This is a genomic window from Cupriavidus sp. FW216-B1 (assembly GCF_058789195.1).
In genome coordinates this window covers 390,022-446,398 of the sequence record NZ_JBYTEL010000006.1, presented here as the reverse complement: position 1 = coordinate 446,398, position 56,377 = coordinate 390,022, and the positions used below count along the sequence as shown (strand labels likewise).

The following is a 56,377-nucleotide window of genomic DNA, read 5'->3' as shown; positions in this document are numbered from 1 at the left end:
CCCCCCCCCCCCCCCCCCCCCCCCCCCCCCCCCCCCCCCCCCCCCCCCCCCCCCCCCCCCCCCCCCCCCCCCCCCGGTGTGCATTCCGCGGCCGCAACTCGTCGGTGGCCGCGATTGCTGGCGGTTGCCGGCTGTTGTTTGCCCGCCGTTGTTTGCCGGTTGTTGCTTGTCAGTCATCGCTTGCTTGCCGTCGCCGGTTCGGCACCGCACCAGGCAGCCATATTCCACCGTTGCATTCGCGCCGCGTCCCATCGCGCCGCTTTCTTTCATGGCCACACGTCCTCCCCTTTCGCTGAAGGCCCGCGCGGTCGGCTACCTGTCGCGCCGCGAGCACAGCCGGGCGGAACTGGCCCGCAAGCTGGCTCCCCATGCGGAATCGCCCGAGGCGCTCGAGCAATTGCTGGATGCGCTCGAGCGCGAGAACTGGCTGTCCAACGCGCGCTTCGTCGACAGCCTGGTGCACCGCCGCGCCAGCCGCTACGGCGCGGCCCGCGTCATGCAGGAAGCGCGCACCCACCAGCTTGGCGGCGACCAGTTGGCGGATCTGCAGGAGCGCCTGCGCGATTCCGAACTGGAACGCGGCCGCGCGGTCTGGCAGAAGCGCTTCGGCGCGCCGCCGGCCACGCCCGAGGAACGGGCAAAGCAGATCCGCTTCCTGGTGGCCCGCGGCTTCTCCCGCGCCGTGGTGAGCCAGATCATCAAGGGCGCCGACGAGTGGCTGGACGGTAGCGACTGACGCCGCGCGCGGCGTTGTGCGACCGCAGCACGGAGGGTGCCGCCGCGACGCTGCCATGCACCGGCACGGGGCGCATACCTGCTTTGGCAGTAGGCGTATTCACCGCGTCCGGCATCCGTTCCGCCCGTCGCCCGCGCGCCGCCCGAGCGCCTTGCGCCGCGCATTCCCGCACCGCAGCAGGCCATCCGCCGGACGACAATCGCCGGCAACGGCACTCCGCACAGTTTGTTCCCGGTCAAACTTGTGCGGCATGTTAAAATCCTGCGGTTTCCCGGCCCAGCCGTCCTGAGTCGTTCTGAGTCGTGTCTGTTAAGCCGTTCCTGGTCATATCCATTAGCCGCCTGTTCCCCCGCTCCAGCCTGGTGTTATGCCGCTTTCCCCGCCCGTCAACCGTTCCCTGCGCCATCGCCGTGCCATCACGGCCGAGGCCTATCTTAGGGACGATGGCCTGTGGGACATCGAGGCGCGCCTGACCGACACCAAGCCGCGCGACATTCCGCTGGCCGGCGGCGGCGTGCGCCCGGTCGGCCAGCCGCTGCACGACCTGTGGCTGCGCGTCACCATCGACCTGCGCATGAACGTGGTGGACGCCGAGGCGTGCTCCGACTGGGTGCCGTATCCCGGCCAGTGCGACACCATCGGCCCGGCCTACCGTAAGCTGATCGGCCTGAACCTGATGAAGGGTTTCCGCAAGGCGGTGCGCGAGCGCCTGTCGGGCGTGGCCGGCTGCACCCACCTGACCGAGCTGGCCGGCGTGCTGCCGACCACCGCGATCCAGGCTTTCGCCGGCGACGTCTTCAACATCCGCGACGCCGGCACCGAAGACACCAATCCCGAACCACCTTACCAGTTGCACGGCTGCCATGCCCTGCATTTCGAAGGTGAGGTGGTGCGCCAGTTTTACCCGCGCTGGTATGGTCACCAGCCGAAGCCGAGGATCAGGGCCGAAGGGTCCCCGATCCCGGCGGCGCAGCCAGCGGAGGCGCTCGCCGCCGCCGACGGCGGCGCCGACTCCCGCAGGCTCACCGGCACCTCCGGCTAAGCCGCACGGCCTGCAAAACGCCGAGATTCCATCTCCACACTTTTACGCCTACCCGAAAGGAAACACGCATGAATATCCATGAGTACCAAGGCAAGGAAATCCTGCGCAAATACAATGTGCCGGTTCCGCGCGGCATCCCCGCGTTCTCGGTCGAAGAGGCCCTGAAGGCTGCTGAGCAACTGGGCGGCCCGGTCTGGGTCGTCAAGGCGCAGATCCACGCGGGCGGTCGCGGCAAGGGCGGCGGCGTGAAGGTGGCCAAGAGCATCGACGAGGTCAAGACCTACGCCACCAACATCCTCGGCATGACCCTGGTCACGCACCAGACCGGCCCGGAAGGCAAGAAGGTCAACCGCCTGCTGATCGAAGAAGGCGCTGACATCAAGAAGGAACTGTACGTTTCGCTGGTGGTGGACCGCGTATCGCAGAAGGTGGCCCTGATGGCCTCCAGCGAAGGCGGCATGGACATCGAGGAAGTCGCTGCCCACACCCCGGAAAAGATCCACACCCTGATCATCGACCCGGCCACCGGCCTGGCCGACGCCGATGCCGACGACATCGCGCGCAAGATCGGCGTGCCCGACGCGAGCGTGGCGCAAGCCCGCCAGGCCCTGCAAGGCCTGTACAAGGCGTTCTGGGAAACCGACGCATCGCTGGCCGAAATCAACCCGCTGATCCTGACCGGCGACGGCAAGGTGATCGCGCTCGACGCCAAGTTCAACTTCGACTCCAACGCCCTGTTCCGCCACCCGGAAATCGTCGCCTACCGCGACCTGGACGAAGAAGACGCCAACGAAATCGAAGCCTCCAAGTTCGACCTGGCCTACATCTCGCTGGACGGCAACATCGGCTGCCTGGTGAACGGCGCCGGCCTGGCGATGGCCACGATGGACACCATCAAGCTGTTCGGCGGCGAGCCGGCCAACTTCCTCGACGTGGGCGGCGGCGCCACCACCGAGAAGGTGACCGAAGCCTTCAAGCTGATGCTGAAGAACCCGAACCTGAAGGCCATCCTGGTCAACATCTTCGGCGGCATCATGCGCTGCGACGTGATCGCCGAAGGCGTGATCGCTGCTTCCAAGGCCGTGTCGCTGTCCGTGCCGCTGGTCGTGCGCATGAAGGGCACCAACGAAGAGATCGGCAAGAAGATGCTGGCCGACTCGGGCCTGCCCATCATCGCTGCCGACACCATGGAAGAGGCCGCCCAGAAGGTGGTGGCCGCGGCCGCGGGCAAGTAAGCCAAGACGCACGAACGCCAACAAAACGCGAACGCGAGCGGTGCGCCGGGCCTGGCCCCGCGCTGCTACGAGCCAAGCAAAGGATTACAGCATGTCGATTCTGATCAACAAAGACACCAAGGTCATCACCCAGGGCATCACCGGCAAGACCGGCCAGTTCCACACCCGTGGCTGCCGCGACTACGCCAACGGCAAGAACGCCTTCGTGGCGGGCGTGAACCCGAAGAAGGCCGGCGAAGACTTCGAAGGCATTCCCATCTACGCCAGCGTGAAGGACGCCAAGGACTCCACCGGCGCCACCGTTTCCGTGATCTACGTGCCGCCCGCGGGCGCCGCCGCCGCGATCTGGGAAGCCGTCGACGCCGACCTGGACCTGGTGGTCTGCATCACCGAAGGCATCCCCGTGCGCGACATGATGGAGCTCAAGGACAAGATGCGTAAGGGCAACAAGAAGACCTTGCTGCTCGGACCGAACTGCCCTGGCCTGATCACGCCGGACGAAATCAAGATCGGCATCATGCCGGGCCACATCCACCGCAAGGGCCGCATCGGCGTGGTGTCGCGCTCGGGCACGCTGACCTATGAAGCCGTGGGCCAGCTGACCGCGCTGGGCCTGGGCCAGTCGTCGGCAGTGGGCATCGGTGGCGACCCCATCAATGGCCTGAAGCACATCGACATCATGAAGATGTTCAACGACGATCCCGAAACGGACGCCGTGGTCATGATCGGCGAAATCGGCGGTCCGGACGAAGCCAACGCCGCGCAATGGATCAAGGACAACATGAAGAAGCCGGTGGTCGGCTTCATCGCTGGCGTGACCGCGCCTCCGGGCAAGCGCATGGGCCACGCCGGCGCGCTGATCTCGGGCGGTGCCGACACGGCGCAGGCCAAGCTGGAAATCATGGAAGCCTGCGGCATCAAGGTCACCAAGAATCCGTCGGAAATGGGCCGCCTGCTCAAGTCGATCCTGTAATCGCCGCTGTCTGGTGAATCCCGCCCGCGAGGGCGGGAGAATTACCGGGCCGGCGCGCGGTTGCCCCAGGGCAGCCGCGCCGCCAGCCACCGATGCCCCCGCCTTCGTGCGGGGGCGCGTCATTCTGGGACGCCAGGAACCTAGGGTATCTCCCGAGGCGGGCGGGAAGGCGATTGAAACCGAATCGAAAGCTTGATACGGTAAATCTCATGTCTGAAAAATCAGACATCCGAATTTTGTCGTTGGCTGAACATCGTCGGTTGCGCATCGCCCGTCGCCATGCGGCGTTCGAACCATAATTCAAGAAACTCGAGGAGCTTTACCGTGGAATTGTTGTCCTCCACCGCATTCTGGATCGCGCTGGGATCCATCATCCTGACCAACATCGTGCTCTCCGGCGACAACGCCGTGGTGATCGCGCTCGCCTCGCGCAACCTGCCGCCCGCGCAGCAGAAGAAGGCGATCTTCTGGGGCAGCGCCGCCGCCATCGTCATGCGCGTGATCCTGACCGTGGCCGCGGTCAAGCTGCTGAGCCTGCCGTACCTCAAGATCGTCGGCGCCGCGCTGCTGGTCTACATCGGCGTGCAACTGCTGACCGGCGACGACGAGGAAGAAGGCCACGCCGCCAAGGAAAATATCTGGGCCGCGATCCGCACCATCCTGATCGCCGACCTCGTGATGTCGCTCGACAACGTGGTCGCCGTGGCCGCCGCCGCCCAGAAGGGGCCGGAAGGCAGCCAGCTGATGCTGCTGGTGCTGGGCCTGGGCCTGTCCATCCCGCTGATCGTGTTCGGCAGCACCATCCTGCTCAAGGTCATGGACCGCTTCCCCATCATCATCGTGCTGGGCGCCGCGCTGCTGGGCTACCTCGCCGGCGAAATGCTGGTGAGCGACCCGGTCGACTCCGCCTGGTTCGAAATGCACGTGCCGCACGCGCACCTGGTGTTCGGCATCGTCGGCGCCGCGCTGGTGGTGGTGATCGGCAAGCTGATGCAGAAGCGCGCGGCACAGCCGGCGTGACGGCCTGATGCCGGTCCCGCTCGCAGGGGCGGGATCGCGGTCAGACGGGGCGGTGCTCTTGTCGCACCGCGGGACGGGCGGCCCTGGGGCCGCCCGTTGCGTTTTCCGAGACAGGAATCTGGTTGTGAATTCAGTGTGATTTCGTACTGAATTAAGCGGAACCCTCGGTTTACTGACTGTCTGCGTCATCGCAAGTGACAAAATTTGCGCGCTGTCAAAGCTAGGAGTGCTCTGAAGTGGCGAAAATTGTCACCTGCCAACGAGAGTTCAAGGGGCGCCGGGCTGGCACGCAAACTGCTAAAGATTGTGCAGCATCACATGAAACAAGATGTTTCTATTTGTATCCAAAATTCCTTCGAGGGGTCAATCATGCAACAACGGGTTCAACTGAAGAAACTGGGCCGCCGTGCCCAGAAGGGCTTTACGCTGATCGAACTGATGATCGTGGTTGCGATCATCGGCATCCTGGCGGCGATTGCGATTCCGCAGTATCAGGACTACACGGTAAAGGCGAAGGTCGCAGCTGCCATTTCTTCCGTGGATGCTATCAAGACCGCAGTCGGTGTATGTGCTCAAGAAGCAGGTGGGGTGCTCGATAGCTGTGACACGAATGCGGCAGGTATTCCTAATTTCACGGGCACCAAGGAAGTAGCGGGAGTTCTCGTGACCAATGGTGAGGTCGTCCTTACCCTCGCCACTGGTGTTGGTACTGGCCTGGATGGGCAGACCATTACTATGACGCCCACTGTTCCGCAGGGTAATGCCAATCTCATTTGGACAAATACGACTTCCATTACTCAGGCTGGCAACAAGGCCGCCTATGACGCAATTATCAAGAATAATCCCACTGCTGCTAGCGGCGCTTAAGATCTCCGGGAACTCAAAAATTTAAAAAGCGCCTTCGGGCGCTTTTTTTGATTCTATATATTTGTTGACTGCTCAGTCGATATCGTATGTTGCCAAGAGGACATGAGGTACGAATTAGATTGCTTTCTGTCGCAATCGTAGTGCCGCTGTTAGTTTCACGGCATACTCTCCCGCTGACAACATTCTACGGAGAATGGGTCTCTGCTTTTCTCTTCTCTCTCACTGTCGTCGCTTTCTTGTGGACAACCAGGCCATCAGTCAATTCAAGTGTCTTGGTGCGAGGCACTGCTGCCATACCGAAGATTCTATTGTTGCCGCTTTGGTTATTCGGCGTTTGTATATTCCAAGGGGCAATCGGCCAAGTAGACGTGACGGAAAGTCGAGGTCTTACGCAATTGAGTCTAGCTCTAGGAGCGGTAGTTATGTGGATGGCATGGTGCTTTCGGAGAGATGCTTCAACTGAAGACAGCGAATCACTTATTGATGCCGTTGCAACTGCATGGCTTGCCGCCGCTCTGTTAGGGATGCTAACCCAATGGATTCAGTTATTTCAATTCGAGCCCGATAGCTTTGGATTGGTGTCTTCTTTATCGTATGAAAACCATCGCCGTTTATCGGGCAATCTCTATCAACCCAATCACCAGGCTACCGTGGAGGGGCTTGGCCTAGTGGCATCGGTATGGCTTGCAAATAGAGGTCGTCTGCGCAGTCCAACTTGGTTTGTGGTGGTACTCTTGCTCGAAAGCGGCATCGTGCTATCGGGTTCTCGTACGGGAGTGCTGCATGTGGGGTTGGCTTCGACCTACACGCTGGTGACTGCTTGGCTCGTCCGTGGCTCCATTCGGGCAGGGCATGCGAATACTGGATCGGCACGGAATGGTCTGATGTGTCGTCCGACAGGTTTGGTATTTGGTTCTATCGCACTGTTACTACTATTGCTGATTCTCCAATCGACTATCAGAAGTCTGGGCCAGATCTTCGATTGGCATTTATTCGACGTAGTAGGGCGTTTGCAGGAGTCTAGTCAAGTTGGGTCGCGAAGGGCTTTGTGGGCGCATGCGTGGTCCATGTTCCGTTCACACCCATGGTTAGGGGTTGGATGGGGTGAATTCGGGTGGACCCAGTTTCAACAAGCCGCGCTGCTGCGTGTACGCGCAGCGATGTCGTTGCATGCTCACAATGAACTTCTCGACTTATTGGCTAAAACCGGTATCGTCGGCACTATCGGTATAGTAGTGACTTTGTTATTGTGGTTCTGGCGCGTATTGCGCATCCGGTTTCTCCACGTCAACTCCCATGAGAAAGCTCGGACGGCAGTGGTACTGGCTTGGTTAACTATGTTTTTTGTTCACTCCATGCTTGAATATCCATTGCATTATTTCTATTTTTTTCTGCCGTTTTGTTTCATGATTGGCTGGCTAGAGCCATCGGGTTTCATTAAGTGGAGATTGCCGGGCTGGTTTTCAATACTCATAGGTTTTGTTCTTGCCGGCACTGTTGTCACCATCCTTGCAACGACTTGGCAAGATTATCTTCGAGTCGAAGCTCGGGAATATATTGGAGGTGAACGAGGTGCGGCTCTTCCTATGCCGCGTCACTGGTTTCGGGCACAGGCGGAAGCTAATACCATCGAGGATGTTCGTATCACACGCGACAATGCTGCTCGACTCCTGGCTCCACATATAGCGGCGGTGCATTTACTGCCTACACCAACTCTGGTTTCCCGCACTGCATGGCTACTTGCTCTGACTGGGGACCCCGCAGAGGGTAAGATCTGGCTGGAGCGTCTCAGCTTTTACCGGGAGCAGGACGAGTTGGCCCAAGTCCTCAAGATAGTCACAGCCTGCGGCGAAGGAGAAGGCCGTGTGTGGGCACCTGACTTTTGCCGTTGGGCAGAGTCGTATAGCAAGAGCAAAATAAAGCAAAGTGCTGAATAGGGAGGGGACATTACGCACAGTCACTCGGCTTGTTACCGCAGTTATCTTCACTGTTCCTTGTATGGAAAGCGCCTCCGGGCGCTTTTTCTTTTCCCGTCCCCCAAGCTATCATCCGCCTTTTGCCAACCCGGCATAACAAGGCACCCGCATGCTGCCCTCCCGGTCAGCCATTCCCCTCAGTTTCCTCGCCGCCGCGCTCGTCGTGCCCCTGCTGGTCTCGCGGCACACGCTTCCGCTTGCCACCTTCTATGGCGAATGGACGGCCGCGCTGTTGTTCGCGCTTGCCGTGATCGTGCTGGGGGCCGTGACGCCCCGGCAGGCCGGCGGCCTCGCCGGTCGGGCGGAGCCGGCCCGATTCCCCTGGATCATCCTCTTCCCGCTCTGGCTCATCGCCACCGGCATTGCGCAGGGCCTCGTTGGCATGGCCGATGTTCCCGGCAGCCGGCTGATCACCGAGCTGACGCTGGCGCTGGCCGCCGCGGTGATGTGGGCGGCGTGGCGGCAGGGCCGGGCGGCGTCCGCGCAGGAGCGGCAGGCGCTGGCCGATACGCTGGCCACTGCGTGGCTGGTGGCTGGGCTGCTGGGCACGCTGGCGCAGTGGGTGCAGGTCTTCGGCCTGGAGCCGGATACGTTCGGGCTGGTGTCGACCTATTTCTATGATGACAACCGCCGCCTGTGGGGCAACCTGAACCAGCCCAATCACCAGGCCACGGTCGAGGGGCTGGCGCTGGCGGCGGCGGTGTGGCTGGCCGCGCGCGGCTGGCTGCGCGCGCCGGCGTGGCTGGCGGCGGTGCTGCTGCTGGAGAGCGGCATCGTGCTGTCGGGTTCGCGCACGGGCGTGCTGCACGTGGGTCTGGCCGCGGCCTATGCGCTGGTGGCGGCGTGGCTGGCGCGGGGGCAGGGCGCCGGCGCTGGCGTTCGGCAGCGCGGGCCCAACCCGATGCGCCGCCCGGCCGGGATGGTGTTCGCCGCGGTGGCGATGGTGGCGATGCTGCTGGTCCTGCAGCCCGCGATCAAGAGCGCGGGTCAGGCGATGGGCTGGCGGCTGTTCGACACGGTGGCGCAGTTGCAGGGCGCCGACCAGCTTTCATGGCGGGGCGCGATGTGGACCCACGCGTGGGCGATGTTCCGCGCGCATCCGTGGCTCGGTGTGGGCTGGGGTGAGTTCGGCTGGGCGCAGTTCCAGCAGATGGCGCAGGTCGGGGTCAGGGTGGAGATGTCGCTGCATGCCCACAATGCCGTGCTGGACCTGCTGGCCAAGACCGGCATCGTGGGCGCGGCCGGCGCCTTGCTGTCGCTGCTGGCGTGGCTGGGCCGCGTGGTCTACCGGCGCCTGTGGCGCGGCGACGCGCCGGAGCGCGCGCAGACCGTCCTCGTGCTGATGTGGCTGGCGATGCTGGGCGCGCATTCGATGCTGGAGTACCCGCTGCACTACCTGTATTTCCTGCTGCCGTTCTGCTTCATGCTGGGCTGGCTGGAGCCGTCCGGCTTCGGCCATGCGCGGCTGCCGCGCGCGGCGGCGGTGCTGGCGGGCCTGGTCTTCGCCGGTGTGTCCGCCACCGTGCTCGCGACCATGTGGATGGACTTCCGCCGCGCCGAGGCGCGCGAGTATGCGCACGCCGGGCACCGGGCCGCGCTGCCCATGCCGCAGCGCTGGTTCCGCCAGGCGGCCGAGTCCGACGCGGCCGAGGATGCGGTCATCACCGCGGCCAACGCCGCGCAACTGCTCGGCCCGCATATCGCCGCGGTCCACCTGCTGCCCACGCCGACGCTGATCGCGCGCACCGCGTGGCTGCTCGCGCTGACCGGCGACCCCGTGCAGGGCCGTGCGTGGCTCGAGCGCCTGCGCTTCTATTACGCCGGCGACGAGGCCCGGCAGTTCGCCGAGGTGGCGCGTGCCTGCGCCGGCGTGGACGCGGCCGCGCGGCCGCGGGAATTCTGCGACTGGGTCGAGGCGCGCAGCAAGGCATGGCCCGGCCCGGCGCCGGCCCATGATGCGCAGGACGATGCGGAGGATGGCCCCGCATAGACACATCCCGCGCCGCGGCCGGCCTCGGGGCCGGCGCGTGCGCGGGATGCGGGGACCAGCGTGGCGGCCAGGCGCCGCTTACTGCGGCGGGGGCGCGTAGCCCGGCGGCGGAGGCGGATAGTAGTAGGTCGGCGCCGGCGGCCGCGGGGACGAGGACATCATCTGGCCATAGACCGGCACGCGGTGGCCGCTGGCGTACATGCACTGCACGTAGGCCGCGTCGTAGCGGCGCTGGCTGCCGTAGCCGGACGCCTGCGCATTGCCCGCGCCGACGGCGGCGCCCGTCAGCAGGCCCACGCCGGCGCCCACGGCCGCGCCGGAGCCGCCGTTGAACGCCGCGCCGGCGGCCGCGCCGAGCGCGGTGCCGACGGCCGCGCTACCGAGCGCGCTGCCGGTGGCGGCCTGGTTGGCGGTGACGCCGCCGACCTGCCCGAAGGCGAACTGGCGGCAGCTATAGTCGTCGGCCCGGAACTGGTCGAAATTCTTGCCCGTGCCCGGCAGCACCATCACGCTCGGGCCGCTGGGCATCACGGCGCAGCCGGCCAGCGCCAGCGCGGCCAGGGGCAAAGCCAGCAGAACGGGCCGCCTGCACAGGCCCGGGCGGGTGAACGCTTTCATCTGGGTACCTCGATACTGGTCAACAAATCGTCTCGCGCGGCCACCGGCGGTGCCGCGCGTCGTCGCATGCCACGGCGGCATCGCTTCAGGCCGGGGGCTGGGCGGGGACCTTCTGCCAGCCGCCCGGGCACGCCTTGATGTACGGGTAGTAGCCGTCCGGCTGGCTGCAGTGATACCAGAACGCCTGCTCGGGCGCCGGCGCGGGGGGGGGGGGGGGGGGGGGGGGGGGGGGGGGGGGGGGGGGGGGGGGGGGGGGGGGCGCCCCCCGCGCCGCCTCCCATGTCGACCGGGCCGTCCTGGCCCTGCTCGATGTATTGCGGCGGCGCCGACGGCACCGCGACCACCGGCGGGTAGTAATACGGCGGAGCGTAGTACGGATACGGGTAGCCCCAGCCGTAGCCATAGCCAAAACCGGGGCCGATCACGACCCCCACGTTGCCATGCCACCCGCCGTGCCATCCTCCCCCATGCCCATGCCATCCGCCGCCGCCGTGCCACCCGCCGCCGCGGGCCGCCAAAGCGGCTCCGCTCGCACCCAGCGCCGCCAACACCAGCACTATCTGGCCAACCCTACGCCCGTTCATCTTGCTCACCTTGGATTGATGCGGGGCCGCGCCCCGCGGGTAGCGCAACAGCGCCCCCTGACTGCATTGAATACCAATTTTCCCGATGTGGCGCGTGCCTCGCGGCTGGCGAAATGCGGCGTTACGCTTGTTACAGCGGAATGGCACGGGCCGTAAGACCGTGTCATGCACGGTAAGAAAACCAGACGCGCACGCAACGGATACGATACATGGCCGGCGCGGGAGTGATCCCACGCATCGGACCGTGCTCCGGCGCGCTTCAACCGGCCGCCACCCAATCCCCCGACTTCCCGCCATGCTTCTCCAGCAGGTGGACATTGCCGATCACCATCCCCCGATCCACCGCCTTGCACATGTCGTAGATGGTCAGCAGCGCCACCTGCACGCCGGTCAGCGCTTCCATTTCCACGCCGGTCTGGCCGCGGGTTTCGGCGCGCACCGTGCAGCGCACGGCGGAGGCCGCCTCGTCGAGGGCGAAGTCCACCGCCACCTTGGTGAGCGCCAGCGGATGGCACAGCGGAATCAAGTCGGAGGTGCGCTTGGTGGCCATGATGGCGGCCACGCGGGCGATGCCGAGCACGTCGCCCTTCCTGGCGTTGCCGTTCCGCACCAGCGCGAAGGTGGCCGGCAGCATGGTGATGGTGCCGGTGGCGAGGGCCACGCGGTGGCTGTGCGCCTTGGCGCCGACGTCGACCATATGGGCTTGTCCGGCGGAATCGAAGTGGGTGAGCTGGCTCATGGCGTGGGCGGGAATCGAAGGGGAGTTGCGGCAATGCCGGGGACTGGCCGGAGGCCCGCCGCGCCAGTTGGCGCGCGGCCTGGGCGGCATCGGGGACCTGTCGGGCCCGCCTTGGGCGCGCCCGATGGGAATGGTTTCCGGAGGCCGCTATCATAGCAAGATGCGCAAGAATCCAACGCTCCGCGGAGCGCTCTCCTCGCCCGCCCGACAGGCCTGCCCGACATCGCCTGGGATGCATCCGCGGCATGCCCGCGCCGCCGCTTCCCGCATTTCCCGCGCTTCGGCTAGCCTGGCGCGCCGCTCGCTCGCGGCGCTGCTGGCGCTGACGGTGGCCCTGCCCGCGTGGCCGCAGCAGCGCGCGCTGCTCAACGATCCGGCGCGCACGGCCGCCGACGCCGTCTATGGCGGCGACAGCAGCGACCAGGTCTACGACAACCTGAACCGCAGCGTGAAGGCGGGGCAGAAGTCCGAGTTCGGGCTGCGCACCAACAACACCGTGGTGGAGGGCAGCGGCGTGCAGCTGCCCGACCTCGGCGACCCTTCCACGGCGTCGCTGACGCCCGACATGGAGCGGCGCCTGGGCGAGCACATCATGCGCGACATCCGGCGCGATCCGGACTACGTGGTCGACCCGCTGCTGGCCGACTACCTGAACGCGCTCGGCTACCGCCTGGTGCAGGCGGCGCGCCGGCAGAACATCTCGGGCTCGACCGGCTCGGGCACCTTCGCCACCGGCTTCGAGCTGTTCGCGGTGCGCGACCGCACCATCAACGCCTTCGCGCTGCCCGGCGGCTATATCGGCGTGCATACCGGCCTGCTGGTGCAGTCGGAGACCGAGTCGGAGCTGGCCTCGGTGCTGGGCCACGAAATCGGCCACGTGATGCAGCGGCACATCGCGCGCGGCATCACCTCGCAGGACCAGTCGATGTGGATCTCGCTGGCGTCGATGGTGCTGGCCGGGCTGGCCGCCACCAAGAGCGGCGACGCGGCCTCGGCGCTGGCGATGGGCGGGCAGGCGGCGGCGGTCGCCAACCAGTTGTCGTTCTCGCGCGGGGCCGAGCGCGAGGCCGACCGCGTGGGCTTCCAGATCATGACCGCGGCGGGCTTCGACCCGCAGGGCATGCCGGACTTCTTCAAGCGCCTGCAGCGCGTGATGGGCATCTCGGAGAACTCGGTGCCGGCCTATGTGCGCACCCACCCGCTGACCTCGGAGCGCATCGCCGACATGCAGGACCGCGTCAGCCACGTGGCGGTGCGCCACGTCGGCAGCACGCCCGAATACGAGTTCGCGCGCGTGCGCTCGCGCATCATCCAGGAAACCACGCCGAGCGATCTGCAGAACGTGCGCGCCGCGCTGCAGGCGCAACTGCCCTCGGCGGCGCCGGCGCGCGTGCCGGCGCTGTATTACGGCATGGCCTTCGCCGACCAGCGCCTGGGCCGCAACGCCGCCGCCGAGCAGTCGCTGGCGGAGGCGCGCCGGCTCTACGGCACCATTCCAGGCGCGACCTCGGGCAGTCCCATGCTGGACGTGATGGCGATCGAGCTGGCGCGCGCGCAGGGTCGGCCGCAGGATGCGCTCAACCAGGCCGCGGCGTCGATGAGGGCGTTCCCGCTCTCGCACGCGGTGGCGGTGAGCTACGCGGCGACCTTGCTGGGGGCGGGGCGGCTGGACCAGGCGGTGGCCTTCCTGCGCGAGCGCACGCGCGAGGACATCTCGCGCGCCGAGTGGTGGGACATGCTGGCGCGTGCCTACGCGGGCCAGGGCCGGCGCGTGCAGCAGCACCAGGCGCTGGCCGAGAAATACGCCATCGACGGCGCCTACCAGGCCGCCATCGAGCAGTTGCAGATCGCGCGCAAGGCCGGCGACGGGGATTTCTACACGCTGTCCGAGGTGGACGCGCGGCTGCACCAGCTCGAGCGGCAGTTCCGCGAGGAAAAGCAGGACAACAAGGGCATGCCGAACTAGCCGCGGCCGCGGTTCAGGTGGCCGTTCAGGCGGTCATTCAGGAGGTCACTCAGGCCGCCGCTTCGCCCGCCGGCGGCGCCGGCTGGCGCACGAAGCCGTAGCGCACCGGCACTTCGTCCTGCGCGACCGGCTCGATCGGCACGTCGGCGCCATCGAAGTGGAACACGCCGAGATCGCCGCCGCAGGCCTCGCCATGCCAGGTGCAGGCGCTGCTGAAGGCGTCGAGGTCATGGTCGTGCAGCAGCGCGGCCGCGATGCCGCCGCCGCCTTCCGCCTCGCTTGCCTCGATCTCTCCGGTCAGCACCACGTTGCCCTGCTCGTCGGCAAGGCAGCCGCGCAGCGCGAACGCGCGGCCGGTGGTGGTGTGCAGCCGGCCCTGGTGCAGCCGCACGATCCACGGGGCGTAGGCCAGCGCCACGAACACGCGCTGCGGCCCGTTCTGGAAGTACCAGGCGCCGCGCTCGTCGCGCTGGTAGTTGCGCTCGATGAAGGCGACCAGCGCCTCGTGCCGGATCGGGTCGCCGGACAGGCCGTGCTGCTGGGCGTACTCGTTGCGCATGCGCCATTGCCCGCGCCGGTCCAGCGCCAGCCAGCCGTAGCAGTTGGGTACGTTGGGCCAGCGGGCCATCGCTTGCTTGACTGTCTCGTCCATGATCTTGGTCTCCTCTGTGGCGCGCCTCGCGGCGGGCCGCCTCGCCGGCCGCGGGGCTATGCCACGCTGTCGAAGAATTGCAGGATGCGCGCCGGCAGCCACTCGATATGGCCAGCATACGGCAGCACCGGCAAGGCCCGCAGCAGATCTTCGCGCGGCGTCATGAAGCCGACGTGACCGCCGTGCGCCGGCTGCTCCAGCCGGACCTGCGCGCCGACGTCGGCGGGGCCGGGCAGGTAGCGCGCCGGCAGGAAGGGATCGTTGCGCGCGTTGAGCACCAGCGTGGGCACGGCGATGGCGCCGAGCACCGGCTTGCTGGAGGCGCGCGCCCAGTAGTCGTCGGTGTCGCGGAAGCCGTGCAGCGGCGCGGTCACGATATTGTCGAAGGCGTACAGGTCGCGGCTGGCCAGCATGGCGGCGCGGTCGAACAGGCCCGGATACTGGCGCAGCTTGTCGAGCGACTTGCGCTTGAGCGTCTGCAGGAACATGCGCGTGTAGAGCATGTTGAAGCCCTGCGACAGCGCCGCGCCGCCGCCGGCCAGGTCGAGCGGCGCCGACACCGACGCGGCCGCATCGACGAAGCGCGCGCCGCCGCCTTCCTCGCCCAGGTAGCGCAGCAGCGCATTGCCGCCCAGCGAGATGCCCACCGCCAGCAGCCCGCGCCCGTGCGCGCAGTATTCGCGGTGCAGCCGCTCCAGGATCCAGCGGATCTCCTGCGCGTCGCCGGAGTGGTAGAAGCGCGGCGCCAGGTTGAGCTCGCCCGAGCAGCCGCGGAAATGCGGCACCACGCCCTGCCAGCCGCGCGCGGCCAGCGCGTGCATCATGGCCTGCGCGTAGTGGCTGCCGGAATTGCCTTCCAGGCCGTGGAACATCACCAGCAGCGGCGTGCCGGGCGTGACCGCGTGGGTGGTCCAGTCGAGGTCGATGAAGTCGCCGTCGGGCGCGCTCCAGCGCTCGCGCCGGAAGGCCGCGCGCGGGCGCCGGGTGAAGCGCGCCGGGATGATGGTCTGGGCGTGGCCGCCGGACAGCCACCAGGGCATGCGGCGGCCGCCGCCGAATGCCTTCGCGCCGGATGCGTTCATGCTGCCGGGCACGGCTAGTGCAGCGCCTGCCCCGGTGCCGTGCTGACGGCGGCGACCTGCGCGGCGTTGGCCGGGCTGCAGTGGATATGGGCCAGGCGCCAGCCTTCGTGGTTCTGCATCAGCACGTAGGTGGTGTGCACGTACAGGTCCGCCTCGACGCGGTCGCCGCCGAAGCGCAGCGCCTCGGTCACGTCGAAGATGGCCACGCCGAGCGAGGCGTGGCTGCTGGTCTCGATCACGTCGATCAGCACCGGCTGCAGGTCGAGCAACTGGGCGAATGCCTGGCGCAGCTGCTCGTGGCCGATCAGGCGCTGGCCGTCCGGCATCACGCAGGTGACCGAGTCCTCGTCCAGCCACAGGCGCAGCGCGCCGTCCGCGTCGCGCAGTTTCATGGCTTCGCGAAAGGCTTCGACAATGTCTTCGGCGGAATCGAACAGGCGGGCAAAACGAGGCATGGTGACAGGGCTCAGGGATTCGTTGGCCGGATCGACACGGACTTGGGGGCCGGCATCAGGTGCGTCGGGCTGGTGCGTCAGGCGCGGTGCAGGAGCTTGCGCAGCTCCACGAACACCATTTCCGGCTCGATGTCTTTCAGGCATCGCAAGTGGCCCAGGGGACACTCGCGCTTGAAGCAAGGGCTGCATTCGAGCTGCAGCCACATGATACTAGCAGCCTGCGACAGCGGGGGCGTGTGGCGCGGGTCGCTCGAGCCGAACACCGCCACCTGCGGCCGGTTCAGCGCCGCGGTGACGTGCATCAGGCCGGAGTCGTTGCAGACCGCGCCCTCGGCCAGCGCCAGCAGGTCCACGGCGTCGTCCAGCGAGGTCTGGCCGCACAGGTTGCGCACGAACGGCGCGCCGGCGACGATCTCGGCGGCGATCTCCGCGTCCTTGGGCGAGCCCAGCGTGACCATCTGCGCGTAGGGGAACGAGCGCTTGAGCATCTGCGCCAGCTCGGCGAAGTGCGCGGCCGGCCAGCGCTTGGCCGGGCCAAACTCGGCGCCCGGGCAGAACGCGATCAGGCGCGTGCCGGGCGGGATGCCGAAGCGCTCGGCGGTCTTGGCCATGCGTGCCGGGTCGGTGCGCAGGCGCGGCTCGGGCAGGTTCTCGGGCAGGCGCGCGCCGGGCTTGAGCGCCAGCCGCGCGTAGTGCTCGACCATCGGCGGGCGCTGGTCGCGCGGCGGGTTGGCGTGGCGGATGTTGAGCATGCCGAAGCGCGCCTCGCCGCGGTAGCCGACGCGCAGCGGAATGCCGGCCAGCCACGGGATCAGCGCCGACTTGAGCGAGTTGGGCAGCACGTAGGCGGCGTCGTAGCCTTCGTTCTTGAGCTGCTGCGCGAACATCAGCCGCGCCGAGAGCTGCAGCTTGCCGTGCGCCAGCTCGCTCGGGAACACCTGGTTGATCTCGGGCATGCGCGCCAGCACCGGCGCCACCCATTTGGGGGCGAGGGCGTCGATCAGCAGGCGCGGATGGCGCGCCTTCATGAGCGAGAAGAGCGGCTGCGCCATCAGGGCGTCGCCGATCCAGTTGGGGGCGATGACGAGGGCTTTTTTCATGGATGGGGCGCTGCCGGAAAGAAAGGCGTGATGCAGGCGCTGACGGTGCCGGCGGACAGGCCGGCCGCGCGCGCCGCGCACGCCGACGCTCCGGCGCGCCTGGAAGCGGGCCGGAGCATCGGGACGGTGCGGTCAGGCGTGGAGCGCGTCAGTGGTGGCCCTTGATGACGGTGCCTGCCTTGAGCTTGTAGACGGTGCCGCAATACGGGCACTTCACTTCGCCGGTGTCCACCACGTCGAGGAAAACGCGCGGATGGTAGTTCCAGGCGGGCGTGTTGCCGGTGGGGCAGTGCAGCGGAAGGTCTTCTGCGCCGATTTCGATTACGGAGGCGGTTTGCGTCATGGTCTTGCGAGGATGGTGTTGGTCTTGTGGGGAACAGGGGGCGCCGGGCGCTGGCCCGGCGGCTGGGTTCGGTGCGTCCGCGGCAGGCTTGCGTGGCCGCGCTCAGACCAGCGTCAGCCAGCGCTTGTACTGCTCGCTGGTGCCGCCCACGGCGGCGAAGAAGGCGTCCTGCACGCGCTTGGTGACGGGGCCGCGGCGGCCTTCGCCGATGATGCGGTCGTCGAGCTCGCGGATCGGCGTGACTTCGGCCGCGGTGCCGGTGAAGAAGGCTTCGTCGGCGCAGTAGACCTCGTCGCGCGTGATGCGCTTCTCGCGCACCGGGATGCCGAGGTCGCGCGCGATGGTGAGGATGGCGTCGCGCGTGATGCCGTCCAGGCACGAGGCCAGGTCGGGCGTGTAGATCACGCCGTCGCGCACCACGAACACGTTCTCGCCGGAGCCTTCGCTGACGTAGCCTTCGGTGTCGAGCAGCAGCGCCTCGTCGTAGCCGAGGCTGGTGGCTTCCTGGTTGGCCAGGATCGAGTTGATGTAGTAGCCGCTGGCCTTGGCGCGCACCAGCGACACGTTGACGTGGTGGCGCGTGAACGAGGAGGTCTTGACGCGGATGCCGCGCTCCATGCCTTCCTCGCCCAGGTAGGCGCCCCACGGCCACGCGGCGATGGCCACGTGGATGGTGTTGCCCTTGGCCGACACGCCGAGCTTTTCCGAGCCGATCCACACCAGCGGGCGGATGTAGCACGATTCGAGCTGGTTGGCCTTGACCACCTCGCGCTGCGCCTGCGCCAGCGTGGCCTCGTCGAATGGCATCGCCATCTGGAAGATCTTGGCGGAGTTGAACAGGCGGCGGGTGTGTTCCTTGAGGCGGAAGATCGCGGTGCCGTCCGGCGTCTTGTACGCGCGCACCCCCTCGAACACGCCCATGCCGTAGTGCAGGGTATGGGTGAGCACGTGGATCTTGGCGTCGCGCCATTCGATCAACTTGCCATCCATCCAGATTTTTCCGTCGCGATCCGCCATCGACATGGTTTTCTCCGTGTGCGTCGTCAGCAATACAAAAGCGACATTGTAAACCCCGGGACCCCCGGTGCCAACGCGGTCGCGGCGCCGGTGCGGCTTAAAATCGTCACATTGTGTCCGCTGCCGTACCCATGCCGCCTTCGTTTCCTCCCGCCGCGCCCCACGCCGATCCGCTGACCGCGCTGCTGCGCGACGCGCTGTTCTCCGGCGCGCCGGAGCAGGTCGTCGAGCCCCTGCTGATGCTGGCCGGCGACCGCGCCGGGCAGGCGCGGGCGCTGGTCGACGCCCTGCTGGCGGCCGGCGACGCGCGGCTGCTGGACCGCGTGGCGCTGCCCTACCGCTGGCACATCGTGCTGGCCGGGCTGGACGTGCTGTTCCACGATTGGGACCCGCGCCTGCGGCCTTGCCTCGATTACGCGCTGGCCTGCGCGCGGGCCGATGCGCTGGCGGTGCCGCCGCACATCCGCGGCGCGCTGGCCCAGGGCCTGCTGTTCGCCGGCGACGCGCCCGGCGCGCTGGCGCTGGTCCCGGCCAGCGGCGGCAGCGGCGACGACCTGGCGCAGCGCGCGCTCGCGCGCCTGCAGCAAGGCGACTGGCCCGGCGCCCAGGCCGGCTTCGAGGCGGCGCTCAGGCAGATCCGCGCCGAGACCGGCGAACGCGCCGGGCTGCTGGGCCCCGCGCTGGCGCCGTTCTACCCGCTGGCGCTGCTGGCGCAGCGCGCGCCCGTCCACCTGGAGCGCGCGCGCCGCTTCTGCCAGGCGGAAGCCGGCACGCGCACGCCGGCGGCGCGCGGGCGCTGGGGCTTGTGGGTCCACGCGCTCGACGCGCAGCGCGGCGACGCGCGGCTGGACGAAGCCGCCTTCGCGCTGGCGCCCGAGGTGCCGCCGCTGGCGCAGTTCTGGCGCGTGCTGCTGCGCGCCTGGCTCGGCGACGGCGTGCCGGCCAGCGGGCGCCGCCAGCCCGACGCCGAGCGCGCCCGCGCCGTGGCCGGCCTGCGCGAGCGGCTGCAGGCCTGCGGCATGGACTGGCTCGGCCGGCAACTGGACGGCGCCGTGGCGCTGGCGGCCGGGGAGCCGGTGCCCGCGCACTTCTTCGCCGGCCAGCGCCGCGAAAGCTGGCGGCTGGCGCTCGACGCGCTGCAGGCGCTGGCCGGCGAGACGCGCGCGCCCGACGGCGCCAGCGCCAGCCGCCTGCTGTGGGCGGTGACGCTGGACGCCGACGGCGCGGTCGGCACCATCGAGCCGCTCGAGCAGGCGCGCGGCCCGCGCGGCTGGAACAAGCCGCGCCCGCTGCCGCTGGCGAAGCTGGCCGAAGACGACCGGCTCGAGCCGTGGGACGCCCGCGTGGCGCGCGCGATCCGGCGCGACCAGTCCTCGCGCCGCCGCTACGTGCTCGACCGCGCCGCCGCCGTGCTGGCGCTGGTCGGCCATCCGGGCGTGGTGCTGGCGCAGGCGCCCGAGCAGACCCTCGAGGTGGTAGAAGGCGCGCCCACGCTGGAGGTGGTGCGCGACGGCACGCGCTACACGCTGCGCGTGTCGCCGCCGCTGCGCGAGGCGCCGGCGCTGGACAGCTTCCTGCCGGCCGGCAGCCGCGCCGAGGCCGAGGCGCTGCGCCAGATCACCGTGCTGCGCGAAGGCTCGCAGCGCCTGCGCGTGATCCGCCTCACGCCGGCGCAGCAGGGCGCCGCGCAACTGATCGCCGACGGGCTGGCCGTGCCGGCCGAGGCGCAGGGCCAGCTCGACGCCACGCTGCGCGCGCTGTCGGGGCATTTCCAGGTGCATTCCGACCTCGGCGGCGGCACGCGCGAGCTCGAGACCGAGAGCCGCCTGCGCGCCGAGCTGGCGCCGCTCGGCGAGGGCCTCGCGCTGCGCCTGGTGGTGACGCCGCTGGGGCCGCTGGGCCCGCGCCTGGCGCCGGGCGGCGGGCGCGAGCGGCTGATGGCCGCGGTGCGGGGCGAGTCGCTCGCCACCCAGCGCGACCTCGCCGCCGAGCTCGCCAACGTGGCCGAGGTGTTCGACGCGCTGCCCTTCCTGGTGCCGCGCGCGCCCGACAGCGGCGAATACGACTGGACCCTGACCGACCCGGAGGAGGCGCTGTCGGTGGTCGAGGCATTGCCCGGGCTGGCCGGCGTGCAGGCGCTGGAATGGCCGCGCGGCAAGGAAGTGCGCGTGACCGGCGCCGACATCGCCCAGCTGGCGGTGCGCATCGAGACCGAAAGCGCCTGGTTCAAGCTGGTCGGCGAGCTGCGCGTGGCCGAAGGGCTGGTGGTGCAGCTCGGCGAGCTGCTGGCCTGGGCCGCCAGCCACGCCGGGCGCTTCATGCCGATGGGGCAGGGCGTCTACGTGGCGCTCACGCGCAGCCTGCGCGCGCGGCTGCGCGACCTCGCCAGCGTGGCGCACGGCGCGCGCGACGGCATCCAGGTGCCGCTGATGGCCGCGCCCTGGCTGGACGACGTGCTGGCCGGCGCCGGCGTCGACCCCGACAGCCATTTCCGCGAGCGCGCGCGGCGCCTGCGCGGCGCGCGCGCCAGCCTGGCCGCGCTGCCCGCCAACCTGGCGGCCGAGCTGCGGCCCTACCAGGAAGACGGCTACCGCTGGGCCATGTCGCTGGCCGAGGCCGGCTTCGGCGCCTGCCTGGCCGACGACATGGGGCTGGGCAAGACCCTGCAGGCGCTGGCCGTGATGCTGGCGCGCGCCCCCGGCGGCGCCGCGCTGGTGGTCGCGCCGACCTCGGTGTGCGGTAACTGGGCCGAGGAGGCGCGCCGCTTCGCGCCCACGCTGCGCGTGCATCTGTATGGCGAGAACACCGCCGAAGGCGAGCGCGGCGCGCTGCTGGCGCAGGCCGGCCCGTTCGACGTGGTGATCGTCACCTACACGCTGCTGCTGCAGGCGCGCGCCGCGTTCTGCCAGCGCGAATGGCATACCGTGGTGGCCGACGAGGCGCAGTCGTTCAAGAACGCCGCCGCGCGGCGCGCGCAGGCCATCTTCGCGCTCAAGGCCGGCTTCCGCATGGCGCTGTCCGGCACGCCGGTCGAGAACCGGCTGGCCGAGCTGTGGTCCATCATGCGCTTCTGCAATCCCGGCCTGCTCGGCTCGCTGGCGCGCTTCAACGAGCATTTCGCCGTGCCCGTCGAGCGCAACGGCGTGCGCGAGGCCGCGCTGCGGCTGCGCCGCATGATCGCGCCGTTCGTGCTGCGCCGGACCAAGGCCCAGGTGCTCGACGAGCTGCCGCCGCGCACCGAGCTGGTCCTGCGCGTGGAGCCCGACGCGGTGGAAGCCGCCCACTACGAGGCGCTGCGCCGTCAGGCGCTGGCCGAGGCCGAGGCCGCGGTGGCCGCGCCGGCGCGCGGCGCCGGGACGGGCCAGCTGAAAGGCCAGCCGAAGGGCCAGCCGGCCCCGGACGCGCGCATCCACGTGCTGGCGCAACTGATGCGGCTGCGCCGCGCGGCCTGCGACGCGCGCCTGGTCACGCCGGAGCTGGACCTCGGGAATCCCGGGCAGGACGGCGCCAAGCTGCGCGCGTTCGTGCAACTGGCCGGCGAGCTGGCCGCCAACGGCCACAAGACGCTGGTGTTCAGCCAGTTCGTCGATTTCCTGCAACTGCTGCGCGACGGCCTGGAGCGCGCCGGGCTGGCCTGGCAATACCTCGACGGCGCCACCCCGGCGGCCGAGCGCACCCGGCGCGTGGCGGCCTTCCAGGCCGGCGAGGGCGACGTCTTCCTGATCAGCCTGAAGGCCGGCGGCTTCGGCCTCAACCTGACCGCGGCCGACTACGTCGTCATCGCCGACCCGTGGTGGAACCCCGCCGCCGAGGACCAGGCGATGGGGCGCGCGCATCGCATCGGCCAGCAGCGCCCGGTCACGGTGTACCGCCTGATCAGCGCCGGCACCATCGAGGAGCGCATCCTCACGCTGCACCACGGCAAGCGCGCGCTGGCCGACGGCATCCTGGAAGCCGGCGAGGAGGGCGGCGCGGCGATGGACGGCACCGCGGCGCTGCCCGACATCGACGAACTGGTGGGGCTGCTGCGCCGTTGAGCCGGCCCGCGGCGCGGCCCGGTACGTCATGTCTGCTTATGCCAACATGGCATACCTTCAAGCGATCTGGATCGTTGGTGATGCGGCGGATCGTTGGTATCTTGCTGTCCTGGCCCGGGGCGCAGACCCCGGCCGCGCGCCCCTGGCCCCAGCCTTGCTTCGCCCTGAACTCCCGCGATCCTTTTTTCCGACGGTGCCCCCCATGTTCCGCATTGCTTCCCGCCGCTTCCCATTCAGCACCCGCGCTTCGCGCCTGGCCGCCGGTCTCGGCGCGCTGGCGGCGATCTGCGCCGTTTCCACACTTTCGGCGCCGGCCCGCGCCCAGGGCGCGGCATGGCCCAACCAGCCGATCACCATCCTGATGGGCTTCACCGCCGGCTCGGGCGTGGACATGGTCGGCCGCACGCTGCAGGAGTCGCTGCAGAAGTCGCTCAAGACCACCATCATCTATGACTACCGGCCCGGCGCCGGCGGCAACGTGGCCTCCGAAGTGGTGGCCCACGCCAAGCCCGACGGCTACACGCTGCTGCTCGGCACCGCCGCCACCCACGGCATCAACCCGGCGCTGTACAAGAGCCTGCCGTTCGACGCCGAGGCCGACTTCACGCCGGTGGCGCCGCTGGTCGAGGTCTCCAACGTGCTGACCGTGAACCCGGCCGTGATCGACGTGAAGTCGGTCAAGGAATTCATCGAGAAGGTCAAGGCCAACCCCGGCAAGTACAACTACGCCTCCACCGGCAACGGCACCGGCACGCACCTGGCCTTCGCCGAGTTCAACGCGCGCGCCGGGCTGGACATGGTGCACGTGCCGTACAAGGGCGGCCCCGACGCGCTGCAGGCCGTGCTCAAGGGCGAGGTCTGCTGCATCTTCAACCAGGTGCAGAGCGTGCTGCCGCAATACCGCGCCGGCAAGGTGCGCCTGCTCGGCGTGACCACCAAGGGCCGCGTGGCGGTGATCCCGGAAGTGCCGACCATCGCCGAGAGCGGCCTGGCGGGCTTCAACAGCACCATCTGGTTCGGTTTCTTCGGGCCGAAGGGGCTCGATCCGAAGATCAGCAAGAAGATCAACGACGCGGTCAAGGTGGCGCTGGAAACGCCGGCGATCCGGCAGAAGCTGATCGAGGCGGGGAATTCGCCGCGCGTCGAGACCGTGGAGCAGTTCCGGGAGACGGTGAAGGCGGACCGGAAGAAGTGGGCGGGGGTGGTGAAGAGTGTGGGGGCTTCTATTGATTGATTTGGGTGATGTGGCTGGTTGACGGTGTGGTGTGGCTGGCCGGTGCTGGCTGGCGTTTCCACCTTCGACGTCAACGGCGGTTTCACCTCCCCTGCGGGGAGGCGACCTACTTTCTTGTCTCGCCAAGAAAGTAGGCAAAGAAGGCGACCCGGATGCGGCGACACCCCCTCGCCGTCGAACCTGGAAGAGCGGCCGGGGCGCAAACTCGGATCGCCTCAAGGCGATCCTCAGACATGCGCCCCTCTTCTCCGCTCTTCCAGGTCCGCCGGCGAGGCGCCGCATACGGGACCTGACCCCCTCCACGGCTCGCTTCGCTTTGCCGTGGGCGCGCCGGGAATCCGGGGGTTTGGCTGTCTTTTCCTTGTCTTATTCCTGTTAAGCGGATGCTTACGAGGGTGCGGGGTGGCTCTATAATGGCCGCTTGCCTGCGCGGGCTTGCCTGCCCGGCGCAGCCGCCCCATCCATCCCTCGCATCATGACCTTCCAGTCTCCCCAGGCGCTGCAGCGTGCCTGGCAGCGTTTCGATCCGGCCGAACGGGCGGGTTTCGTCGATGGCGCGCGTCATTTCGCGCCTTCCTTGCCGGCGGTGTTTTCGTGGGGGCTGGTGACGGGCGTGGCGATGAGCAAGTCGGTCATGACGGTGCCGGAGGCCATCGGCATGTCGCTGCTGGTCTACGCGGGGTCGGCGCAGCTGGCGGTGCTGCCGCTGTTCGCGGCGGGTTTGCCGCTATGGACGATCTGGCTGACGGCGGCCGTCGTCAACCTGCGCTTCGTGATCTTCAGCGCGGGGCTGCAGCCGCATTTCAGCCATCTGCCGCTGTGGCGCCGCACGCTGCTGGGGTCGTTCAACGGCGACCTGCACTTCGTCTATTTCATGCAGCGCTATGCCACGCCGGGCTACGAGCCGGGCAAGGAAGGGTATTTCTGGGGCATGGCGCTGACCAACTTCGTCATGTGGCAGGTCTCGTCCATCGCCGGCATCGTGCTGGCCAGCGCGTTTCCGGACAGCTGGGGGCTGGCGCTGGCCGGCACGATGGCGCTGATCCCGGTGATGGTGTCCACCATCGGCTCGCGCTCGACGCTGCTGGCGGTCGCGGTGGCGGCCACGCTGGCGCTGCTGTGCTTCGACCTGCCTTACCGGCTCGGGCTGGTGGCGGCGGTGGTGGGGGCGATCGCCGCGGGCATGGCCAGCGACGAGCTGGCGGCGCGCGCCACCTTGCGCGGCATCCGCCGGCGCAATGCCGGGGCCGGGCGTGCCGGCGCGGCGCCTTCGGCGGAGGACCGCGCATGAACCATTTCCAGATCTGGGTCGCGCTGGCCGGCATGGCGCTGGTGACGATCGTCACGCGCGCGCTGTTCCTGATGGCCGGCGAGCGCGTGAGCGTGCCGGACCGCCTCCAGCGCGCGCTGCGCTATGCGCCGGCGGCCGCGCTGGCGGCCATCATCCTGCCGGACCTGATGACGTGGCAGGGGCATTTCTCGGTGGCGCCGGGCAACTTCAAGCTGGTGGCCGGCGCGGTGGCGCTGGGGTTCTACCTGCTGACGCGGCGCATGGTCGGCATGATCGCGGCCGGGATGGCGGTGTACACGGGCCTGCGCCTGTTCGCCTGAGCCTCGCCGGGGGCCGGTCAGTCCGGCTTGTCGCCGCCGTCGGCTTCCGGCCCCGGCCCGAGCGCCGCGCCCAGCCGGGTCAGCAGCCGCGCCAGGCGCGCCTGGGTGCCGGTGCCGGTCTTGAGGAATACCGCCTTGAGCTGGCTGCGCGCGGTCTCGTGGCGCACGCGCAGGCGCTCGCTGGCTTCGGGCAGGCCCATGCCGGTGGCCAGCAGGGCGGCGAGCCGGATCTCGGCCGGCGTCAGTCCGTAGAGGTCGCGCAGCAGCCCGGGCAGGTGCGCGGCCGACGCGCCGTCTTCATGGATCACCACCAGCGCCGCCGACTTCTGCCACGGCAGCGCGAAGCGGTGCGACGGCGGCAGCGGCAGCACGATCACCTGCGCGCTGGCGCCGTCGGGGTGGCGCGCCAGCGCCGCCTGGGCCGGCTGCGGGCTGTGCGCGGCGCAGGCGGCGGCCACCATGTCGGCCAGCGGGCGGCCGAGCTGCCATTCGCTGGCCTTGCAGGCGGGGTCGAGCCGCCGCACCCAGCGCTCGCCGATGGCGTTGCTCAGCAGCACCTGCCGCTCGGCCGAGAAGGCGATCAGGCCGAACGACACACGCTCCAGCACCTGCGCCGACAACCGGGCCTGCATGGTCAGCCCGAGCGTGCGGTCGCGCATCGCCATCGCGGTGCGCATGTGGGGCAGCGCCCAGTCCAGCGCGCGCGTGTCGGCCTCGGTGAACACGCCCTGCGAGAACGAGCGCTGCAGGGCGAAATACACCTCGTAGTGCGGCTGCCGCTCGACCAGGCAGGCGGCGTAGGAGCACAGGTCGAAGCGGTGGAAGAAGTCGCGGTAGAACGGGCTGCGCCGCATGGCGCCTTCGCCGAAGTCGCGCGCGTCGATGTACCACTGCCCGGGCGAGAGCTTCTGCGCGAACAGCTTGCCCGGGTCGATCTCGTGGAATTCGCCCTCGTAGGCGGCGAGCAGTTCGTGCACGGGCCGCACCATCTCGCTGACGGTCATCAGGTCGCGGTCGGTGTCGCGCACGATCATCGACGCGTGCGCGCAGCCGGCGAAGCTGCTGATGGTGTGCAGGCTGCGCTGCCAGGCCTGCGCGTCGAGAATGCCTTCGTACAAGCCACGGATTGCCCCGTGCATGTCCTCGTTCATGATTACCCCTGCATCGCGACAACGGCATGTGCCGTGTGGCGCCGGCGCCGCTTCCCGAAAGCGCGTCCGGCCTGGTGCCGTGGGTCCCGTCTGATATTGCCTGGCTTTGCCTGGTATCGCGGGCCTCTGGCTTGGTCTTCGCGCGCCCCTTTGTAGAGACAATGCACGCTTTGGCGCAGGTTACGAGACAGCCGGCGAATCTTTCACCCCCCGTTCAGGGGGTACGTTGCGGAGATGCGGCAGCTTTGCCTCCGCTTGTGATCGGCGGCTAACCCGGAGGTTGGGTAAGACGGCGCCCAAAACGCGCAAAACGGTAGTTGCGTTCAGGTAAAATGCCGAATTTCCCCGATTTTCGCTCTCTTCCACATCGCCATGACCTCTGTCCTGCGTCTTTCCGATCTCATCTCCCAAGGCAAAATCGCCGGCAAGCGTGTCTTTATCCGCGCCGACCTGAACGTGCCCCAGGATGACGCCGGCCACATCACCGAAGACACCCGCATCCGCGCCTCGGTGCCGGCCATCGAGGCCTGCCTGGCCGCCGGCGCCGCGGTGATGGTGACTTCGCACCTGGGCCGCCCGACCGAGGGCGAGTTCAAGCCCGAGGATTCGCTGGCGCCGGTGGCCGCGCGCCTGTCCGAACTGCTGGGCAAGCCGGTCAGGCTCGTGCAGAACTGGGTCGACGGCACCGGCGAGGTCAGCCAGGTCAAGCCCGGCGAAGTGGTGCTGCTGGAAAACTGCCGCGTCAACAAGGGCGAGAAGAAGAACAGCGACGAACTCGCGCAGAAGATGGCGCGGCTGTGCGACGTCTACGTCAACGACGCGTTCGGCACCGCCCACCGCGCCGAGGCCACCACGCACGGCATCGCCAAGTACGCGCCGGTGGCCTGCGCCGGCCCGCTGCTGGCGGCCGAGATCGATGCGCTGGGCAAGGCGCTGGGCCAGCCGGCGCGCCCGCTGGTGGCCATCGTCGCCGGCTCCAAGGTCTCGACCAAGCTGACCATTCTCAAGACGCTGGCCGACAAGGTCGACAACCTGGTCGTCGGCGGCGGCATCGCCAACACCTTCATGCTGGCCGCCGGCCTGAAGATCGGCAAGTCGCTGGCCGAGCCGGATCTGGTGGCCGACGCGCGCGCCATCATCGAGCTGATGGCCGCGCGCGGCGCCTCGGTGCCCATTCCCGTCGACGTGGTTTGCGCCAAGGCATTCAGCGCCACCGCCGCAGCCACCGTCAAGGACGCCGCGGACGTGGCCGACGACGACATGATCCTGGACATCGGCCCGAAGACCGCGCAGATGCTGGCCGGGCAGCTCAAGGCCGCCGGCACCATCGTGTGGAACGGCCCGGTCGGCGTGTTCGAGTTCGACCAGTTCGGCAACGGCACGAAGGTGCTGGCCGGCGCCATCGCCGAGTCGAAGGCGTTTTCCATCGCCGGCGGCGGCGACACGCTGGCGGCCATCGCCAAGTACAACATCGCCGACCGCGTGGGCTACATCTCCACCGGCGGCGGCGCGTTCCTGGAATTCCTCGAGGGCAAGAAGCTGCCGGCCTTCGAAGTGTTGGAGCAGCGCGCGGCAGGCTGAGCCGGCACGCGCCGCGCGCCGCGCGGCGCCTGTGATGACGCCGCCGGTGCCCATCCACGAGATGGCGCCGGCGGCCCGACCATGCTGGACCGCGCGGCCACCGGACCGGGCCGGCCACAAGCCAAGGAAACAGTGTTCATGACCCGCTCGACCAAGATCGTCGCCACCATCGGCCCCGCCTCCAGCACGCTGGAGGTGCTCACGCGCATGATCGCGGCGGGCGTGGACGTGGTGCGCCTGAACTTCTCCCACGGCACGGCCCAGGACCATCTCGAGCGCGCCCGCCTGGTGCGCGAGGCGGCCCAGGCGTGCGGGCGCGAGGTCGCCATCATGGCCGACCTGCAGGGCCCCAAGATCCGCGTGGGCAAGTTCGAGCAGGGCAAGATCACGCTCAAGGCCGGCGATCCGTTCGTCCTCGACGCGACCTGCGCGCTCGGCAACCAGGAGCGCGCCGGCCTCGACTACGAAGACCTGCCGCGCGACGTCGGCCCGGGCGACCTGCTGCTGCTCAACGACGGCCTGATCGTGCTGGTGGTCGAGCGCGTGTTCGGCCACGAGATCTTCACCACCGTGAAGATCGGCGGCGAGCTGTCCAACAACAAGGGCATCAACCGCCAGGGCGGCGGCCTGTCGGCGCCGGCGCTGACCGCCAAGGACATGGACGACATCAAGACCGCGATGGCGCTGGGCGCGGACTACGTGGCGGTGAGCTTCCCCAAGAACGCCACCGACATGGAAATGGCGCGCCAGCTGGCCGCCGTGGCCGGCCAGCCGCACCAGCACAAGACCCGCATGATCGCCAAGATCGAGCGCGCCGAGGCGATCCGCCCGGGCGTGCTGGAAGAGATCCTGCAGGCGTGCGACGGCATCATGGTGGCGCGCGGCGATCTCGCCGTGGAAGTGGGCAACGCCGCGGTGCCGGCGCTGCAGAAGCGCATGATCCGGCTCGCGCGCGAGGCCAACAAGCTGACCATCACCGCCACCCAGATGATGGAGAGCATGATCGTCAACCCGGTGCCGACGCGCGCCGAGGTCTCGGACGTGGCCAACGCCGTGCTGGACGGCACCGACGCCGTGATGCTGTCGGCCGAGACCGCCGCCGGGCGCTACCCCGTGGAAACCGTGGAGGCGATGGCCGCGGTGTGCGTGGAAGCCGAGAAATCCGAGGTGGTGCAGCTCGACACCGATTTCCTCAACCAGACCTTCGCCCGCATCGACCAGTCGATCGCGATGGGTGCGCTGTTCACCGCCTATCATTTGCAGGTGAAGGCCATCGCCGCGCTGACCGATTCCGGCGCCACCGCGCTGTGGATGAGCCGGCACCGCATCCACGTGCCGATCTACGCCATGACGCCCAACCTGGCCTCGCAGCGCAAGATGCAGCTCTACCGCAACGTGGTGGCGCTGCCGCTGGAAGCCAGCACCGACCGCGACACCGCGCTGGAGCAGGCCGAGGAGCTGCTGCTGGCGCGCGGCGTGGTGCAGCGCGGCGACTTCATCGTGCTCACCATCGGCGAGCCGATGGGCCAGCCCGGCGGCACCAACACGCTGAAGATCGTCAGGGTCGGCGCCTGATGCCGGGGTCTGTGTCTTGCCGAGCGGAAGGGCAGGCGGGCGCCCGCGACAATACGAATACGAAGAACCGAGCGAAATACCGAGACACCCCATTTTTTCTTTAGGAGTTTTGACATGCCACTCGTATCGATGCGCCAGCTGCTCGACCACGCCGCCGAAAACGGCTACGGCCTGCCGGCTTTCAACGTCAACAACCTGGAGCAGGTCCAGGCCATCATGCAGGCCGCCGACGAAGTCAACGCGCCGGTGATCATGCAGGCCTCGGCCGGCGCGCGCAAGTACGCGGGCGAGCACTTCCTGCGCCACCTGATCGAAGCCGCGGTGGAGGCCTACCCGCACATTCCGGTGGTCATGCACCAGGACCACGGCCAGTCGCCGGCGGTCTGCCAGGCCGCCATCGACCTGGGCTTCTCCTCGGTGATGATGGACGGCTCGCTGCGCGAAGACGGCAAGACCCCGTCCGACTATGAGTACAACATCGACGTGACCCGCAAGGTGGTGCAGCTCTCGCACGCCATCGGCGTGACCGTCGAAGGCGAGCTCGGCTGCCTGGGCTCGCTCGAGACCGGCGAGGCCGGCGAGGAAGACGGCATCGGCGCCGAAGGCAAGCTCGACCACTCCATGCTGCTGACCGACCCCGAGCAGGCCGCCGACTTCGTCAAGGCCACCCAGCTCGACGCGCTGGCCATCGCCATCGGCACCTCGCACGGCGCCTACAAGTTCACGCGCAAGCCCACCGGCGACATCCTGGCGATCGACCGCATCAAGGAAATCCACGCGCGCATCCCCAACACCCACCTGGTGATGCACGGCTCGTCCTCGGTGCCGCAGGAACTGCTCGAGGAAATCCGCAAGTTCGGCGGCGACATGAAGGAAACCTACGGCGTGCCGGTCGAGGAAATCCAGGAAGCGATCAAGTTCGGCGTGCGCAAGATCAACATCGACACCGACATCCGCCTGGCCATGACCGGCGCGATCCGCCGCTTCTTCGCCGAGAACCCGAGCAAGTTCGACCCGCGCGAATACCTCAAGCCGGCCCGCGAAGCGGCCAAGCTGGTGTGCAAGGCGCGCTACGTCGCGTTCGGCTGCGAAGGCCAGGCCTCGAAGATCAAGCCGGTCTCGCTCGACGCGATCGCCCAGCAGTACAAGTCGGGCGCGCTCGCGCAGGTCGTGCAGTAAATTGCAGTCCGCGCCGCCGGCACGCCGGCGGCGCCAACGTATGCCCTGCGTCTCCGGCCGGGTCCCCGGCGCGGGGGCCGCCGGGGACGACGCTTTTCCAGGCCGCGCGCCTGGCGCCGCGTTTTATCGGAACCACCATGTCCAACGCCCTTTATCAGTCCTCCATCACTTCGCTGCCGCTGCTCGGCCACGGCAAGGTCCGCGACAACTACGCCGTCGGCGACGACAAGCTGCTGATCGTCACCTCCGACCGCCTGTCCGCGTTCGACGTCATCCTGGGCGAGCCGATTCCCGGCAAGGGCCGCGTGCTCAACCAGATGGCCAATTTCTGGTTCAAGAAGCTGGCCCACATCGTGCCGAACCACGAGACCGGCGTGACCGCCGAAAGCGTGGTGAGCCCGGCCGAGGTCGAGCAGGTCAGGGGCCGCGCCGTGGTGGTCAAGCGCCTCAAGCCGATCCTGGTCGAAGCCGTGGTGCGCGGCTACCTGGCCGGCAGCGGCTGGAAGGACTACCAGGCCACCGGCAGCGTGTGCGGCATCGCGCTGCCCGCCGGCCTGCAGAACGCGCAGAAGCTGCCCGAGCCGATCTTCACCCCGGCCGCCAAGGCCGAGATGGGCGAGCACGACGAGAACATCTCGTTCGGCGAAGTCGAGACCCGCATCGGCGTGGACCTCGCGCGCCAGATGCGCGACATCTCGATCCGCCTGTACAAGGAAGCGGCCGACTACGCCGCCACGCGCGGCATCATCATCGCCGACACCAAGTTCGAGTTCGGCCTGGACGACAACGGCACGCTGACGCTGATGGACGAGGTGCTGACCGCGGATTCGTCGCGCTTCTGGCCGGCGGACTCGTACCAGGTCGGCACCAACCCGCCGTCGTTCGACAAGCAGTTCGTGCGCGACTGGCTCGAAGCCGTGCGCATCGACGGCAAGCCCTGGCCCAAGACCGCGCCGGCGCCCAAGCTGCCCGAAGACGTGATCGAGAAGACCGCCGCCAAGTACCGCGAGGCGCTGACGCGGCTGACGGGCGAGGAATTGCAGTAATTTGGGGAGGCGCCGCGCCGCTTGCCAGCCCCCGCCCTCTCCCCGGCCCCTCTGCCGCGGGCGGGAGAGGGGAGCAAACCGCCGAGAGGCGTGACCCGGCGCGGCAAAGCGTGCCGGACGGATTCATAAGGATTTGACGTGAGCAATACAGCCAAGCCGCTGGTCGGCGTCGTGATGGGCAGCAGTTCCGACTGGGACGTGATGCAGAACGCGGTGGCCATGCTGAAGGACTTCGGCGTGGCCTTCGAGGCGCGCGTGGTCTCGGCCCACCGCATGGCCGACGAGATGTTCGAGTACGCCGCCAGCGCGCGCGCGCGCGGCCTGCGCGCGATCATCGCCGGCGCCGGCGGCGCCGCGCACCTGCCCGGCATGATCGCCGCCAAGACCATCGTGCCGGTGTTCGGCGTGCCGGTGCCGTCCAAGTACCTGCGCGGCGAGGACTCGCTGCTGTCGATCGTGCAGATGCCCAAGGGCGTGCCGGTTGCCACCTTCGCCATCGGCGAGGCCGGCGCCGCCAACGCCGCGCTGCATGCCATCGCCACGCTGGCCACCACCGACGACGCGCTGGCCGCGGCGCTCGAGGCGTTCCGCGCCCGCCAGACCGAGGCGGCGCGCGCGATGACGCTGCCGGTCTGAGCCGCGCCATGCCGAAAACCAAGCCATCGGCGCCGGTCCGGCCGCCGGCCCGCGGCGAACTGGTGCGGGCGGTCGTGCTGGCGGTGGCCGGCACCCTGCTGTTCTGGTACGGCATGGGCTTCCTCGGCGGCGCCGGCGCCGAGCCGGACGCGGCCACGCGGGCAAGCTGGTCCTACCAGACCTTCGGCCGCGACGGCCCGAGCATGGCCATCGCCGCGGTCGGCATGATCATGCTGCTGGCCGGCGTGCGCATGGGCAAGCGCTACTGGCTGAAGTCGCGCGGCCACCGCTGACGCGCCCCGCCTGCCGTTGCCGCCTCTGTCCCCGTTTTCGCTCCCGGCCCCGTTGCCATCGGCGCCCGAAGTGCCCATGATGCTGGTGGTACTGGTGTAGCGCCCCGTTTTCCAAAATTCGTTTCAGGAGGCCTGCGTGCCCACCGACATCCATCCCCATCTGGTCGAAGCCCACACGCCGGAATCGCGCGCCGAGTTCGGCATCGACAATCCCAGCGCGCCCATCCTGCCCGGCGCCTGGCTCGGCGTGCTCGGCGGCGGCCAGCTCGGCCGCATGTTCGCGCACGCCGCCCAGGCGATGGGCTACAAGGTGTGCGTGCTCGACCCCGACCAGGACAGCCCAGCCGGCACCATCGCCGAGAAGCACATCTGCGCGCCCTACGTCGACGAGGCCGCGCTGGCCGAGATGGGCGCGCTGTGCGCGGCCGTGACCACCGAGTTCGAGAACGTGCCCTCGCTCTCGCTGGACCGGCTCGAGCAGCTCGGCGCGTTCGTCGCGCCGCGCGGCTACTGCGTGTCGATCGCGCAGAACCGCATCGGCGAGAAGAAGTTCTTCGCCTCGTGCGCCGAGCGCACCGGCGTGCCCACCGCGCCGCACTGGGTGATCCAGCACGACGCCGACGTCGACCAGGTGCCCGAGGGGCTGCTGCCCGGCATCCTCAAGACCGCGCGCATGGGCTACGACGGCAAGGGCCAGGCCCGCGTCAAGACGCGCGAGGACGTGCGCGCCGCGTGGCGCGCCATGCAGCGCGTGCCGTGCGTGCTGGAAAAGATGCTGCCGCTGGCCTACGAGGTCTCGGTGCTGGCCGCGCGCGCCGCCGACGGCAGCACCGCCACCTGGCCGCTGGCCGAGAACGTGCACCGCGACGGCATCCTGTTCGCCACCACCATGCCGTCGACCAGCGTCTCCGACGACATCGCCGACCGCGCGCGCGCGGCGGCCGCCACCATTGCCACCGAGATGGGCTACGTGGGCGTGCTGTGCATCGAGTTCTTCGTGCTGACCGACGGCTCGCTGGTCGCCAACGAGATGGCGCCGCGCCCGCACAACTCCGGCCACATCACGATGGACGCCTGCGAGACCAGCCAGTTCGAGCAGCAGGTGCGCGCGATGGCGCGCCTGCCGCTGGGCAGCACGCGCCAGCACTCGGCCGGCAAGATGCTCAACCTGCTCGGCGACGCCTGGTTCGAGTTCGGCCTCGAGCGCACGCCGGCGTGGGACGCGGTGCTGGGCCAGCCCGGCGCCAAGCTGCACCTGTACGGCAAGAGCGACGCGCGCCCCTCGCGCAAGATGGGCCACGTCAACTGCGTGGGCGGCGAGGCGGCCGACGCCGCGCGCAGCTTCGACGCCGCGCTGGCCGCGCTGCACATCGAGCCCTGACGCCACTGCTGCCACTGCTGCGACTGCCGCCGCCGCCGTTCCCACCACTTCAGAGACTTGCCGATGTCGCGCATGCCCACCTCCGCCGAACTTGACCAGGCGGCCCGATTGCTGGAAGCCGGCCAGCTGGTCGCCTTTCCCACCGAGACCGTCTACGGCCTCGGCGCCGACGCGGAGAACCCCGAGGCGATCGCGCGCATCTACGCCGCCAAGGGCCGGCCCTCGAACCATCCCATCATCGTGCACGTGGTGGACGGCGGCGACATCAGCTACTGGGTCGACGACGTGCCGCCCGCCGCGCAGGACCTGATCGATGCCTTCTGGCCCGGCCCGCTCACGCTGATCCTCAAGCGCGCCGCGCACATCCCCGCGGCGGTGGCGGGCGGGCAGGACAGCATCGGCCTGCGCTGCCCCTCGCATCCGGTGGCGCAGGCGCTGCTGGCGCGCTTCAAGCGCGGCCGCGGCGGCATCGCCGCGCCGTCGGCCAACAAGTTCGGCCAGGTCAGCCCGACCACCGCCCAGCACGTGCGCGACGAATTCGGCGACAGCGTGTTCGTGCTCGAAGGCGACGGCGTGGAGGTCGGCATCGAATCCACCATCGTCGACCTGTCGCGGCTGGAGCAGGGCATCGGCCCGGTGCTGCTGCGTCCCGGCGCGATCACCGCGGCGATGATGGCGCCGGTGCTGGGCGCCATGCCGCTGCCGCCGGACGCCGCCGCGCCGCGCGCGTCGGGCACGCTCAAGGCGCACTACGCGCCGCACACGCCGCTGGCGCTGTCGTCGATGGCCGATTTGCCGGCGGTGCTGGCGGACCTGCCCGCGGACGCCAGCGTGGCCTGGGTCGGCAACCGGGCTGCGGCCGATCCGCGCTGTGTGTGGGTGCCGGCGCCGGACAGCGCCGAGGCTTATGCGCGGGAGTTGTATCGCCTGCTGCGCAGGCTGGATCGGGAGGGGTATGCGTTATTGGTGGTGGAGGCCTTGCCGGCGGGGCATGAGTGGGATGGGGTTAGGGATCGGCTGCAGCGGGCGGCTGCGGCGTTTGAGTGAGGGGGATTTGGTTTTTTGGGGTTTGGCTTCAAAGGCAAAGGCTTTCGCTTCAAAGGCTTTAGAAGCTTAAAGTCAAAGTCAAAGTCAAAGTCAAAGTCAAAGTCAAAGGCTTTCGCTCCTCCGGAGCGACCTACTTTCTTTTGTCCGAAAAGAAAGTAGGCCAAGAAAGCGGACTGCCTGGCCGGCAGGGGCAGAAACGTTGGGGTTTCCCTTGTGGGTGGTTTCGTCGTGGGGCTTGCGGTTCTGCTGGCATCCTGCCGTTACCGGTTCGGCTCGCCACGAACTTGCTGGCGGTGGTGGTTACGGGGTCAGACCTATGATGGCGGGTGCACTGCTGATTCGGGCATCTGCCGTTACCGGCGCGAGCCACCACGACATAGCACCCTCGTGGTTTCGTGGTGGGCGTGGTGGACCCCGCGCGGGTGCGTTGGGTTGCTGGAGCCGGGATTGCTTTTCAACTGTTCGGCACCGCGCTCGAACAGGGGCCACCGCGCCCACCACGAAACCCGTATCGCCCCTATGCCGTGTGCATCCGCCCCGGTCGCGGCAGCAGCCCGAAGGGCCTGGGCCTCCGCCATCATGCAGCGCCACCACGAATCGAACACCACCCGAGAGAACGTGGCCACCAAAACCGGTACCGGCAGAATCCCTGCAGAACCACCACCCCCACCACGAAACCACCAATCCAAGAAACCCTGTTCGGCTCTGCCCCTGCCGGCCAGGCAGCCCGCTTTCTTTGCCTACTTTCTTTTCGGGGAAAAGAAAGTAGGTCGCTCCGGGGGAGCGAAAGCCTTTGACTTTGAAGTTGACTTTGACTTTGACGTTCAGCAGTTGACTTTGACGTTCAGCCGTTGACGTTCAGCCGTTGACTTTGATCTTGACGTTAAGAAGCCGAACCTCAGGGCGCCCCCTGATAAACCCACTGCAACAAAGCATCATGCGCCTGCTGCCCAGCCGAAGCATTCGCATGATTGATATAGCTGACCACCACATATCGCTCGCCGTTGAGCGCATCCACATATCCCGCCAGCGCCCGCACGTCCGACAGCGTGCCTGTCTTCATGTAGGCATTGCCGGCGGCGCCCGCGCGCGTGAGGCGGTTGCGCAGCGTGCCGTCCACGCCGAGGATCGGCAGCGAGTCGATCAGCACCGGTCCCACGTCGCTGGCCAGCGCCTGCTGCAGCAGGCGCGACATGTCGTAGGCGCTGATGCGCTCCTCGCGCGACAGGCCCGAGCCGTTGTCCAGCACGAGGTCCGGCATATCCAGGCCCTGGCGGCTCAGCCAGCGCTGCACCACCTTGGCCGAGCGTGCCGTGCTGGCGGGGCCGCCGCGGTCCACTTCGGCGCCGATGGTGAGGTAGAGCTGGCGCGCCATCACGTTGTTCGAATACTTGTTGATGTCGCGCACGATTTCCGACAGCGGCTGGCCGTAGTGGCGCGCCAGCAGGAAGGCGCCGCGCGGCGCGCGGCCCATGCGCAGCGCGGGCAGGTGCGTGAAGTGGCCGCCCGCGGCCTGCCATTCGGCGACGAAGCCGCCCCAGGCGAATTCATTGTGCGAGAGCGCGGCGATGTTGACCACGTGCTCGCCGCAGTCGGCCGCGTAGCTGCCGTCGAAGGAGGCCAGCACGGTGCCGTCCGGCTGAGGCGTGATCAGCGGGTTGGCGCGCGCGCGCCAGTCGCCGCATTTGCCGCGCGACAGCGCCAGGCGGTTGTCGAGCTTGAGCTGGGCCAGCGCCGGCGTGACCGAGACCGCCACGGTCTCGCTGGCGGGGTCCGGCGTGAGCGTGAACGAGAGCGTCTTGAAGGCGTACAGCAGCGCGTCGGGGCTGACGTTGTAGGCGCGCTGGGTCTCGCCGTCGATGGTGCTGCCGTTGTCGATGGCGGTGTCGAAGAAGCTGCGGTCCAGCACCAGGTCGCCGTTGATGGTGGCGGCGCCGGCGCTGCGCGCGGTGGCCACCAGCTTGGCCATTTCCTCCGGCACCAGCTTGGGGTCGCCCTGGCCGCGCAGGTAGACGTTGCCGTTGATGGTGCCGTCCGGACCGGGCTGGCCGTCGGCGTAGAGCGAGGTCTGCCAGCGGTAGGCCGGCCCGAGCAGCTGCAGGCCGGCGAAGGTGGTCACCAGCTTCATGGTCGACGCCGGGTTCATCGGCGCCTGCGCGTTCCAGCTCGCGCGCGGCGCCGGCGCGCCGACCTTGATGACGTAGAAGCTGGTGGCGGCCAGCGGGATGTGGGCGTGCCTGAGCGCGGCGGTCACGCCGGCTGGCAGGCCCGAGCGTGGCGCGGCCGGCGCGCTTTCGGCGGCCTCGTGCTTCGCGGCGTGGGTGCTGGCGCGGACCGCCTTGGCGGCGGGTCTGGCATCGGCGGCCGGCAGGCCGTTGAGGAACAGCAGCGCCGCGGCGCAGAGAAGCGGCAGGCGGCGGGCAAAGGGGGAGCGGCGTTTCGGCATGGTGCCCATGTTAACGCACGGACACGGCGCCACGGATGACGCCGCTTTCAGATTTCGGCCGGTGTTGGCGATCGGCATCGGCGCGCTTGCCAGGGCCGCGTTTGTGGGAATCCGCTGACAGCAGGTTCGGCCTCCGCCCGCTCGCGAAGTGCCTTTCCAGCCGCCATACTGTCTGTATGCATCGTGCCCGGGTTTGCGCCCGGCGCGGTAATCCGACAAGGAGCCCCATCATGCGTACCGTGACCCTGACTCTCGTGCTGGCCACCCTGCTGACCGCGGCGGGCTGTGCCGACATGACGCCCAAGCAGCGCAACACCGCGATCGGCGCCGGCGTCGGCGGCGTGGCCGGCGCGGCCCTGATCGGCGGCCCGGCCGCGACCATCGGCGGCGCGGCGCTGGGCGGCGTGGTGGGCAACGTGGCGACGCCGGAACGGCGCTGAGCGTGGCGCGCCGGCGCGGCGCGCGAACAAGAACGGATGCCGCGGCATCCGTTTTTTATTGCGCCGTCGCCGCGCCTACCGGCCGCACGGCTCCGGCAGCGCCGCCGGCTTCGGATCCGCGGCGGCCTTGCCGGGCGGGAACGCCGCGTCGTATGCCCAGTTGTAGAAGAAGGCATAGACCACGTAGAAGGCCGCCACCGCGATGTCCATGAGGAAGGCGTCGAGCAGGCTCATGTCGAGGTACCACGACACCATCGGCAGGAACACCACCAGCAGGCCGCCTTCGAACAGCAGCGCGTGCAATACGCGCACCGCCACCGGCTTGCGCAGTTGCCCGGTGAGCCGCAGCATGGCCTTGTCGAACAGCAGGTTGTAAAGGTAGTTCCAGCCGGCCGCGATGACCGAGGCGACCACCGCGAGGATGCCCATCTGGTGCAGCGCGAAACCGAACACGAGGCTGCCTAGCGGCGCGAAGAGGCACAGGCCGATGACCTCGAAGCCGATGGTGTGGCGGATCCGGTCCTTCGTGGTGCGCATGATCTTTCCTGTCTGGTGAAACACAGCGGCCATTCTATCGAGAATCCGCCAGTGGTAAAGTTGGTATCCATCGATTTATCAGATAGATGCCGGCTGTATTCGCGCTGCCGGCCGGAGCGCCCATGAGCCTTTCCCTCGAACAACTGCAGGCCTTCGCCGCCGCCGCCGAATGCGGGTCGTTCTCCGCCGCCGCGCGCCGGCTCGGCAAGGCGCAGTCGGTGGTCAGCACCGCCGTGTCCAACCTGGAGATCGACCTCGGCAACCAGTTGTTCGACCGCGCCGGGCGCTATCCCGCGCTGACCGCCGCCGGCGAGCGCCTGCTGGCCGAGGCGCGCGTGATCCTGGAACGCTGCGAGCATTTCCGCGGCGTGGCCAAGAGCCTGGGCGAGGGCGTCGAGAGCCGCCTCGTGCTGGCGGTCGACGAGCTCTACCCGGAGGAGACGCTGGGCGTGATGCTCGAGGAGTTCTCCGCGCGCTTCCCGGCGGTGGAGCTGGAACTGCTGTTCCCGCTGATGGAGGACGTCAGCCGGCTGGTGCTGGAAGGCAGCGCCGACCTCGGCCTGATGTGGCGCCAGGAGGTGCTGCCGCCGGAGCTGGGCTTTCGCGCGCTGGGCTGGGTGCCGATGCGCATCATCTGCGCGCCGGACCATCCGCTGGCCGACCAGCGCGTCGGCTGGGAGGAGCTCAAGCGCTACCGCCAGTTGATGGTGGCGGTGCGCAGCAGCGACAGCGAGGAGAAAAAACGCCTGCGCGTGGCGGCCGAGGTGTGGTGGGTGGAGAGCCAGTGGGTGATCGTGGAGCTGGTCAAGCGGCGTCTGGGCTGGGCCTTCGTGCCGTGGCACGTGGCGGCCAATTCGCCGGCGGCGGCGCAACTGGTGTCGCCGGTGCTGGAGTTCGACGACAAGGACTGGCCGGTGGCGATGGAGCTGGTGTGGCACAAGCAGCGCCCGCTCGGCAAGGCCGCCGCCTGGCTCAAGGAGCGCGTCAGCAAGCAGCCGCTGCCGCGCCCCGGCGGCGAAGGCTAGCGGGCCAGGCCGAATTCCCTGGCCAGCGCGGCGTAGCGCTGCACCGTCTGCCGGACGTAGGCGTCGAGCGCGGCGGCATCCATCGCGGCGGGGCCTACCGGGTAGAGGCCCTGTGCGGCGCGCAGGCGGGCGAAGTCCGGGCTGGCCTGCAGGCGCTCGAAGCGCGCCGCCCAGCGCTGGTAGTCGGCCTGCGCGACCCTGGGGCCCATGTAGAAGCCGCGCACCACGGGCCAGATGATGTCGTAGCCCTGCTCGCGCGCGGTCGGCACGCCGGCCAGCCGGCCGGGCAGGCGCTGTTCGGCCAGCACCGCGAGGATGCGGATGTTGCCGGTGGCCAGTTGCATGGCCGCCTCCGAGGCGTCGCCCGAGACCGCCTGCACGTCGCCGGCCTGCAGCGCGGTGAAGGCCTCGCCGCCGCCCTCGAAGCCGACGAAGCGCATGCGCTTGTAGCCCACGCGGGCCTGGCGCGCCACCAGCGCGGCCTTCATCCAGTCCTGGTTGCCGATGGTGCCGCCGGCGCCGAACAGCACCCGGTCGGGATCGGCCGCGAGCGCGGCCACGAGGTCTTTCAGGGTCTGGTAGGGCGAGTCGGCGCGCACCGCGATCATGCCGTAGTCGGCGGCCAGCGCGCCGACCCAGCGCACGTCCGCCGCGCCATACTTGCCGAACTTGCCTTCGGCCAGCGCCAGCAGCGAGCCGCTGGAAAAGGCGACCAGCGTGTCGGGCTCGGCCGGGCGCTGCGCCACCACGGTGTTGTAGGCCACCGCGCCGATGCCGCCGGGCAGGTAGGCGAGGCGCATCGGCTCGGCCATGCCGGCCTCCTGCAGCGCGCGCTGCGCCAGCTTGCAGGTCAGGTCGAAGCCGCCGCCCGGCTTGGCGGGCACGATGCACTCGGGCGCGGCCACGGCCGGCAGCGCGCAGGACGCGGCCAGCGCGGCGCAGGCAATACGCACAATACGCACAACATGCGCGGCGGCGGGGACTTGGCCCATCGGTTCTCCCAGGAAATGCCGCCGCGGCGGCGGAAGGCGGCAACAGCATAACGGCAAACGCGGGATGCGAGAATACGGCATCATGGCGCGCCCCGGGGGGGCGGGAAGCCCGGCAAGACGCGCCAGCGCCGGTCAAGACGACGACGTTTTTCACTCCCTTTCCCCTCACGGCGAGAGAGGCGGGGAGAGGGGAGCAAACCGTCGCACGGCATGACGTATCTCGGGACGCATCGCCCGGTGACAGGAAAAGCAAAAAAAGCAGGAGGAGAGGCGCGGATGAGAGTGCTGCTGGTCGAGGACCACGACGAACTGGCCACCTGGGTGACGCAGGCGCTGCGCGCCATGCATTTCACGGTGGAGCGCGCGGCCGACGCGGCCAGCGCCGAATCGCTGCTGTTCAGCACGCACGCCGGCGCGGCCGGCGGCGACTACGCGCTGGTGCTGCTGGACCTGACCCTGCCGGACCGCGACGGCCTGGAACTGCTGGCGCACCTGCGCAAGCGCGGCTACCGCGTGCCGGTGATGATCCTGACCGCGCGCGGCGAGGTGGGCGACCGCGTGCGCGGCCTCGACCTGGGCGCCGACGACTACATGGCCAAGCCCTTCGACCTTGCCGAGTTCGAGGCGCGCGTCAAGGCGCTGCTGCGGCGCGCGCGGCAGACCGAGGCGCCGCTGGTGCTGTGCGGCGGCCTCGGCTTCGACACCGTGGCGCGGCATTTCCAGGTGGGCGGCGTGCCGCTGGCGCTGACGCCGCGCGAGCACGCGGTGCTGGAGATCCTGATGACGCCGCCCGGCAGGGCGGTCAGCAAGGAGCGCATCTACGCCAACATCTTCACGCTGGCCGACGAGGCCCAGCCCGACGTGATCGAGGTCTACGTGCACCGGCTGCGCCGCAAGCTCGAAGGCTCGGGCGCGGCCATCGTGACGCTGCGCGGGCTGGGCTACATGCTGGAGCCGGCCGGTGGCTGAGCCGGACACGCCGGCCGGCCGGCAGCGGCCCGCCAGCCTGCGCGCGCGCCTGCTGTGGTGGCTGATCCCGCCGATGCTGGCGCTGCAGGCGGCCTACGGCGTGGTGGCCTACTCGAACGCGCTGGCCTCGGCCGACATGGCCTACGACCGCACCTTGCTGGCGTCGGCGCGCAACATCTCCGAGCGCATCACGCTCACGCCCGACGGCGTGCGCGTGGACGCGCCCTACATCTCGCTGGACACCTTCGAGGTCGGCATGAACGCCACCATGTTCTACCGCGTGAGCGGCGTGCATGGCGAGTTCGTCTCCGGCTACGACGACCTGCCGCCGTTCGACGCCAGCCAGCCGCGCACCCGGCTCTATCCGGCGCTGGTGAGCTTCTACGACCGCACCTACCGCGGCCGGCCGATCCGCATCGCCGCGCTGCGCCAGCCGGTCATGGACGCCAGCGGCACGCGCGGCGGCATGGCGCTGATCGAGGTGGGCGAGACGCTCGATTCGCGCCAGGCGCTCACGCGCAACATCCTGTTCGACGTGCTGTGGGGGCAGGCCGTGCTGGTGCTGGCCGTGGTGCTGGTGATCTGGCTGTTCACGCGGCGCGCGCTGGCGCCGCTGGACGCGCTGCGCGACGAGGTGGCGCGGCGCCAGCCCGGCGCCACCACGCCGCTCGCGCTGGACAGCGCGCCGCGCGAGGCCGCGCCGCTGGTGGCGGCGATGAACGGCTACATGGCGCGGCTGGAGCAGATGCTGGCGGCGCAGCGGCGCTTCATCGCCGACGCCGCGCACCAGTTGCGCACGCCGCTGGCGGTGCTGCACACGCAGGCGCAGCTGGCCGCGCGCGAGCACGATCCGGCCGAGCAGCGCCGCATCGCGCGCGAGCTGGCCGACAGCACCGCGCGCATGGCCGCGCTGGCCGAGCGCCTGCTGTCCACGGCGCGCGCCGCGCACGGCGGCACCGCGCCGGCGCGGCCGCTGGCGCTGGACGCGCTGGCGCGCGAGGTGTGCGTGGCGCTGATGCCCGACGCCCGCGCGCGCGGCATCGACCTGGGGCTCGAAGTAGAAGCGGCGGCGGACGGCGCGGCGCGCGTGGCGGGCACCGAGCTGCTGCGCGAGCTGGTGGTGAACCTGGTCGACAACGCGCTGCGCTACACGCCGCGCGGCGGCCGCGTGACCGTGCGCGCGCGCCGCGACGGCGCGGCCTGCCTGCTGGAGGTGGAGGACGACGGCCCCGGCATCGCGCCGGACGAGCGCGCCGCGGTGCTGGAGCCGTTCTACCGCGGCAAGGGCGCGGGGCCGGGCGGCAGCGGGCTGGGCCTGACCATCGCGCGCGACATCGCCGGCGCGCACGGCGCCACGCTGGCGCTGCTGTCCGGCGCCGCAGGCCGCGGGCTGCTGGTGCGGGTCAGCTTCGCGGCCGCCTGAGCGCGGCCGGGCGCGGACCGGCGCCGGTCAGCGCGCGCGCGTGCTGACCGGCGTTTCCTCGGCGATGGCCTGCACGGGCACGCCAGTCCTGCCGCCCGCCGGCGCCGGCGCTGCCGGCGCGCGCGCGAGGTCCGCGGCGGCCGGCGCTGACAGCGGCGTCCACGCGGGCACGGCGGCCGGCGTCGCTTCGGCCGCGTTCGTTGCGGGCGCTGCCGCCGCCGCGCCGGGCTGGCCGCCGCGCGCCACGTCGCCGCCCTCCACATGCCAGCCGCCGCCTAGCGCGCGCATCAGCACCACGCTGGCAGTGAACTGGCGGCCGTAGATCGACAGCGCCGTGACCTCGGCCTGGTAGGCGGTGGTCTGCGCGGTCAGCACGTCGAGCAGCGCGGCGGTGCCGGCGCGGTAGCGGTTGTTGACCAGCGCCAGCGCCTCGCGCGCGGAGCGCAGCGCGTCGTCCTGCACCACCGCTTCCTGTTCCAGCAGGCGCGCCGCGGCGAGGTTGTCCTCGATCTCCTGGAAGGCGGCCAGCACGGTCTGCCGGTACTCGGCCACCGACTGGTCATAGGCGGCCACCGCCTGCGCCTTGGCCGCGCTGCGCAGGCCGCCGTCGAACAGCGTGCCGGCCAGCGCCGGGCCGATCGACCACACGCGGTCGGGCAGCGACAGCCAGCGCGCCAGCGTGGCCGCGGACAGCCCGCCCGAGGCCGACAGCGACAGCGTGGGATAGAACGCCGCCTGCGCCACGCCGATCTGGGCGTTGGAGGCCGCCATCTGGCGCTCGGCGGCGGCGATGTCGGGGCGGCGCTCGAGCAGCGCGGACGGCAGCGCCGCCGGCACGCGCGGCACGCGCGAGGCGAAGTCGTGCGCCGTGACCGAGAACGAGGCCGGCGCCTGGCCGATCAGGATGGCGATGGCGTGCTCGTACTGCGCGCGCGTGATCTGGATGTCGATCTGCTGGGCCTGGGCGCTCTTGAGCTGGGTTTCCGACTGCAGCACGTCGGAGCGCTGCGCGGTGCCGACCGCGTACTGGTTGCGCACCAGCTGCAGCGAGCGCGTGTAGTCGGCCACGGTGCGCTCGAGCAGCGCGCGCTGCTGGTCGGTGATGCGCAGCAGGAAGTAGGTCTGCGCCAGCGTGGCCTGGGTCGACAGCAGCGTGGAGGCCAGCGTGGCCTCGCTGGCCTGCGCGCTGGCCTCGCTGCTTTCCACCTGGCGGCGCACCTTGCCCCACAGGTCGGGCTCCCAGCTCGCCGTCAGCGAGGCGCCCTGGCTGTTGGCGATGCGCGCGGCGCCGGTGGTGGTGGTGCCGGAGCTGGAGCGGCCGGCCGAGGCGGACGCGCCCACGGTCGGGTAGTAGCCCGCGCGCGCCGACTGCAGCAGCGCCTGCGCCTGCCGGTACTGGGCCTCGGCCGCCTTGATGTTCTGGTTGGAGATCTGCACCTGCGACATCAGCGCGTCGAGGTCGGCATCGCCGAAGATGGCCCACCAGCGGCCGCGTGCGCTGGCGTCCTGCGGCTCGGCCGGCTTCCATTCGCCCCACTGCGCGCTGTCGGCGGGGGCTTCCTTGAAGGCGGGCGCGGCCGGCGCGTCCGGGCGCTGGTAGTCGGGGCCGACGGCGCAGCCGCCCAGCAGCAGGGCGCAGGCCAGGGCCAGCGGGGCGGGCACGGAAGAGGAGCGGAAAATGGCGTTCATGGGTCGCATTCAGGATTCGAGGCCGGGGCGGCCCGTGGCGAGCGCGGCGCGGCGGCTGCGCCACGCCTTCACCTTGAGGCGCCAGCGGTCCAGGGTCAGGTACACCACCGGCGTCGTGTAGAGCGTCAGCAACTGGCTGACCACCAGCCCGCCCACGATGGAGATGCCCAGCGGCGCGCGCAGCTCGGCGCCGTCGCCGTGGCCGATCGCCAGCGGGATGGCGCCGAGCAGCGCCGCCATCGTGGTCATCATGATGGGGCGGAAGCGTAGCAGGCAGGCGCGGTAGATCGCGTCCTGCGGCGGCAGGCCCTCGCGCCGCTCGGCGTCGATGGCGAAGTCGATCATCATGATGGCGTTCTTCTTGACGATGCCGATCAGCAGGATCACGCCGATCAGCGCGATGATGGTGAAGTCGGTGTGCGTGCCCAGCAGCGCCAGCAGCGCGCCCACGCCGGCCGAGGGCAGCGTCGAGAGGATGGTGAGCGGGTGCACGTAGCTCTCGTACAGCATGCCCAGCACGATGTAGATCGTGATCAGCGCGGCCAGGATCAGCAGCGGCTGGCTCTTGAGCGAGTCCTGGAACGCGCGCGCGCTGCCCTGGAAGCTCGCGCGCAGCGTCTCCGGCGCGCCGATGCGCGCCATCGCGTCCTGGATCGCCGCGGTCGCCTGCGACAGCGAGAAGCCGTCGGCAAGGTTGAACGAGATGGTGGACGCGGCGAACTGGCCCTGGTGGTTCACGCCCAGCGGCGTGCTGGTCGGCGTCACGCGCGCGAAGGCCGACAGCGGCACGCGGTGGCCGTTGCCGGCGACCACGTAGATGTCCTTGAGCGCGTTCGGCCCCTGCAGGTATTCCTGGCTCAGCTCCATCACCACGCGGTACTGGTTGAGCGGGTTGTAGATGGTCGCCACCTGGCGCTGGCCGAAGGCGTCGTTGAGCACGGCGTCGATCTGCTGCGCGGTGATGCCGAGCTTGTAGGCGGTGTCGCGGTCGATGATGACCGAGGTCTGCAGGCCCTTGTCGTTGGTGTCGGTGTCGATGTCCTCGAGCCCCTTGACGTTGGAGAGCGCGGCGCGCACCTTGGGCTCCCATTCGCGCAGCACCTCGAGGTCGTCGGACTGCAGCGTGAACTGGTATTGCGAGCTGCTCTGCCGCCCGCCGATGCGGATGTCCTGCACCGACTGCAGGAACAGGCTGGCGCCGGGCTCCTTGGCCAGCTTGCCGCGCAGCCGCGCGATGATCTGGTCGGCCGATTCGTCGCGCTGGCTCAGCGGCTTGAGCGTGACGAACATCTGCCCGGTATTGCGCTGCGAGCCGCCGGTGAAGCCGGTCACGTTGACCACGGCCGGGTCCGACTGCACGATGCGGATGAAGTTGTCGAGCTTGACGCGCATGGCCTGGAACGAGGTGGCCTGGTCGGCGCGGATGAAGCCGATCAGCCGCCCGGTGTCCTGCTGCGGGAAGAAGCCCTTGGGCACGATCACGTAGAGCCACACGTTGAGCCCGACCGTGCACAGCAGCACCAGCCAGACCAGCCGGCTGTGGCGCAGCGCCACCGCCAGCGAACGCGCGTAGCCGTCGTGCAGCCACTGGAACACGCGCTCGCTGGCGCGGAAGAAGCGCCCCTGCTCCTGCTCGGGCGGCATCGGCTTGAGCAGGCGCGAGCACATCATCGGCGTGGTGGTCAGCGACACCACCAGCGACACCATGATGGCCACCGACAGCGTGACGGCGAACTCCTGGAACAGCCGCCCGACGATGCCGCCCATCATCAGCAGCGGGATGAACACCGCGATCAGCGACAGGCTCATCGACAGCACCGTGAAGCCGACCTCGCGCGTGCCCTTGAGCGCGGCGGCCATCGGCGTCATGCCTTCCTCGATGTGGCGCGAGATGTTCTCCAGCACCACGATGGCGTCGTCCACCACGAAGCCGGTGGCGATGGTCAGCGCCATCAGCGACAGGTTGTTCAGCGAGAAGCCCGCCAGGTACATCACGGTGAAGGTGCCGACCAGCGAGACCGGCACCGCCACGCTCGGGATCAGCGTGGCGCGCACGTTGCGCAGGAACAGGAACACCACCATGATCACCAGCGCCACCGAGATCATCAGCGTGTACTCGACCTCGCGCAGCGAGGCGCGGATGGTGGGCGTGCGGTCCATCATCACGTCCATCGAGATCGCCGCCGGGATCATCTTCTGCAGATGCGGCAGCATCTCGGTGACGCGGTCCACGGTCTCGATGATGTTGGCGCCGGGCGAGCGGTTGAGCACCAGCAGCACCGAGGGCTTGCCGTTGGCCGAGCCGGCGTTGCGGATGTCCTCGACCGAATCGACCACGCTGGCCACGTCGGACAGCCGCACCGGCACCGCGAACGAGTTCGGGCCCGCGCCGCCGGCGTTGCCGCCGGTCGCGCCCGTGCTGATGGTGGTGGTGCCGCTGCTGGTGGTGATGGTGGTGACGGTGACGCCGTTGACGGTCTTGGTGCTGACGCCGCCGCCCGCGGTGGCGTTGGCGGTGCTGGCGATCAGCGCGCCGGCCGAGGTCGACGAGAACGTGCCGGGCGTGGCGTAGCGGATGATCAGCGGCATGTACTCCGCCGCCGTGCGGGCCTGGTCGTTGGCGTACACCTGCCAGTTCTTGGCCGCGCTTTCGACCGAGCCCAGCGGCCGGTTGGCGTTGGTGGCGCTGATGGTGTTGCGCACGTCCTCGAGCGCGATGCCGTACTTGTTGAGCGCGGTCGGGTTGAGCTCCACGCGCACCGCCGGCAGCGAGGCGCCGCCGATGGTGACCTGCCCCACGCCCTCGACCTGCGACAGCTTCTGCGCGAGGATGGTGGAGGCCGCGTCGTAGAGCTGGCCGCGCGTCATGGTCGGCGAGGTCAGGCCGATGATCATGATCGGCGCGTCGGCCGGGTTGACCTTGCGGTAGGTCGGGTTGTTGGGCAGGCTGGTGGGCAGCGTGCCGCGCGCGGCGTTGATGGCCGCCTGCACGTCGCGCGCGGCGCCGTCGATGTCGCGCGACAGGTCGAACTGCATGGTCACGCGGGTCGAGCCCAGCGAGCTGCTGGAGGTGATCTCGGTGACGCCGGCGATGGCGCCGAGCGCGCGCTCCAGCGGCGTGGCCACGGTGGCGGCCATGGTCTCGGGGCTGGCGCCCGGCAGCGAGGCCGATACCGAGATGGTGGGAAAGTCCACCTGCGGCAGCGGCGACACCGGCAGCGTGCGCAGCGCGGCGACGCCGGCCAGCAGGATGCCGAGCGTGAGCAGCGCGGTGGCGACCGGCCGGTGGATGAAGAGGGCGGACAGGTTCATCGCGGCTCCGCGGGTGCCGGTTCGCCGCCGCCCCAGCCGCCGTCGCCTTCGTCATCGGGCTTGCCCGGGTCGTGCGGATCGTGCGGATCGCCGATGTGCCGGCGCCGCCAGGCCGCCAGGCGCGCGGCGATGCGGTCGAAGGCGAGGTAGATCACCGGCGTGGTGAACAGCGTCAGCACCTGGCTGACCAGCAGGCCGCCCACCATCGTGATGCCCAGCGGGCGGCGCAGTTCGGAGCCGATGCCGGTGCCCAGCATCAGCGGCAGCGCCGCCAGCAGCGCGGCCATCGTCGTCATCAGGATCGGGCGGAAGCGCAGCAGGCAGGCCTGGTGGATGGCGTCGCGCGGCTTCATGCCGCCCTCGCGCTCGGCCTCGAGCGCGAAGTCGATCATCATGATGGCGTTCTTCTTCACGATACCGATCAGCAGGATGATGCCGATGATGGCGATGATGCCGAGGTCCTGCCCCGACACCAGCAGCGCCAGCAGCGCGCCCACGCCGGCCGAGGGCAGCGTGGACAGGATGGTGACCGGGTGGATGGTGCTCTCGTACAGCACGCCGAGCACGATGTACATGGTCACCACCGCGGCCAGGATCAGCCACAGCGTGTTCGACAGCGAGGCGCGGAACGCCAGCGCGGCGCCCTGGAACTCGGTCTGCATCGAGATCGGCAGGCCGATCTCCTGCTCCACCTTGGTGATCTTGTCGACCGCCGCGCCCAGCGACGCGCCCGGCGCCAGGTTGAAGGAGATCGTCGAGGCCGGGAACTGGCCCTCGTGGTTGATCACCAGCGGGCCGGTGCGCTCGGAGATGCGCGCCACCGCGCCCAGCGGCACCTGGCCGCCGGAAGAGGAGGGCAGGCGCAGTTCGGCCAGCGACTGCGGGCCGGTGCGGAAGTTGGGCATGGCCTCCAGCACCACGCGGTACTGGTTCGACTGCGTGAAGATGGTCGACACCAGGCGCTGGCCGTAGGCGCTGTACAGCGCGCTGTCGATCACCGCGGTGGTGATGCCGAAGCGCGCGGCCGAGTCGCGGTCGATCTCCACATAGGCGCGCAGGCCGTTGTTCTGCAGGTCGCTGGCGACGTCGCGCATCTCCGGCTCCTGCTTGAGCCGCTCGACCAGGCGCGGCACCCAGGTGGCCAGCGTGGCCGGGTCCGGGTCCTGCACCGTGAACTGGTACTGCGTGCGCGCCACGCGGTCCTCGATGGTCAGGTCCTGCACCGGCTGCATGTACATGGCGATGCCGCCGAGCTTCTCGACCGAGGCCTGCAGGCGGTGCGTGACCTCCTCGATGGTCTCGCTGCGCTGGTCCTTGGGCTTGAGGTTGATCAGCATGCGCCCGGCGTTGAGCGTGGTGTTGGTGCCGTCCACGCCGATGAACGACGACAGGCTTTCCACCGCCGGGTCCTGCATCACCACCTTGGCCACCGCCTCCTGCTTGAGCTGCATGGCCGGGAACGAGGTGCTCTGCGAGGCCTCGGTGATGGCCTGGATCACGCCGGTGTCCTGCACCGGGAAGAAGCCCTTGGGCACCAGCAGGTAGAGCAGCACGGTCAGCACCAGCGTGCCCACCGCCACCAGCAGCGTGCTTTTCTGGCGGTCGAGCACCCAGTCCAGCGCGCGGCCGTAGCGCGCGATCACGTCATCGAAGAAGCGGCCGGTGGCGCGGTGGAAGCGCGACAGCTTTTCCTCCGGCACGTGATGCAGCAGGCGCGCGCACATCATCGGCGTGAGCGTGAGCGAGACCACCGCGGAGATCAGGATCGACACCGCCAGCGTGATGGCGAACTCGCGGAACAGCCGGCCCACCACGTCGCCCATGAACAGCAGCGGGATCAGCACCGCCACCAGCGAGAAGGTCAGCGAGATGATGGTGAAGCCGATCTGCTTCGAGCCCTTGAGCGCGGCCGCCATCGGGCTCTCGCCGTCCTCGATGTAGCGCATGATGTTCTCGATCATCACGATCGCGTCGTCCACCACGAAGCCGGTGGCGATGGTCAGCGCCATCAGCGTGAGGTTGTTGATCGAGAAGCCGGCCAGGTACATCACGCCGAAGGTGCCCACCAGCGACAGCGGCACCGCCACGCCCGGGATGATGGTGGCCGGCACGTTGCGCAGGAATACGAAGATCACCATCACCACCAGCGCCACGGCCAGCAGCAGCTCGAACTCCACGTCGCGCACCGAGGCGCGGATGGTGGTGGTGCGGTCGGTCAGCAACTGCACGTGCACGGCGGCCGGCAGCGCGGTCTCCAGCTGCGGCAGCAGCGTCTTGATGCGGTCCACCACCTCGATCACGTTGGCGCCGGGCTGGCGCTGGATGTTCATGATGATGGCCGGCTTGTCGTTGGACCAGGCGGCCAGCCGCGAATTTTCCGCGCCGTCGACGATGTTGGCGACGTCGGTGATGCGGATCGGCGCGCCGTTCTGGTAGCCGATGATGATCTGCTTGTACTCGTCGGCCGACTTGAGCTGGTCGTTGGCGTCGATGGTCGAGGCGCGCGCCGGGCCGTCGAAGCTGCCCTTGGAGCCGTTGACGTTGGCGTTGCCGATGGCGGTGCGCAGGTCGTCGATCGACATGCCGAGCGAGGCCAGCGCGGTGGGGTTGGCCTGCACGCGCACGGCCGGGCGCTGCCCGCCGCTGAGCGTGACCAGGCCCACGCCCTGGATCTGCGAGATCTTCTGCGCCACGCGCGTGTCGACCATGTCCTGCAGCTTGGGCAGCGGCAGGGTGTCGGAGGTGATGCCCAGGCTCAGGATGGGCGCGTCGGCCGGGTTGACCTTGCTGTAGACCGGCGGCATCGGCAGGTCGGCCGGCAACAGGTTGCTGCCGGCGTTGATGGCCGCCTGCACCTGCTGCTCGGCGATGTCGAGCGACAGCGTCAGCTCGAACTGCAGCGTGATCACCGAGGCGCCGCCCGACGACGAGGACGACATCTGCTTGAGCCCCGGCATCTGGCCGAACTGTCGCTCCAGCGGCGCGGTGATCGACGAGGTCATCACGTCGGGGCTGGCGCCGGGGTAGAGCGTGGTGACCTGGATGGTCGGGTAGTCGACCTCGGGCAGCGCGGACAGCGGCAGCAGGCGGAAGGCCACCAGCCCGGACAGCAGGATGGCGAGCATCAGCAGCGCGGTGGCGACCGGCCGCTCGATGAAGAGGCGTGACGGGTTCATGTATCGGTCCTTACTGCGGCCGCTGCGGCGCGGCGCCCCCCCGGGCGCCCCCCCCCCGCCCCCCGCCGCGCTGGCGCCGTTGTGGTGGCGGCGGCCCTCGCCGCCGGCGCCGGAGGCACCGGAGGCACCAGCGGCGCCCGAGCCGCTGGCACCGCCCCAGCCGCCTTCGCGGCGGCGTCCGCGCCCGCGCGGCTGGCTGGCCGGCACGAGCTGCGAGGCGCGCGCGGCCGGGTCCACGGTTTCCACCGTCATGCCTTCCTTGAGCCGGTCGGCGCCGTCCACCACCACGTGCTGGCCCGGCTCCAGGCCCTTGGCGACCGACACCCGGTTCTCGTCGCCCGGGCCCAGCGTGACGTTCTGCACCTTGACCTGGTTGTTGTCGTCGACCACGTAGACGAAGGTGCCCTGCTGGCCGCGCTGGACCGCCGCCACCGGGATGACGGTGGCGTCCTCGAGCGTGTCCACGCGGGTGCGCACGTTGACGAACTGGTTGGGGAACAGCATCCCGTCGGCGTTGGGGAAGATGGCCTTGAGCTTGACCGTGCCGGTGGTGGTGTCGATCTGGTTGTCGGTGGTCAGCAGCGTGCCCTCGGCCAGCTTGTTGCGCGCCTGGCGGTCCAGCGCGATCACCGGCAGCTGCTCGCCGGCGTTCAGGCGCCGCAGCACCGACGGCAGGTTGTCCTCGGGAATCGTGTACAGCACCGCGATCGGCGCCACCTGGGTGATCAGCGCGATGCCGTTGGTATCGGTGGTGCTGACGATGTTGCCGGGGTCCACCTGGCGCAGGCCGATGCGCCCGGACACCGGCGCCAGCACGCGCGTGTAGCCCAGTTGCAGGCGCGCGTTGTCGACGTTGCCCTGGTCGGTCTTGACGGTGCCCTCGTACTGGCGCACCAGCGCGTCCTGGGTGTCCACCTGCTGGCTGGAAACCGAATCCTGCGCCAGCAGCGTGCGGTAGCGCTTCTGGTCCAGGCGGGCGTTCTCGAGCAGCGCGCGGTCGCGCGCCAGCGTGCCCACGGCCTGGTCGAGCGCGGCCTGGAACGGGCGCGGGTCGATCTCGGCGAGCACGTCGCCGGCCTTGACCATCTGGCCTTCCTTGAACAGGACCTTGAGCATGGGCCCGGACACCTGGACGCGCACGGTCACGTTGGCCACCGGCGTGACGTTGCCCAGGCCGTTGAGGATGACGTCCATGTTGCGCCTGGCGACCGTGCTGACCACCACCGGCGAGCGCTGCGCGCCGGGGCCGCCGCGTCCGCCCGGGCCACTCGCGCCGGGCGCGCGCGCGCCGGCGCCGGCCGCGGCGCCCTGCGCGTCCGGCGCGGCCGCGCTACGATGGTGGTACCAGTACCATCCACCGCCCGCCAGCAGCACGGCCAGCGCGGCGGCGATCAGTCTGGGGCGGTGCGAGGCCGCCTTGCCGGACGTTGGCTGTTTAGCCTGTTGGTTTTCTTCGGGGTTGGCCATGACCGGTTCCTGGGATGCGACGCGACAAAACGCGTAAATCGGGTTTTCGGGGTGGGAGAGGCAGAAGTATGCCGTAATGCCATCCGCGCGAGCCGCGGGCAGCACGCGACGGCACATCGTGCCGGGCAGCTTCGGATCGGTGCCGCGCTCTCCGGCGGCGCCGGGGGCAGCAAACATAAGCGAAGCATAATGCGCCCTGGCGGCGCGGATGTTTCACCGCCGACGCCCATTCTTACAGTTCATTACCAGTGGCCCGGGTGTAATGCCCTGAAACAATTCGCCCGGATTGCCGCGCCCAGCCTAGCTATCATCTGCCTATGCGAGCCAATCAGCCCACCCAGATCCTGGTCGTCGACGACGATCCAGAACTCCGCGACCTGCTGCGCGAATACCTGAGCCAGCAAGGCTTTGCGGTCTCCGTCCTGCACGACGGCGAAGGCCTGCATGCGCGCCTGGAGCGAGAGCGCCCGGCGCTGATCGTGCTGGACCTGATGATGCCGAAGGTGGACGGCCTCACCGCGCTGCGCAACCTGCGCGCCAAGAATGACGACATCCCGGTCATCCTGCTGACCGCGCGCAGCGACGAGATCGACCGCATCGTGGGCCTGGAGATCGGCGCCGACGACTACCTCGGCAAGCCGTTCTCGCCGCGCGAGCTGCTGGCCCGCATCAACGCCGTGCTGCGGCGCAAGCTGGCGCGCCCGGCGGCCGCGCCGGAAGACCGCGAAGGGCTCGCGTTCGGGCCGTTCCGCGTGAATTTCCGCCAGCGCTCGCTGGTGCGCGCGGGCGACGCGGTGCCGATCAGCGACACCGAATTCGCGCTGCTCAAGCTGCTGCTCACGCATCCGCTCGAAGTGCTCTCGCGCGAGCGCATCGTGGAGCTGATGTACGGCTCCGCGAGCGGCATCAGCGACCGCGGCATCGACGTGCAGATATGGCGCCTGCGGCGCCTGCTCGACGAAGACGCGCAGCGGCCCCGCTACATCCAGACCGTGCGCGGGCGCGGCTACACCTTCGTGCCCGACGAAGCCGACGACATACCGCAATGAAACTGCGCATCGACACGCTGTTCGGCCGCATCGCGCTGCTGATTGCCGCGGTGCTGGTGCTGAGCCACTTCTCGTGGCTGGCGATCCTGCGCATGGACCGCCGCCAGCAGCAGGTGGACTATTCGGTCGAGCAGATGCTGTTCCAGTTCGACAGCATCCAGCGCGCGCTGGCGGCCAAGCCGCCGGCGCCGCTGCCGAGCCTGGTCGAGGTGGCCAGCGAGGCCAGCGCGGTCGAGCACACCGTGACCGCCAAGGGCCGCGCGCGCCGCCTGGTCGACCAGTTCGCCCAGCGCCTGCCGGCCGGCAGCCAGGTGCGGCTGGAGGAAGAAGAGACCTCGCGCATCTGGGTCAAGCTGCCGCATCGCGAGGACTGGATCGCCATGCCGGTGCTGTGGGTGGTCAACCCGCCGCCCGACAACCGCCTGCTGCCGGGCGTGATCCTGGTGGTGGGCGTGGCGATGGCGGTGGCGCTGCTGATCGCCTGGCAGATCCAGCGCCCGGTGCGCGACATGGCCGCCGCGGCTGAGCAGCTCTCGCGCCAGCACGCGGTGGAGCCGCTGCGCGAGCGCGGCCCGCACGAGCTGCGCCAGTTGATCGAGCGCTTCAACCGCATGATGGCCGACCTCACGCGCATCGACCAGGAGCGCAACACCATGCTGGCCGGCATCGCCCACGACCTGAAGACGCCGCTGGCGCGGCTGCGCCTGCGCGCCGAGATGCTGGCCGATCCCAAGTCGGCCGCCGGCGTGACGCGCGACGTGGAGTCGATGTCCGCCATCGTCGAGCAGTTCCTCACCTTCGCCCAGAGCGGCGAGCCGGCCGCGCGCCCGGTGCCGGTCGACCGCCGCATCGCCGAGCTGGCCGCCTCGCTGGCCGAGCAGGACAAGACCATCGAGCTGTCGCTGGCCGCCGGCGAAGGCTTTCGCATGATCGCCACCCAGCTCGACCGCATCGTCGGCAACCTGATCGACAACGCCTACGCCTACGGCGCGCCGCCGGTGCGGCTGTCCACCTCGCGCCAGGCCGACGGCTGGCACATGGTGGTGGAGGACGAAGGCAGCGGCATCCCGCCCGAGGCGATGGAAAAGGTCACGCTGCCATTCGTGCGGCTGGACCCGGCGCGCGGCGGCAACGCCCACTCGGGCCTCGGCCTGGCCATCGTCGACCGCCTGGTGCGCCAGTCGGGCGGCCGCCTGGTGCTGGAAAACCGCGCCGAAGGCGGCCTGCGGGTGGAGATGATCTTCCCGTTCGCGGCGCTGGCGCAGGCGGCCTGAGCGACTCCGCCGCGCGGGTCCGCGCGGCAGGGCGTATCAATCCTGAAGCAGTTTTGGCCGGATCGGCGCGCCGGCGCGCCCGTCTTCCCTTGCCGCGGCCATGCGTGCCGCGTGCCGCCTCGCGTGGTACGCAGATTGCGGCTCCCGGCTTCCCCATGTGTTTCGGCGACGCACCGTGCCGTGCCAGTTGATCAGGAGACGCATCATGGCAACCTTTGTCACCTTACTGAACTTCACCGACCAGGGAATCCGTACCGTAAAGGATACGACCCGGCGTGCCGCAATCGTCCGCGAAATGGCGAAGACATGCGGCATCGAGATGAAAGACATCTACTGGACGCTCGGGCAATACGACCTCGTGGCGACCTTTTCCGCGCCCGACGAAGCCACGATGACGGCGTTCGGCCTGTCGATCGGCGCGGCCGGCAACGTCCGCACGCAGACGCTGCCGGCCTTCTCCGCGGACGAGATGGAAAAGATCCTCGGCAAGATGCCCTGAGCGCCCGCCCGAAGATTCAGGGTCGGGCGACTCCGCGTGGCGCGGGTCCGGCAGCGGACCCGGCGCACCTTCAGGCCGGTTCCTGGTGGCGGGCCCTGGCCCAGCTATAGGTATCGTCGAGCGCGCCTTCGATGCCGTCGAACAGTTGTTCGATCTCGCTCCTGGAGATGATCAACGGCGGGCACATGTTGACCGTGTCCCCGAGCGCTCGCGTGATGACGCCGCGCGACAGCGCGAAGGTCCCGGCTTTGGCCGCGACCCCGGTTTCCACCGGATATGCTTCCTTGGTCTGCTTGTCCGCCACCACCTCGACGGCCCCGAGCAGCCCGACGCCCCGGGCCTCCCCGACGAGCGGATGGCCGGCCAGCGCGGCCAGCCGCGCCTGGAAATGGGGGATGATTTCGCGCACGTGGTCGAGAATCCGCTCGTCCTCGTAGATATCGAGGGTCTCCAGGGCGACCGCGGCCGCGACCGGGTGGCCCGTGTATGTGAAGCCGTGGCCAAAGGTGCCGATCTTGCGGCTCTCGTCGACCATCGCCCGATACACCTTGTCGTTGACCATCAGCGCGGAAATGGGCAGGAAGCCGGCGGAGAGCTGCTTGGCGCAGGCAATCATGTCGGGCTGCAGATCGTAGAGCTGCGAGCCGAACGTCTCTCCCGTTCTGTAGAAACCGCAGATCACCTCGTCGGCAATAAGGAGGATGTCGTACTTCCTGAGGATCTTCTGGATCTTTTCGAAGTACGTCGCGGGCGGAACGATGACGCCGCCGGACACCATGATCGGCTCGGCGAAGAAGGCGGCAATGGTCTGCGGGCCTTCGGCGAGAATGAGCCGCTCCAGCGAGTCGGCGCAGCGGGTCGCGAAGGCCTCCTCGCTTTCGCCGGCGAGCGCGTTGCGGTAGTGGTGCGGGCA

44 protein-coding genes and 1 pseudogene (1 of these 45 cut by a window edge) are annotated in these 56,377 nt (G+C 69.4%); 28 read left to right on the top strand and 17 right to left on the bottom strand.

The window, feature by feature from the left end; all coding sequences use genetic code 11:
• Positions 1 to 268 precede the first annotated feature (268 nt).
• The 8 genes from recX to AC3WXD_RS16510 all read left to right on the top strand — a co-directional run bounded on the left by recX (position 269) and on the right by AC3WXD_RS16510 (position 9,839).
• The gene (gene recX, locus AC3WXD_RS16545; RefSeq protein WP_059410580.1) at positions 269 to 736 is read left to right on the top strand and encodes a recombination regulator RecX; all 468 of its coding nucleotides are present in this window, start codon (positions 269 to 271) and stop codon (positions 734 to 736) included.
• Between the two features lie 367 nt (positions 737 to 1,103).
• On the top strand, positions 1,104 to 1,778 hold the full coding sequence (locus tag AC3WXD_RS16540; protein ID WP_059410581.1) for a DUF2889 domain-containing protein: 675 nt from the start codon (positions 1,104 to 1,106) through the stop codon (positions 1,776 to 1,778).
• A 68-nt stretch (positions 1,779 to 1,846) separates the two neighbouring features.
• The gene (sucC, locus tag AC3WXD_RS16535) at positions 1,847 to 3,013 is read left to right on the top strand and encodes an ADP-forming succinate--CoA ligase subunit beta (RefSeq protein WP_059410582.1); all 1,167 of its coding nucleotides are present in this window, start codon (positions 1,847 to 1,849) and stop codon (positions 3,011 to 3,013) included.
• A gap of 91 nt (positions 3,014 to 3,104) precedes the next feature.
• Positions 3,105 to 3,986: a succinate--CoA ligase subunit alpha gene (sucD, locus tag AC3WXD_RS16530; RefSeq protein ID WP_020204405.1), complete on the top strand. Its 882-nt coding sequence runs from the start codon at positions 3,105 to 3,107 to the stop codon at positions 3,984 to 3,986.
• 324 nt (positions 3,987 to 4,310) lie between these two features.
• The gene (locus AC3WXD_RS16525; protein ID WP_020423857.1) at positions 4,311 to 5,006 is read left to right on the top strand and encodes a TerC family protein; all 696 of its coding nucleotides are present in this window, start codon (positions 4,311 to 4,313) and stop codon (positions 5,004 to 5,006) included.
• Between the two features lie 369 nt (positions 5,007 to 5,375).
• A complete protein-coding gene (locus AC3WXD_RS16520) occupies positions 5,376 to 5,873 on the top strand; it encodes a pilin (RefSeq protein ID WP_492324193.1) in 498 nt (165 codons plus the stop codon).
• A 422-nt stretch (positions 5,874 to 6,295) separates the two neighbouring features.
• Entirely contained in the window at positions 6,296 to 7,810 is a 1,515-nt protein-coding gene (locus AC3WXD_RS16515; RefSeq protein ID WP_492324187.1) for a PglL family O-oligosaccharyltransferase, read from the top strand.
• A gap of 148 nt (positions 7,811 to 7,958) precedes the next feature.
• A complete protein-coding gene (locus tag AC3WXD_RS16510; RefSeq protein WP_492324186.1) occupies positions 7,959 to 9,839 on the top strand; it encodes a PglL family O-oligosaccharyltransferase in 1,881 nt (626 codons plus the stop codon).
• Between the two features lie 78 nt (positions 9,840 to 9,917).
• Here AC3WXD_RS16510 and AC3WXD_RS16505 read toward each other — a convergent pair whose 3' ends face one another.
• Together AC3WXD_RS16505 and moaC are read right to left on the bottom strand one after the other, a co-directional pair.
• Positions 9,918 to 10,457 carry a glycine zipper family protein gene (locus tag AC3WXD_RS16505; protein WP_052165950.1) on the bottom strand — a complete coding sequence of 180 codons (540 nt, stop codon included), beginning with the start codon at positions 10,455 to 10,457 and terminating at the stop codon, positions 9,918 to 9,920.
• 843 nt (positions 10,458 to 11,300) lie between these two features.
• Positions 11,301 to 11,780, bottom strand: a complete 480-nt coding sequence (moaC, locus tag AC3WXD_RS16500) for a cyclic pyranopterin monophosphate synthase MoaC (protein ID WP_492324185.1) — start codon at positions 11,778 to 11,780, stop codon at positions 11,301 to 11,303.
• Between the two features lie 232 nt (positions 11,781 to 12,012).
• On the opposite strand from moaC, the gene AC3WXD_RS16495 reads away from it, so the two are divergent.
• Positions 12,013 to 13,746, top strand: coding sequence for a M48 family metallopeptidase (locus AC3WXD_RS16495; protein ID WP_454730978.1), 1,734 nt, complete (start codon positions 12,013 to 12,015; stop codon positions 13,744 to 13,746).
• 49 nt (positions 13,747 to 13,795) lie between these two features.
• Here AC3WXD_RS16495 and AC3WXD_RS16490 read toward each other — a convergent pair whose 3' ends face one another.
• The 6 genes from AC3WXD_RS16490 to AC3WXD_RS16465 form a co-directional block, all read right to left on the bottom strand.
• Complete coding sequence (locus tag AC3WXD_RS16490; RefSeq protein WP_020204412.1) at positions 13,796 to 14,398, bottom strand: DUF2946 family protein; 603 nt, start codon at positions 14,396 to 14,398, stop codon at positions 13,796 to 13,798.
• A gap of 56 nt (positions 14,399 to 14,454) precedes the next feature.
• Complete coding sequence (locus AC3WXD_RS16485; protein ID WP_492324184.1) at positions 14,455 to 15,480, bottom strand: YheT family hydrolase; 1,026 nt, start codon at positions 15,478 to 15,480, stop codon at positions 14,455 to 14,457.
• A 14-nt stretch (positions 15,481 to 15,494) separates the two neighbouring features.
• Entirely contained in the window at positions 15,495 to 15,935 is a 441-nt protein-coding gene (locus AC3WXD_RS16480; RefSeq protein WP_020204414.1) for a YybH family protein, read from the bottom strand.
• A gap of 77 nt (positions 15,936 to 16,012) precedes the next feature.
• Positions 16,013 to 17,035 (bottom strand): lipopolysaccharide heptosyltransferase II, encoded by a 1,023-nt coding sequence (gene waaF / locus AC3WXD_RS16475; RefSeq protein WP_492324183.1) that lies wholly within the window; start codon positions 17,033 to 17,035, stop codon positions 16,013 to 16,015.
• Positions 17,036 to 17,183: 148 nt separating this feature from the next.
• Positions 17,184 to 17,378, bottom strand: a complete 195-nt coding sequence (locus AC3WXD_RS16470; RefSeq protein ID WP_020204416.1) for a zinc-finger domain-containing protein — start codon at positions 17,376 to 17,378, stop codon at positions 17,184 to 17,186.
• A gap of 102 nt (positions 17,379 to 17,480) precedes the next feature.
• A complete protein-coding gene (locus AC3WXD_RS16465; RefSeq protein WP_020204417.1) occupies positions 17,481 to 18,401 on the bottom strand; it encodes a branched-chain amino acid transaminase in 921 nt (306 codons plus the stop codon).
• 1,013 nt (positions 18,402 to 19,414) lie between these two features.
• On the opposite strand from AC3WXD_RS16465, the gene AC3WXD_RS16460 reads away from it, so the two are divergent.
• From AC3WXD_RS16460 to AC3WXD_RS16445, 4 genes are all read left to right on the top strand, one after another.
• A complete protein-coding gene (locus tag AC3WXD_RS16460) occupies positions 19,415 to 22,432 on the top strand; it encodes a DEAD/DEAH box helicase (protein WP_492324192.1) in 3,018 nt (1,005 codons plus the stop codon).
• 202 nt (positions 22,433 to 22,634) lie between these two features.
• Positions 22,635 to 23,666 carry a Bug family tripartite tricarboxylate transporter substrate binding protein gene (locus tag AC3WXD_RS16455; RefSeq protein WP_020204419.1) on the top strand — a complete coding sequence of 344 codons (1,032 nt, stop codon included), beginning with the start codon at positions 22,635 to 22,637 and terminating at the stop codon, positions 23,664 to 23,666.
• 475 nt (positions 23,667 to 24,141) lie between these two features.
• Positions 24,142 to 24,957, top strand: a complete 816-nt coding sequence (locus tag AC3WXD_RS16450) for an AzlC family ABC transporter permease (protein WP_029043901.1) — start codon at positions 24,142 to 24,144, stop codon at positions 24,955 to 24,957.
• A complete protein-coding gene (locus AC3WXD_RS16445) occupies positions 24,954 to 25,277 on the top strand; it encodes an AzlD domain-containing protein (RefSeq protein ID WP_492324182.1) in 324 nt (107 codons plus the stop codon). The genes AC3WXD_RS16450 and AC3WXD_RS16445 overlap by 4 nt, the downstream gene beginning before the upstream one ends.
• Positions 25,278 to 25,294: 17 nt before the next feature.
• Here the strand turns inward: AC3WXD_RS16445 and AC3WXD_RS16440 are convergent, their stop codons facing one another.
• Positions 25,295 to 26,428, bottom strand: a complete 1,134-nt coding sequence (locus tag AC3WXD_RS16440) for a helix-turn-helix transcriptional regulator (protein WP_492324181.1) — start codon at positions 26,426 to 26,428, stop codon at positions 25,295 to 25,297.
• Between the two features lie 372 nt (positions 26,429 to 26,800).
• On the opposite strand from AC3WXD_RS16440, the gene AC3WXD_RS16435 reads away from it, so the two are divergent.
• The 8 genes from AC3WXD_RS16435 (at position 26,801) to AC3WXD_RS16400 (ending at position 35,166) form a co-directional block, all read left to right on the top strand.
• Positions 26,801 to 28,009, top strand: coding sequence for a phosphoglycerate kinase (locus AC3WXD_RS16435; RefSeq protein ID WP_454730982.1), 1,209 nt, complete (start codon positions 26,801 to 26,803; stop codon positions 28,007 to 28,009).
• A gap of 138 nt (positions 28,010 to 28,147) precedes the next feature.
• Positions 28,148 to 29,584, top strand: coding sequence for a pyruvate kinase (gene pyk, locus AC3WXD_RS16430; protein ID WP_020204425.1), 1,437 nt, complete (start codon positions 28,148 to 28,150; stop codon positions 29,582 to 29,584).
• A gap of 114 nt (positions 29,585 to 29,698) precedes the next feature.
• On the top strand, positions 29,699 to 30,763 hold the full coding sequence (gene fba, locus AC3WXD_RS16425; RefSeq protein ID WP_029043902.1) for a class II fructose-bisphosphate aldolase: 1,065 nt from the start codon (positions 29,699 to 29,701) through the stop codon (positions 30,761 to 30,763).
• A gap of 137 nt (positions 30,764 to 30,900) precedes the next feature.
• The gene (locus AC3WXD_RS16420; protein WP_020204427.1) at positions 30,901 to 31,809 is read left to right on the top strand and encodes a phosphoribosylaminoimidazolesuccinocarboxamide synthase; all 909 of its coding nucleotides are present in this window, start codon (positions 30,901 to 30,903) and stop codon (positions 31,807 to 31,809) included.
• A gap of 138 nt (positions 31,810 to 31,947) precedes the next feature.
• Positions 31,948 to 32,445, top strand: coding sequence for a 5-(carboxyamino)imidazole ribonucleotide mutase (gene purE, locus AC3WXD_RS16415; protein WP_020204428.1), 498 nt, complete (start codon positions 31,948 to 31,950; stop codon positions 32,443 to 32,445).
• An 8-nt stretch (positions 32,446 to 32,453) separates the two neighbouring features.
• On the top strand, positions 32,454 to 32,738 hold the full coding sequence (locus AC3WXD_RS16410) for a hypothetical protein (protein ID WP_059410600.1): 285 nt from the start codon (positions 32,454 to 32,456) through the stop codon (positions 32,736 to 32,738).
• Between the two features lie 136 nt (positions 32,739 to 32,874).
• Positions 32,875 to 34,119 carry a 5-(carboxyamino)imidazole ribonucleotide synthase gene (locus tag AC3WXD_RS16405; protein ID WP_020204430.1) on the top strand — a complete coding sequence of 415 codons (1,245 nt, stop codon included), beginning with the start codon at positions 32,875 to 32,877 and terminating at the stop codon, positions 34,117 to 34,119.
• Positions 34,120 to 34,182: 63 nt separating this feature from the next.
• Positions 34,183 to 35,166: an L-threonylcarbamoyladenylate synthase gene (locus AC3WXD_RS16400; RefSeq protein WP_059410601.1), complete on the top strand. Its 984-nt coding sequence runs from the start codon at positions 34,183 to 34,185 to the stop codon at positions 35,164 to 35,166.
• An 898-nt stretch (positions 35,167 to 36,064) separates the two neighbouring features.
• Here the strand turns inward: AC3WXD_RS16400 and dacB are convergent.
• Entirely contained in the window at positions 36,065 to 37,621 is a 1,557-nt protein-coding gene (gene dacB / locus AC3WXD_RS16395; RefSeq protein WP_020206552.1) for a D-alanyl-D-alanine carboxypeptidase/D-alanyl-D-alanine endopeptidase, read from the bottom strand.
• A 221-nt stretch (positions 37,622 to 37,842) separates the two neighbouring features.
• Here dacB and AC3WXD_RS16390 point away from each other — a divergent pair, with 221 nt between their 5' ends.
• Positions 37,843 to 38,052 carry a YMGG-like glycine zipper-containing protein gene (locus AC3WXD_RS16390; RefSeq protein WP_020424007.1) on the top strand — a complete coding sequence of 70 codons (210 nt, stop codon included), beginning with the start codon at positions 37,843 to 37,845 and terminating at the stop codon, positions 38,050 to 38,052.
• A 75-nt stretch (positions 38,053 to 38,127) separates the two neighbouring features.
• Here AC3WXD_RS16390 and AC3WXD_RS16385 read toward each other — a convergent pair whose 3' ends face one another.
• On the bottom strand, positions 38,128 to 38,589 hold the full coding sequence (locus AC3WXD_RS16385; RefSeq protein WP_492324180.1) for a PACE efflux transporter: 462 nt from the start codon (positions 38,587 to 38,589) through the stop codon (positions 38,128 to 38,130).
• Between the two features lie 122 nt (positions 38,590 to 38,711).
• Between AC3WXD_RS16385 and AC3WXD_RS16380 the strand changes: the two genes are divergently transcribed.
• A complete protein-coding gene (locus AC3WXD_RS16380; RefSeq protein WP_492324179.1) occupies positions 38,712 to 39,614 on the top strand; it encodes a LysR family transcriptional regulator in 903 nt (300 codons plus the stop codon).
• On the opposite strand, the gene AC3WXD_RS16375 is transcribed toward AC3WXD_RS16380, so the two are convergent.
• Positions 39,611 to 40,606, bottom strand: coding sequence for a tripartite tricarboxylate transporter substrate binding protein (locus AC3WXD_RS16375; protein ID WP_492324178.1), 996 nt, complete (start codon positions 40,604 to 40,606; stop codon positions 39,611 to 39,613). The genes AC3WXD_RS16380 and AC3WXD_RS16375 overlap by 4 nt on opposite strands.
• A 276-nt stretch (positions 40,607 to 40,882) precedes the next feature.
• On the opposite strand from AC3WXD_RS16375, the gene AC3WXD_RS16370 reads away from it, so the two are divergent.
• Together AC3WXD_RS16370 and AC3WXD_RS16365 are read left to right on the top strand one after the other, a co-directional pair.
• Positions 40,883 to 41,575: a response regulator gene (locus AC3WXD_RS16370; RefSeq protein ID WP_020206556.1), complete on the top strand. Its 693-nt coding sequence runs from the start codon at positions 40,883 to 40,885 to the stop codon at positions 41,573 to 41,575.
• Entirely contained in the window at positions 41,568 to 42,998 is a 1,431-nt protein-coding gene (locus AC3WXD_RS16365; protein WP_492324177.1) for a sensor histidine kinase, read from the top strand. Before AC3WXD_RS16370 ends, AC3WXD_RS16365 begins: the two co-directional genes overlap by 8 nt.
• A gap of 27 nt (positions 42,999 to 43,025) precedes the next feature.
• Here the strand turns inward: AC3WXD_RS16365 and AC3WXD_RS16360 are convergent, their stop codons facing one another.
• From AC3WXD_RS16360 to AC3WXD_RS16345, 4 genes and pseudogenes are all read right to left on the bottom strand, one after another.
• A complete protein-coding gene (locus AC3WXD_RS16360; protein ID WP_492324176.1) occupies positions 43,026 to 44,696 on the bottom strand; it encodes an efflux transporter outer membrane subunit in 1,671 nt (556 codons plus the stop codon).
• On the bottom strand, positions 44,697 to 47,999 hold the full coding sequence (locus AC3WXD_RS16355) for an efflux RND transporter permease subunit (protein WP_492324175.1): 3,303 nt from the start codon (positions 47,997 to 47,999) through the stop codon (positions 44,697 to 44,699). It lies immediately after the preceding gene.
• The gene (locus tag AC3WXD_RS16350; RefSeq protein WP_492324191.1) at positions 47,996 to 51,175 is read right to left on the bottom strand and encodes an MdtB/MuxB family multidrug efflux RND transporter permease subunit; all 3,180 of its coding nucleotides are present in this window, start codon (positions 51,173 to 51,175) and stop codon (positions 47,996 to 47,998) included. Before AC3WXD_RS16350 ends, AC3WXD_RS16355 begins: the two co-directional genes overlap by 4 nt.
• A 237-nt stretch (positions 51,176 to 51,412) precedes the next feature.
• A pseudogene (locus AC3WXD_RS16345) lies at positions 51,413 to 52,642 on the bottom strand (MdtA/MuxA family multidrug efflux RND transporter periplasmic adaptor subunit); the annotation flags it as partial.
• Positions 52,643 to 52,959: 317 nt separating this feature from the next.
• Between AC3WXD_RS16345 and AC3WXD_RS16340 the strand changes: the two are divergent.
• The 3 genes from AC3WXD_RS16340 (at position 52,960) to AC3WXD_RS16330 (ending at position 55,464) form a co-directional block, all read left to right on the top strand.
• Complete coding sequence (locus AC3WXD_RS16340; protein ID WP_020202167.1) at positions 52,960 to 53,691, top strand: response regulator; 732 nt, start codon at positions 52,960 to 52,962, stop codon at positions 53,689 to 53,691.
• On the top strand, positions 53,688 to 54,965 hold the full coding sequence (locus AC3WXD_RS16335) for an ATP-binding protein (RefSeq protein ID WP_020202166.1): 1,278 nt from the start codon (positions 53,688 to 53,690) through the stop codon (positions 54,963 to 54,965). The genes AC3WXD_RS16340 and AC3WXD_RS16335 overlap by 4 nt, the downstream gene beginning before the upstream one ends.
• Positions 54,966 to 55,170: 205 nt before the next feature.
• Positions 55,171 to 55,464 (top strand): GYD domain-containing protein, encoded by a 294-nt coding sequence (locus AC3WXD_RS16330; protein WP_029043411.1) that lies wholly within the window; start codon positions 55,171 to 55,173, stop codon positions 55,462 to 55,464.
• Positions 55,465 to 55,534: 70 nt separating this feature from the next.
• On the opposite strand, the gene AC3WXD_RS16325 is transcribed toward AC3WXD_RS16330, so the two are convergent.
• Positions 55,535 to 56,377, bottom strand: the 3' portion of a protein-coding gene (locus AC3WXD_RS16325; RefSeq protein ID WP_029043410.1) for an aspartate aminotransferase family protein. The gene runs 543 nt beyond the window's last position; the window shows 843 of its 1,386 coding nt (coding positions 544-1,386); its start codon lies off the right edge, out of view; its stop codon occupies positions 55,535 to 55,537.

What these genes read in the sequence shown, in the direction of transcription:
- recX (WP_059410580.1), top strand. Translation starts at nt 269, where the DNA reads ATGGCCACACGTCCTCCCCTTTCGCTGAAGGCCCGCGCGGTCGGCTAC.
- AC3WXD_RS16540 (WP_059410581.1), top strand. Translation starts at nt 1,104, where the DNA reads ATGCCGCTTTCCCCGCCCGTCAACCGTTCCCTGCGCCATCGCCGTGCC.
- sucC (WP_059410582.1), top strand. Translation starts at nt 1,847, where the DNA reads ATGAATATCCATGAGTACCAAGGCAAGGAAATCCTGCGCAAATACAAT.
- sucD (WP_020204405.1), top strand. Translation starts at nt 3,105, where the DNA reads ATGTCGATTCTGATCAACAAAGACACCAAGGTCATCACCCAGGGCATC.
- AC3WXD_RS16520 (WP_492324193.1), top strand. Translation starts at nt 5,376, where the DNA reads ATGCAACAACGGGTTCAACTGAAGAAACTGGGCCGCCGTGCCCAGAAG.
- AC3WXD_RS16515 (WP_492324187.1), top strand. Translation starts at nt 6,296, where the DNA reads ATGTGGATGGCATGGTGCTTTCGGAGAGATGCTTCAACTGAAGACAGC.
- AC3WXD_RS16510 (WP_492324186.1), top strand. Translation starts at nt 7,959, where the DNA reads ATGCTGCCCTCCCGGTCAGCCATTCCCCTCAGTTTCCTCGCCGCCGCG.
- AC3WXD_RS16505 (WP_052165950.1), bottom strand. Translation starts at nt 10,457, where the DNA reads ATGAAAGCGTTCACCCGCCCGGGCCTGTGCAGGCGGCCCGTTCTGCTG.
- moaC (WP_492324185.1), bottom strand. Translation starts at nt 11,780, where the DNA reads ATGAGCCAGCTCACCCACTTCGATTCCGCCGGACAAGCCCATATGGTC.
- AC3WXD_RS16495 (WP_454730978.1), top strand. Translation starts at nt 12,013, where the DNA reads ATGCATCCGCGGCATGCCCGCGCCGCCGCTTCCCGCATTTCCCGCGCT.
- AC3WXD_RS16490 (WP_020204412.1), bottom strand. Translation starts at nt 14,398, where the DNA reads ATGGACGAGACAGTCAAGCAAGCGATGGCCCGCTGGCCCAACGTACCC.
- AC3WXD_RS16485 (WP_492324184.1), bottom strand. Translation starts at nt 15,480, where the DNA reads ATGAACGCATCCGGCGCGAAGGCATTCGGCGGCGGCCGCCGCATGCCC.
- AC3WXD_RS16480 (WP_020204414.1), bottom strand. Translation starts at nt 15,935, where the DNA reads ATGCCTCGTTTTGCCCGCCTGTTCGATTCCGCCGAAGACATTGTCGAA.
- waaF (WP_492324183.1), bottom strand. Translation starts at nt 17,035, where the DNA reads ATGAAAAAAGCCCTCGTCATCGCCCCCAACTGGATCGGCGACGCCCTG.
- AC3WXD_RS16470 (WP_020204416.1), bottom strand. Translation starts at nt 17,378, where the DNA reads ATGACGCAAACCGCCTCCGTAATCGAAATCGGCGCAGAAGACCTTCCG.
- AC3WXD_RS16465 (WP_020204417.1), bottom strand. Translation starts at nt 18,401, where the DNA reads ATGTCGATGGCGGATCGCGACGGAAAAATCTGGATGGATGGCAAGTTG.
- AC3WXD_RS16460 (WP_492324192.1), top strand. Translation starts at nt 19,415, where the DNA reads ATGGACTGGCTCGGCCGGCAACTGGACGGCGCCGTGGCGCTGGCGGCC.
- AC3WXD_RS16455 (WP_020204419.1), top strand. Translation starts at nt 22,635, where the DNA reads ATGTTCCGCATTGCTTCCCGCCGCTTCCCATTCAGCACCCGCGCTTCG.
- AC3WXD_RS16450 (WP_029043901.1), top strand. Translation starts at nt 24,142, where the DNA reads ATGACCTTCCAGTCTCCCCAGGCGCTGCAGCGTGCCTGGCAGCGTTTC.
- AC3WXD_RS16445 (WP_492324182.1), top strand. Translation starts at nt 24,954, where the DNA reads ATGAACCATTTCCAGATCTGGGTCGCGCTGGCCGGCATGGCGCTGGTG.
- AC3WXD_RS16440 (WP_492324181.1), bottom strand. Translation starts at nt 26,428, where the DNA reads ATGAACGAGGACATGCACGGGGCAATCCGTGGCTTGTACGAAGGCATT.
- AC3WXD_RS16435 (WP_454730982.1), top strand. Translation starts at nt 26,801, where the DNA reads ATGACCTCTGTCCTGCGTCTTTCCGATCTCATCTCCCAAGGCAAAATC.
- pyk (WP_020204425.1), top strand. Translation starts at nt 28,148, where the DNA reads ATGACCCGCTCGACCAAGATCGTCGCCACCATCGGCCCCGCCTCCAGC.
- fba (WP_029043902.1), top strand. Translation starts at nt 29,699, where the DNA reads ATGCCACTCGTATCGATGCGCCAGCTGCTCGACCACGCCGCCGAAAAC.
- AC3WXD_RS16420 (WP_020204427.1), top strand. Translation starts at nt 30,901, where the DNA reads ATGTCCAACGCCCTTTATCAGTCCTCCATCACTTCGCTGCCGCTGCTC.
- AC3WXD_RS16410 (WP_059410600.1), top strand. Translation starts at nt 32,454, where the DNA reads ATGCCGAAAACCAAGCCATCGGCGCCGGTCCGGCCGCCGGCCCGCGGC.
- AC3WXD_RS16400 (WP_059410601.1), top strand. Translation starts at nt 34,183, where the DNA reads ATGTCGCGCATGCCCACCTCCGCCGAACTTGACCAGGCGGCCCGATTG.
- dacB (WP_020206552.1), bottom strand. Translation starts at nt 37,621, where the DNA reads ATGGGCACCATGCCGAAACGCCGCTCCCCCTTTGCCCGCCGCCTGCCG.
- AC3WXD_RS16390 (WP_020424007.1), top strand. Translation starts at nt 37,843, where the DNA reads ATGCGTACCGTGACCCTGACTCTCGTGCTGGCCACCCTGCTGACCGCG.
- AC3WXD_RS16385 (WP_492324180.1), bottom strand. Translation starts at nt 38,589, where the DNA reads ATGCGCACCACGAAGGACCGGATCCGCCACACCATCGGCTTCGAGGTC.
- AC3WXD_RS16380 (WP_492324179.1), top strand. Translation starts at nt 38,712, where the DNA reads ATGAGCCTTTCCCTCGAACAACTGCAGGCCTTCGCCGCCGCCGCCGAA.
- AC3WXD_RS16375 (WP_492324178.1), bottom strand. Translation starts at nt 40,606, where the DNA reads ATGGGCCAAGTCCCCGCCGCCGCGCATGTTGTGCGTATTGTGCGTATT.
- AC3WXD_RS16370 (WP_020206556.1), top strand. Translation starts at nt 40,883, where the DNA reads ATGAGAGTGCTGCTGGTCGAGGACCACGACGAACTGGCCACCTGGGTG.
- AC3WXD_RS16360 (WP_492324176.1), bottom strand. Translation starts at nt 44,696, where the DNA reads ATGCGACCCATGAACGCCATTTTCCGCTCCTCTTCCGTGCCCGCCCCG.
- AC3WXD_RS16355 (WP_492324175.1), bottom strand. Translation starts at nt 47,999, where the DNA reads ATGAACCTGTCCGCCCTCTTCATCCACCGGCCGGTCGCCACCGCGCTG.
- AC3WXD_RS16350 (WP_492324191.1), bottom strand. Translation starts at nt 51,175, where the DNA reads ATGAACCCGTCACGCCTCTTCATCGAGCGGCCGGTCGCCACCGCGCTG.
- AC3WXD_RS16340 (WP_020202167.1), top strand. Translation starts at nt 52,960, where the DNA reads ATGCGAGCCAATCAGCCCACCCAGATCCTGGTCGTCGACGACGATCCA.
- AC3WXD_RS16335 (WP_020202166.1), top strand. Translation starts at nt 53,688, where the DNA reads ATGAAACTGCGCATCGACACGCTGTTCGGCCGCATCGCGCTGCTGATT.
- AC3WXD_RS16330 (WP_029043411.1), top strand. Translation starts at nt 55,171, where the DNA reads ATGGCAACCTTTGTCACCTTACTGAACTTCACCGACCAGGGAATCCGT.